55 protein-coding genes (1 of these 55 cut by a window edge) are annotated in these 55,897 nt (G+C 65.2%); 22 read left to right on the top strand and 33 right to left on the bottom strand.

Features of this window, described 5'->3' with window-relative positions; genetic code table 11:
* The 9 genes from tssH to BO1_RS59620 form a co-directional block, all read right to left on the bottom strand.
* Positions 1–1,259: the beginning of a type VI secretion system ATPase TssH gene (gene tssH, locus BO1_RS31160; protein ID WP_028220900.1), read on the bottom strand. 1,444 nt of this gene lie to the left of the window's left edge; only the first 1,259 of its 2,703 coding nucleotides appear in the window; its start codon is at positions 1,257–1,259; its stop codon lies off the left edge, out of view.
* Positions 1,260–1,296: 37 nt separating this feature from the next.
* On the bottom strand, positions 1,297–2,382 hold the full coding sequence (gene tssG / locus BO1_RS31155; protein WP_028220899.1) for a type VI secretion system baseplate subunit TssG: 1,086 nt from the start codon (positions 2,380–2,382) through the stop codon (positions 1,297–1,299).
* Complete coding sequence (gene tssF, locus BO1_RS31150) at positions 2,346–4,184, bottom strand: type VI secretion system baseplate subunit TssF (protein ID WP_028220898.1); 1,839 nt, start codon at positions 4,182–4,184, stop codon at positions 2,346–2,348. The genes tssG and tssF overlap by 37 nt, the downstream gene beginning before the upstream one ends.
* A gap of 81 nt (positions 4,185–4,265) precedes the next feature.
* Entirely contained in the window at positions 4,266–4,745 is a 480-nt protein-coding gene (gene tssE, locus BO1_RS31145) for a type VI secretion system baseplate subunit TssE (RefSeq protein WP_028220897.1), read from the bottom strand.
* 75 nt (positions 4,746–4,820) lie between these two features.
* The gene (locus tag BO1_RS31140) at positions 4,821–5,324 is read right to left on the bottom strand and encodes an Hcp family type VI secretion system effector (RefSeq protein WP_028220896.1); all 504 of its coding nucleotides are present in this window, start codon (positions 5,322–5,324) and stop codon (positions 4,821–4,823) included.
* Positions 5,325–5,492: 168 nt separating this feature from the next.
* Positions 5,493–6,989 (bottom strand): type VI secretion system contractile sheath large subunit, encoded by a 1,497-nt coding sequence (gene tssC, locus BO1_RS31135; RefSeq protein ID WP_028220895.1) that lies wholly within the window; start codon positions 6,987–6,989, stop codon positions 5,493–5,495.
* A gap of 14 nt (positions 6,990–7,003) precedes the next feature.
* On the bottom strand, positions 7,004–7,534 hold the full coding sequence (tssB, locus tag BO1_RS31130) for a type VI secretion system contractile sheath small subunit (RefSeq protein ID WP_028220894.1): 531 nt from the start codon (positions 7,532–7,534) through the stop codon (positions 7,004–7,006).
* 90 nt (positions 7,535–7,624) lie between these two features.
* Entirely contained in the window at positions 7,625–8,299 is a 675-nt protein-coding gene (locus BO1_RS31125) for a tetratricopeptide repeat protein (RefSeq protein ID WP_084688304.1), read from the bottom strand.
* Between the two features lie 25 nt (positions 8,300–8,324).
* Entirely contained in the window at positions 8,325–8,591 is a 267-nt protein-coding gene (locus BO1_RS59620) for a hypothetical protein (RefSeq protein ID WP_156992492.1), read from the bottom strand.
* Positions 8,592–8,668: 77 nt separating this feature from the next.
* On the opposite strand from BO1_RS59620, the gene tssJ reads away from it, so the two are divergent.
* Positions 8,669–9,295, top strand: a complete 627-nt coding sequence (gene tssJ, locus BO1_RS31120) for a type VI secretion system lipoprotein TssJ (RefSeq protein WP_028220892.1) — start codon at positions 8,669–8,671, stop codon at positions 9,293–9,295.
* An 18-nt stretch (positions 9,296–9,313) separates the two neighbouring features.
* Here the strand turns inward: tssJ and BO1_RS61805 are convergent, their stop codons facing one another.
* Positions 9,314–9,448 carry a hypothetical protein gene (locus BO1_RS61805; protein ID WP_281179217.1) on the bottom strand — a complete coding sequence of 45 codons (135 nt, stop codon included), beginning with the start codon at positions 9,446–9,448 and terminating at the stop codon, positions 9,314–9,316.
* On the opposite strand from BO1_RS61805, the gene tssK reads away from it, so the two are divergent.
* Both tssK and icmH read left to right on the top strand, forming a co-directional pair.
* Complete coding sequence (tssK, locus tag BO1_RS31115; protein WP_028220891.1) at positions 9,447–10,793, top strand: type VI secretion system baseplate subunit TssK; 1,347 nt, start codon at positions 9,447–9,449, stop codon at positions 10,791–10,793. The two genes, BO1_RS61805 and tssK, sit on opposite strands and share 2 nt — an antisense overlap.
* Complete coding sequence (icmH, locus tag BO1_RS31110) at positions 10,790–11,584, top strand: type IVB secretion system protein IcmH/DotU (protein ID WP_028220890.1); 795 nt, start codon at positions 10,790–10,792, stop codon at positions 11,582–11,584. The genes tssK and icmH overlap by 4 nt, the downstream gene beginning before the upstream one ends.
* A gap of 101 nt (positions 11,585–11,685) precedes the next feature.
* On the opposite strand, the gene BO1_RS31105 is transcribed toward icmH, so the two are convergent.
* Positions 11,686–12,747 carry a diguanylate cyclase gene (locus BO1_RS31105; RefSeq protein ID WP_028220889.1) on the bottom strand — a complete coding sequence of 354 codons (1,062 nt, stop codon included), beginning with the start codon at positions 12,745–12,747 and terminating at the stop codon, positions 11,686–11,688.
* Between the two features lie 495 nt (positions 12,748–13,242).
* Between BO1_RS31105 and BO1_RS31095 the strand changes: the two genes are divergently transcribed.
* Positions 13,243–13,851, top strand: a complete 609-nt coding sequence (locus tag BO1_RS31095; protein WP_028220888.1) for a DUF4142 domain-containing protein — start codon at positions 13,243–13,245, stop codon at positions 13,849–13,851.
* 66 nt (positions 13,852–13,917) lie between these two features.
* Here BO1_RS31095 and BO1_RS31090 read toward each other — a convergent pair whose 3' ends face one another.
* Positions 13,918–14,517: a TMEM175 family protein gene (locus BO1_RS31090; RefSeq protein ID WP_028220887.1), complete on the bottom strand. Its 600-nt coding sequence runs from the start codon at positions 14,515–14,517 to the stop codon at positions 13,918–13,920.
* Positions 14,518–14,692: 175 nt separating this feature from the next.
* Between BO1_RS31090 and BO1_RS31085 the strand changes: the two genes are divergently transcribed.
* Positions 14,693–15,388 (top strand): cytochrome b/b6 domain-containing protein, encoded by a 696-nt coding sequence (locus BO1_RS31085; protein WP_028220886.1) that lies wholly within the window; start codon positions 14,693–14,695, stop codon positions 15,386–15,388.
* Between the two features lie 105 nt (positions 15,389–15,493).
* Positions 15,494–15,766: an H-NS family nucleoid-associated regulatory protein gene (locus BO1_RS53505; protein ID WP_043287311.1), complete on the top strand. Its 273-nt coding sequence runs from the start codon at positions 15,494–15,496 to the stop codon at positions 15,764–15,766.
* Positions 15,767–15,777: 11 nt separating this feature from the next.
* Here BO1_RS53505 and kdgD read toward each other — a convergent pair whose 3' ends face one another.
* From kdgD to BO1_RS31060, 4 genes are all read right to left on the bottom strand, one after another.
* The gene (kdgD, locus tag BO1_RS31075) at positions 15,778–16,695 is read right to left on the bottom strand and encodes a 5-dehydro-4-deoxyglucarate dehydratase (RefSeq protein WP_028220885.1); all 918 of its coding nucleotides are present in this window, start codon (positions 16,693–16,695) and stop codon (positions 15,778–15,780) included.
* A gap of 64 nt (positions 16,696–16,759) precedes the next feature.
* The gene (gene gudD, locus BO1_RS31070; protein ID WP_028220884.1) at positions 16,760–18,133 is read right to left on the bottom strand and encodes a glucarate dehydratase; all 1,374 of its coding nucleotides are present in this window, start codon (positions 18,131–18,133) and stop codon (positions 16,760–16,762) included.
* 51 nt (positions 18,134–18,184) lie between these two features.
* Positions 18,185–19,318 carry a lactonase family protein gene (locus BO1_RS53500; protein WP_245643952.1) on the bottom strand — a complete coding sequence of 378 codons (1,134 nt, stop codon included), beginning with the start codon at positions 19,316–19,318 and terminating at the stop codon, positions 18,185–18,187.
* 54 nt (positions 19,319–19,372) lie between these two features.
* The gene (locus tag BO1_RS31060; RefSeq protein WP_028220883.1) at positions 19,373–20,704 is read right to left on the bottom strand and encodes an MFS transporter; all 1,332 of its coding nucleotides are present in this window, start codon (positions 20,702–20,704) and stop codon (positions 19,373–19,375) included.
* Between the two features lie 254 nt (positions 20,705–20,958).
* On the opposite strand from BO1_RS31060, the gene BO1_RS31055 reads away from it, so the two are divergent.
* Positions 20,959–22,542: an aldehyde dehydrogenase (NADP(+)) gene (locus tag BO1_RS31055; RefSeq protein WP_028220882.1), complete on the top strand. Its 1,584-nt coding sequence runs from the start codon at positions 20,959–20,961 to the stop codon at positions 22,540–22,542.
* A gap of 95 nt (positions 22,543–22,637) precedes the next feature.
* Here BO1_RS31055 and BO1_RS31050 read toward each other — a convergent pair whose 3' ends face one another.
* Together BO1_RS31050 and BO1_RS31045 are read right to left on the bottom strand one after the other, a co-directional pair.
* Positions 22,638–22,976 (bottom strand): nucleotidyltransferase domain-containing protein, encoded by a 339-nt coding sequence (locus tag BO1_RS31050; protein WP_028220881.1) that lies wholly within the window; start codon positions 22,974–22,976, stop codon positions 22,638–22,640.
* A 33-nt stretch (positions 22,977–23,009) separates the two neighbouring features.
* Positions 23,010–23,747, bottom strand: a complete 738-nt coding sequence (locus BO1_RS31045) for a FadR/GntR family transcriptional regulator (RefSeq protein ID WP_028220880.1) — start codon at positions 23,745–23,747, stop codon at positions 23,010–23,012.
* A 622-nt stretch (positions 23,748–24,369) separates the two neighbouring features.
* Here BO1_RS31045 and BO1_RS31040 point away from each other — a divergent pair.
* The 7 genes from BO1_RS31040 to BO1_RS53495 all read left to right on the top strand — a co-directional run bounded on the left by BO1_RS31040 (position 24,370) and on the right by BO1_RS53495 (position 31,414).
* Entirely contained in the window at positions 24,370–24,975 is a 606-nt protein-coding gene (locus BO1_RS31040; protein ID WP_156992496.1) for a c-type cytochrome, read from the top strand.
* 43 nt (positions 24,976–25,018) lie between these two features.
* Positions 25,019–26,380, top strand: coding sequence for a c-type cytochrome (locus tag BO1_RS31035; protein WP_043287307.1), 1,362 nt, complete (start codon positions 25,019–25,021; stop codon positions 26,378–26,380).
* 70 nt (positions 26,381–26,450) lie between these two features.
* The gene (locus tag BO1_RS31030) at positions 26,451–26,633 is read left to right on the top strand and encodes a hypothetical protein (RefSeq protein WP_028220877.1); all 183 of its coding nucleotides are present in this window, start codon (positions 26,451–26,453) and stop codon (positions 26,631–26,633) included.
* A gap of 48 nt (positions 26,634–26,681) precedes the next feature.
* Positions 26,682–27,260, top strand: a complete 579-nt coding sequence (locus BO1_RS31025) for a cupredoxin domain-containing protein (protein WP_028220876.1) — start codon at positions 26,682–26,684, stop codon at positions 27,258–27,260.
* A complete protein-coding gene (locus BO1_RS31020; protein WP_028220875.1) occupies positions 27,250–28,875 on the top strand; it encodes a cbb3-type cytochrome c oxidase subunit I in 1,626 nt (541 codons plus the stop codon). The genes BO1_RS31025 and BO1_RS31020 overlap by 11 nt, the downstream gene beginning before the upstream one ends.
* On the top strand, positions 28,872–29,657 hold the full coding sequence (locus BO1_RS31015) for a c-type cytochrome (RefSeq protein ID WP_028220874.1): 786 nt from the start codon (positions 28,872–28,874) through the stop codon (positions 29,655–29,657). The genes BO1_RS31020 and BO1_RS31015 overlap by 4 nt, the downstream gene beginning before the upstream one ends.
* Positions 29,658–29,782: 125 nt before the next feature.
* The gene (locus BO1_RS53495; RefSeq protein ID WP_052409673.1) at positions 29,783–31,414 is read left to right on the top strand and encodes a GGDEF domain-containing protein; all 1,632 of its coding nucleotides are present in this window, start codon (positions 29,783–29,785) and stop codon (positions 31,412–31,414) included.
* Here the strand turns inward: BO1_RS53495 and BO1_RS31005 are convergent.
* Complete coding sequence (locus BO1_RS31005) at positions 31,383–32,813, bottom strand: cytochrome-c peroxidase (protein ID WP_028220873.1); 1,431 nt, start codon at positions 32,811–32,813, stop codon at positions 31,383–31,385. The genes BO1_RS53495 and BO1_RS31005 overlap by 32 nt on opposite strands.
* A gap of 525 nt (positions 32,814–33,338) precedes the next feature.
* On the opposite strand from BO1_RS31005, the gene BO1_RS31000 reads away from it, so the two are divergent.
* Positions 33,339–33,596 (top strand): hypothetical protein, encoded by a 258-nt coding sequence (locus BO1_RS31000; protein WP_028220872.1) that lies wholly within the window; start codon positions 33,339–33,341, stop codon positions 33,594–33,596.
* Positions 33,597–33,749: 153 nt separating this feature from the next.
* Here BO1_RS31000 and BO1_RS30995 read toward each other — a convergent pair whose 3' ends face one another.
* Both BO1_RS30995 and BO1_RS30990 read right to left on the bottom strand, forming a co-directional pair.
* Positions 33,750–34,154 carry a DUF302 domain-containing protein gene (locus BO1_RS30995; protein WP_028220871.1) on the bottom strand — a complete coding sequence of 135 codons (405 nt, stop codon included), beginning with the start codon at positions 34,152–34,154 and terminating at the stop codon, positions 33,750–33,752.
* Positions 34,155–34,379: 225 nt separating this feature from the next.
* Entirely contained in the window at positions 34,380–35,651 is a 1,272-nt protein-coding gene (locus BO1_RS30990) for an MFS transporter (RefSeq protein WP_043287323.1), read from the bottom strand.
* Between the two features lie 96 nt (positions 35,652–35,747).
* On the opposite strand from BO1_RS30990, the gene BO1_RS30985 reads away from it, so the two are divergent.
* Positions 35,748–36,680, top strand: coding sequence for a LysR family transcriptional regulator (locus BO1_RS30985; protein WP_028220869.1), 933 nt, complete (start codon positions 35,748–35,750; stop codon positions 36,678–36,680).
* Between the two features lie 229 nt (positions 36,681–36,909).
* Here the strand turns inward: BO1_RS30985 and BO1_RS30980 are convergent, their stop codons facing one another.
* The 3 genes from BO1_RS30980 to BO1_RS30970 all read right to left on the bottom strand — a co-directional run bounded on the left by BO1_RS30980 (position 36,910) and on the right by BO1_RS30970 (position 41,955).
* A complete protein-coding gene (locus BO1_RS30980) occupies positions 36,910–38,607 on the bottom strand; it encodes an AMP-binding protein (RefSeq protein WP_028220868.1) in 1,698 nt (565 codons plus the stop codon).
* Positions 38,608–38,706: 99 nt separating this feature from the next.
* On the bottom strand, positions 38,707–40,107 hold the full coding sequence (locus tag BO1_RS30975) for an FAD-binding oxidoreductase (protein ID WP_028220867.1): 1,401 nt from the start codon (positions 40,105–40,107) through the stop codon (positions 38,707–38,709).
* A gap of 375 nt (positions 40,108–40,482) precedes the next feature.
* Entirely contained in the window at positions 40,483–41,955 is a 1,473-nt protein-coding gene (locus BO1_RS30970) for a diguanylate cyclase (protein WP_043287319.1), read from the bottom strand.
* A gap of 235 nt (positions 41,956–42,190) precedes the next feature.
* Between BO1_RS30970 and BO1_RS30965 the strand changes: the two genes are divergently transcribed.
* The 3 genes from BO1_RS30965 to BO1_RS30955 all read left to right on the top strand — a co-directional run bounded on the left by BO1_RS30965 (position 42,191) and on the right by BO1_RS30955 (position 44,257).
* Positions 42,191–42,607, top strand: a complete 417-nt coding sequence (locus tag BO1_RS30965) for a hypothetical protein (RefSeq protein ID WP_028220865.1) — start codon at positions 42,191–42,193, stop codon at positions 42,605–42,607.
* 180 nt (positions 42,608–42,787) lie between these two features.
* Positions 42,788–43,405: a hypothetical protein gene (locus BO1_RS30960; protein ID WP_156992490.1), complete on the top strand. Its 618-nt coding sequence runs from the start codon at positions 42,788–42,790 to the stop codon at positions 43,403–43,405.
* Positions 43,406–43,531: 126 nt separating this feature from the next.
* Positions 43,532–44,257 carry a flagellar brake protein gene (locus tag BO1_RS30955; RefSeq protein ID WP_028220863.1) on the top strand — a complete coding sequence of 242 codons (726 nt, stop codon included), beginning with the start codon at positions 43,532–43,534 and terminating at the stop codon, positions 44,255–44,257.
* Between the two features lie 58 nt (positions 44,258–44,315).
* On the opposite strand, the gene BO1_RS30950 is transcribed toward BO1_RS30955, so the two are convergent.
* Positions 44,316–44,933 (bottom strand): hypothetical protein, encoded by a 618-nt coding sequence (locus BO1_RS30950; protein ID WP_028220862.1) that lies wholly within the window; start codon positions 44,931–44,933, stop codon positions 44,316–44,318.
* Positions 44,934–45,024: 91 nt separating this feature from the next.
* Here BO1_RS30950 and BO1_RS30945 point away from each other — a divergent pair, with 91 nt between their 5' ends.
* Entirely contained in the window at positions 45,025–45,372 is a 348-nt protein-coding gene (locus BO1_RS30945; RefSeq protein ID WP_028220861.1) for a MarR family transcriptional regulator, read from the top strand.
* 59 nt (positions 45,373–45,431) lie between these two features.
* Here the strand turns inward: BO1_RS30945 and BO1_RS30940 are convergent, their stop codons facing one another.
* The 8 genes from BO1_RS30940 to BO1_RS30905 form a co-directional block, all read right to left on the bottom strand.
* A complete protein-coding gene (locus BO1_RS30940) occupies positions 45,432–46,274 on the bottom strand; it encodes an ABC transporter substrate-binding protein (RefSeq protein ID WP_043287304.1) in 843 nt (280 codons plus the stop codon).
* 64 nt (positions 46,275–46,338) lie between these two features.
* Entirely contained in the window at positions 46,339–47,772 is a 1,434-nt protein-coding gene (argH, locus tag BO1_RS30935) for an argininosuccinate lyase (protein ID WP_028220859.1), read from the bottom strand.
* Positions 47,773–47,888: 116 nt separating this feature from the next.
* Positions 47,889–48,743, bottom strand: a complete 855-nt coding sequence (locus BO1_RS30930; RefSeq protein ID WP_174490619.1) for an ABC transporter substrate-binding protein — start codon at positions 48,741–48,743, stop codon at positions 47,889–47,891.
* A 62-nt stretch (positions 48,744–48,805) separates the two neighbouring features.
* Positions 48,806–50,200, bottom strand: a complete 1,395-nt coding sequence (locus tag BO1_RS30925) for an MmgE/PrpD family protein (protein WP_028220857.1) — start codon at positions 50,198–50,200, stop codon at positions 48,806–48,808.
* Positions 50,197–51,111: a polysaccharide deacetylase family protein gene (locus BO1_RS30920; RefSeq protein ID WP_028220856.1), complete on the bottom strand. Its 915-nt coding sequence runs from the start codon at positions 51,109–51,111 to the stop codon at positions 50,197–50,199. Before BO1_RS30920 ends, BO1_RS30925 begins: the two co-directional genes overlap by 4 nt.
* Positions 51,108–52,022: a polysaccharide deacetylase family protein gene (locus BO1_RS53490; protein ID WP_084688301.1), complete on the bottom strand. Its 915-nt coding sequence runs from the start codon at positions 52,020–52,022 to the stop codon at positions 51,108–51,110. Before BO1_RS53490 ends, BO1_RS30920 begins: the two co-directional genes overlap by 4 nt.
* A 92-nt stretch (positions 52,023–52,114) precedes the next feature.
* Positions 52,115–52,879, bottom strand: a complete 765-nt coding sequence (locus BO1_RS30910) for an amino acid ABC transporter ATP-binding protein (RefSeq protein WP_028220855.1) — start codon at positions 52,877–52,879, stop codon at positions 52,115–52,117.
* Positions 52,876–53,823 carry an amino acid ABC transporter permease gene (locus BO1_RS30905; protein ID WP_245643949.1) on the bottom strand — a complete coding sequence of 316 codons (948 nt, stop codon included), beginning with the start codon at positions 53,821–53,823 and terminating at the stop codon, positions 52,876–52,878. Before BO1_RS30905 ends, BO1_RS30910 begins: the two co-directional genes overlap by 4 nt.
* Before the next feature lie 192 nt (positions 53,824–54,015).
* Here BO1_RS30905 and BO1_RS30900 point away from each other — a divergent pair, with 192 nt between their 5' ends.
* Both BO1_RS30900 and BO1_RS30895 read left to right on the top strand, forming a co-directional pair.
* Positions 54,016–54,924, top strand: coding sequence for a LysR substrate-binding domain-containing protein (locus BO1_RS30900; protein WP_052409672.1), 909 nt, complete (start codon positions 54,016–54,018; stop codon positions 54,922–54,924).
* 230 nt (positions 54,925–55,154) lie between these two features.
* Positions 55,155–55,772 (top strand): LysE family translocator, encoded by a 618-nt coding sequence (locus tag BO1_RS30895; RefSeq protein WP_028220852.1) that lies wholly within the window; start codon positions 55,155–55,157, stop codon positions 55,770–55,772.
* Positions 55,773–55,897 lie beyond the last annotated feature (125 nt).

Below are 55,897 nucleotides of genomic sequence, written 5' to 3'. Positions count from 1 at the left end.
GGCAGCTGGCGCGCGCTGATATAGCGATGCGAGAGGCGCACGGCTTCGGTGATCGCCTCGTCGAGAATACGCACGTTGAAGTGGCGCTCCATCAGGTCCGTCATGCCGCGCAGCATGGCCGCCGCGAGCGCTTCGCCGGGCTCTTCGATCTTCACCACCTGGAAGCGCCGCGCGAGCGCAGCATCCTTCTCGAAGTACTTCTTGTACTCGCTCCAGGTCGTGGCCGCGATCGTGCGCAGCTCGCCGCGCGCGAGCGCCGGCTTGAGCAGGTTGGCGGCGTCGTTCTGGCCCGCCTGGCCACCCGCGCCGATGATCGTGTGCGCCTCGTCGATGAACAGCACGATGGGCTGCGGGCTCTTCTTCACCTCGTCGATCACGCTCTTCAGGCGGTTCTCGAACTCGCCCTTCACGCTCGCGCCCGCCTGCAGCAGGCCCATGTCGAGCACGCGCAGCGCGACGTTGCGCAACGGCTCGGGCACGTCGCCCTCGGCGATGCGCAGCGCGAGCCCTTCCACCACTGCCGTCTTGCCGACGCCCGGCTCGCCCGTGAGGATCGGGTTGTTCTGGCGGCGCCGCATCAGGATGTCGATGGTCTGGCGGATCTCGCCTTCACGGCCGATCACCGGGTCCACGTGGCCTTCTCTCGCGCGCTGTGTGAGATCGGTCGTATAGGTGTCGAGCGCGGGCGTCTTCGAGGGGCCGGCGCTTGCTCCAGGCTCCGCTGCGGTTTCACCGGACGCGCTAGCGTGTTGCGCCGCGTTGCGTTCGGCGTCGCGCGGCACGCCTTCCACCGAGCCCTCGGTCAGCTTGTCGAAGCGGTGCTTGAGCTCGGCCACCGGCACCTCGGCGAGACGCGCCGACATGCGTTGCGCAAACTGCGCGAGATCGGGCGCACCCAGCAGCGCGAGCAGCAGATGGCCCGAGCGGATGCGGCCGATCTGCGTGTCGAGCGAAGCGATCAGCCACGCCTGCTCGAACAGCGCGATGAGATGCGGCGAGAACACCGGCGTGCGCGTGTTGCCCGTCTTGAACTGCTGCAATTCGCGCTCGAGATCGGCGCGCACCGCATGCGGATCGACGCGCGAGGCGCGCAGCGCGCACACGAGATCGGATGCCGGCTCTTCGAGCAGCGCGAGAAACAGGTGCTCGAGATCGACTTCGTAATGTCCGCGCGACAGGCACGAGCTGGCCGCCCGTTCGGCCGCGAGGCGACTCGTGGTGTTGAGCTTCGTAATCAGGGTCTTGAGGGGCGTGCTCATGTCGTGAGGTCGGTCCGGGCGAGGTTCCAGTCAGTCGTCAGTGGGTGGCATGCAATTCATAGTGTGCGTCGCTACGGTCGCTAGCGGCTTCGTGCGTGCAAAGGAAGGCGTCCCAGCCCAGCCGCGAGCCGGCGCCGAGCTGGATCGACCCCACCTCCGCGCGGCGCAGCACGAGCCGCACCTCGTATTCGAGGGTCACGCGCCCAAGCAGCGTGAGCATGCGCTCGAGCGCCAGTGCGCGCTCGCCGCCGGGCAGGAATGCTTCGTAGTCCTCTTTCGAGAGCGGCCCGATCACGAGGCGCGCACGCATGTCGCGCTGCCAGACGCGCTCCCCCGCGAGCGCGGTCGCGCCCAGCGCGACGTTGCGCCTGCCGAGCATGGAAAGCTGCTCGGGCGGCACGTCGTACCACTTGCCGACGAATTGCTCGACGCGCACGGGAACATTGAAATAGTCGGAAAGCGTGTTCTGCAGATACGCCGCCGAAACGGGCCGATGCCGCGCGGCAATGGCGTGGCCGGCAATGGCTTCGTCGAACAGGGCGCCGGGCCCGCCGTGCAGACTGCCGCGCGAGTCGTCGTCGGCCACGCCCGCGAGCGCGAGCAGCAACGGCAAATAGCGCTCGTCGCGGTCGAGCTCGTAGTGAAACGGCAGGCGGTACTTCTTCCACGCCGCGTAAAAGAGCGCCGTCGCGCGGTTGGAAAAGACGTCGAAAAACTCGCGCGCCGCACGGTCGCGCCTGAACTGCTCGCGCGCGATGAGCTGCTCCGTATAGTGCAGCGGCAGCGCGCCCTGCGCGCCCAGCAGGCCGAAGAACGCGGGCGTGATGGCCACCTCGCCCAGCTTGCCTTCGTCGATCGCCGCGCTGCGCGCGGCTTTTTCCGCGAGCGGCTGGCCGGCTTCGTCGTACGGTACGGCCCGCTCGATCTCGCTGGGCGGGAAGCCGAGCGAGAGCGTGTTGCGAAACGTCACGCGCTGCGCGAGCACGTCGCGCTGGCGCTCCTGTGCCTTGTCGACAAACCAGCGCTCGAGCAGACGCACCGCCTGAAAAAATTCGAAGCGGTGCGGCTCGTCGAGCAGGCGCTCGATTACACCAGGATCGATTCGCCGCTGCGGGGCTTGCATCGCAGGATCTCCTCGCCGGTGAGTTCCGAAATCACCACCAGTTCAATAAAGCTGTTGATATGCACGTACAGACCGAAGAACACGTCGAGCACGCGCGCGAACGTGCCGAGGCTCGTGCCGACGAAGTGGTCTTCGTCCACGGTCACGCGAATCTCCACGCCGCGCACGAAAGTGGCGAACGGCTTGCCAGGCAGCCATTGCACGGCCGGGCGCTGCTCCACGTTCACGATGCCGTCGATGTGCCGCGACGAAACCGCCGAGCGGCGCATGTCGTAGAGCGTGAGCATTTCCTTGAGCGTCGACGCGCCGCCGCTCGTGAGCGAGACGTGGCTGAGCGACAGATGCGAGATCAGGCGCCAGTGCGCGGCCTGGCGGCGCTCGAAGCGCACGCACGGCGTGGGCCGCGCGAGCAGCGTGATCTGGTTCGTGAGCGAACCGCCCTCGTGAAACAGGTCGCCGCCTTCGAGCCCCACGGCGAGCCCCGCGGGCAGATCGCGGTTCGTGCAGGTGAGCTCGAGGCTCAGCGTATCGGTCTGCTCCGCCGAGGGATCGAAGTCGATGTCGACAATCGATATTTCGGTTTCGTAGCCGGGGCTGTTTTGCGCGACCCATTCGTCGCGGCGCGCAAACCAGTAATGGCCCGCGCGCGCGGACTCGCCGTGGCGCAGCGAATAGAACGGCCGGAATTCCACGACCGATTCGTCATTGGCCCGCTGCTGGACGAGCTTCACGGAATCGATCGAATAGACCTCGTAGGCGAACGCGCGGCGAGCCTCGGCAATCACCGGATACGCGATGGCCTGATGGTTCAGGCGGATCGGCTCGCCGGGCTGCTTGAAGAGATTCACGACCGGCGTGCAGAAAAGCCGCAGATGATGGGCCCCGAGCGTATCGAGCAGGCGCGCCTCGTGCGAGTCGCCGCGCACTTCCTTGAGCACGATGTGCAGCGTGAGCCGCTGGCAGCGGCCCGTGGCGGCGCTCATGGCCGCGAGGTCGAAATCGACGAAATCGAATTTGGCCGGAAACGCGAAGTATTCAGTGAGCAGCCGGTAGGCAGGATGCGACCTCGCGGGAAAGTCGATGAGTGCATCGTCATCGGCGAAGCCTGCCTGCGCAAACGGCCGCTCGCGCAGCGCCTTCCAGCGCCCGTTGCGCTCGGGTTCGACCCATGCACCCAGCGCATTCACGAACAGACAGTCGCCGAGCGCCGCAATGAACGATTGCTCGCCGTGCAGGTAGGCGCGCAATTGCGGCAATTTCAGCGCGGCCAGATCCAGTTGCGCGGAGATCGATTCGAACGTGATCGAAATCACGCCGGTGGCGTCCGCCGGCAGCACGACCGAGCTCGGCACCATCGCCACGGGCATGTAGCGCGCCTCGGAGATGCGCACGGGCGCGAGCGTGACGTCATAGGCCGTGCGAAAGCGGCACTGCACGCCGCGCAAGGGGCGCGACCGGAGTTGCGTGCCGCGCTCGATCACCGCGGGCGCGCTGAGACTGGCGAACGATGCGCTCGTGCCGAGCTGCGCGATCGAGCACGAGGGAAACGGCCGCAGATAATGCGGATAGAGGACTTCGAGCAGCGCCTCGGTGAATTCCGGGTAGTCGTCGTCGAGGCGCTTGTTGATGCGCGCGCCCAACAGCGCGAACGACTGGATCATGCGTTCGACGTGCGGGTCTTCGCAGTGCTCGCCCGTCATCGCGAGCCGCGCGGCAATCTTCGGATAGCGCTGGGCGAATTCGCCCGAGTAGCGTCGCAGGAACGACAGCTCGCGCTCGTAATACGGCAACAACTCTTCCATCGCGGCTCGCGCTCCCCAAAATCCTGCGTCATGACCCGCCAGTCCATGCCGCGTGGCCACGCGGCACCGGGCGGTGCATCCTTATATCTTCGCGCGTGCGCGCGTCACCGAATACTGCAGCGTCGAAGGCTGCAGCATGGCGTCGAAGTTCACCGGCTCTTCGGCCGGATGGACCACCAGTAACGCCTGAATAACGAAGTTCAGCACGCTGGTCGAGCGGTTATTCAGTTCGAGCGTCACGCTGACTCCCTGCAGACGCGGCTCGTGCCGCGTAATAGCCTGCTGGATCGAATTGCAGATGAACGTGCGGTCTTCGTGGCTCACCAGACTGCGCCCGGCGAAGTCGTTCAGGCCATAGGTCAGCAAGGACTCCTTGCACTGCGGCAGGTGCGCGAGCATCGCCTCCGTATACGCGATGCGCGTATTCAGGATCGACTCGAGATCGCGTGCGACGGTCGCCTTGAGCTCTTCCAGCGACAATTGCCGCATGGCGGCGGGTGCCGGCACATGCGGTTCGTCGTCGAACAGCTTGTCGAAGAAACTGGGTTCGAAGCGCTTCATCAAACCAGAATGGCAATGCCCGGGCGGCGCGCTCGGCGCGCATCGCCCGGGCTAATCAGACATCGAGTCGAAACGTCAGACCGCGTAGGTCTTGTCGTTCTTCGTCAGGCTCCATGCACCCTGGGCGTTACCGCCCTGGTTGCCGCCGATCTTCTGCTGCGTGTACTTCCACTGCACGGCAGCATACTTGAGCGAGAACTCTTCGCTCGGCAGGCCCTCGCCGACGACCGACGGCGTGACGCTCGAAATGATCACGTACTTGAGCTTGATCTCAAGGTACTTGATGCGGTTGCCCTCACCGTCCGAGCGCATGAAGTCGATCGTGACTTCGTCGAACGTCGTGCCGCCCGAAGCGTGCTGATACAGCAGCGGGCTGACGACGTCGATGTCTTTCGTGAAGCGCATGTCGGCATGCTCGCAGCGCCCTGCCGTATGACCGCCCGCCGTCGACGCCGTAGCCGAGCGCGGCTGCAGGATCGAGTGGTTCCACGAGTCGATCTCGACCCAGTTCGCGTGGTCCTTGTCCTGCGACTCGCCCTTGATCGCCGGATTGCCGAACTTTAGATAGATGTCCTTCATAACGTGTCGCTCCCCATAGAGGTGGTTTGTACGACGGCGGCAGACGCGCTGCCAGTCCGCCTGTTGTACCGCAGTCTCTGGCGCTTAGCCCCGCAAACGCGTGGGCCAGGCGTCCGATGCTTCATGCTGCCCGCACAGCCGGATGCCCTGCACGGGTTCTGCGCGAGTTTACGAATTGGCCGGCTTCGGCAGATCGGCCACGAGCCGCAGCGAGATCGAAAGTTCGTCGAGCTGGAAGTGCGGGCGCAGGAACGCGACCGAACGGTATGAACCCGGGCGGCCCGGAATCTCCGCAACCTGGATCGAGGCTTCGCGCAGCGGGAACTGGGCCTTCTGCTCCTGCGTGGCGTTGTCGTCGAGCAGCACGTACTGCGAAATCCAGCGGTTCAGGAACACCTCGACATTCTGCGCGGAAGCGAAGCTGCCGATCTTGTCGCGCATCATCGCCTTCAGGTAGTGCGCCACGCGCGACACCGAGAAAATGTACTGAAGCTGGGCGGAGAGCACGGCGTTCGCATTGGCGCTGTCGGTGCTGTACTTCTTCGCCTTCTGGGTCGATTGCGCGGCGAAAAACGCGGCGTAGTCGGAATTCTTGCAATGCACGAGCGGGATGAAGCCGAGGTCGCTCAGTTCCTTCTCGCGGCGGTCGGTCACCGCGATCTCGGTCGGGCACTTGAGCGCGACCTCGCCGTCGTCGGTCTTGAACGTGTGGGTGGGCAGGTCCTGCACGAGGCCGCCGCCTTCCACGCCGCGGATCGCGGCGCACCAGCCGTACTCGTCGAACGCGGCCGTGAGGCGCGCCGCGAAAGCCCACGCAGCGTTGCACCAGAGGTACTTGCTGTGATCGGTGCCGTCCACGTCCTCGACGAAGTTGAAGCCCTCCGCCGTGGCGCCGTCCTTCGGATTGAACGGCAAGCGGCCGAGAAAGCGCGGCAGCGTGAGGCCCACGTAGCGCGAATCCTCGGAGTCGCGGAACGACTTCCACTTCGCGTATTCGACGGTGTCGAACACCTTGCCGAGATCGCGCGGCTTGCCGAGATCGGCAAACGATTCGAGGCCCATCAGCTCGGGCGAGGCCGATGCGATGAACGGCGCGTGCGCGGCCGCCGCGACATGCGACATCTGCTCGATGAAGTACATGTCCTCGGGCTGGCGCGTGATTTCGTAGTCGCCGATCAGCGTGCCGAACGGGGCGCCCCCGAAGGTGCCGAACTCTTCTTCATAGACCTTCTTGAAGAGCGCGCTCTGATCGAATTCGACGGCCGTCTTGAAGTCGCGCACGACGTCGCGCTTGGGCGCGTGCAGTGCCTTGATCTTGATGGTCTGGCCGGTGTTGCTTTCCTTGCACAGGTATTCGAGACCGCGCCACGTGCTTTCGAGGCGCTGGAATTCCGGCGCGTGCATCACGGCGCTGAGCTGGTCCGAAATGAGGCGGTCGAGCTCGGCCACGCGGGCGTCGATGGTGGCCGAAAGATTGTTGGAGACGACCACGGTGCCGTCGAGCACCTGGTGCACGAGCTCGCCGATCAGATCCTTCGCGCGTGCGTGCTCCGAATCGGACTTGGCGACCTTGCTCTTCTCGACGATGTCGTCGAGCAACGACGGCGAGGATTCGCCCTGCGCCGCTTCCTGCAACGGCTGAGCGGCTGCGCTTTGCTGGTTCATGTCTTACCCCTGCCTCATTCGCCCTTGGGCTCGTCGTCCGACGAGCGCTTGCCCGCGTTCTCCGCCAGCGCCTGCAATTGCTGCGTGTTGGAGAGCACTTCGCTCAGCAGGTCTTCGAGCTTGTCGTTGCCGGCGAGCTTGTTGCGCAGATCGGCGAGCTTCGAGCGCGCCTCGAGCAGGCGCCGCAGCGGCTCGACCTGGGCGACGACTTCGTCCGGGTTGAAATCGGCCATCGATTTGAAGTGCAGATCGACGGCGAACTTGCCGCCCTCGCCGCTCAGGCGGTTTTCCACCTGATACACGGCGCGCGGCTCGATGCCCTTCATCACATCGTCGAAATTATCGCGGTCGATATTGATGAACTTGCGATCGCGCAGCTTCGGCTGCTCGATTTCCGATTGACCGGCCAGATCGCCCATCACCCCGACAACGAACGGCAGTTCTTTCACTTCGATCGCGTCGCCACGCTCGACCTCGTAGGTCAGCTGGACGCGCGGCGGCCGCACCTTCCCCAAGCGCTTCTGAATGCTTTCTTTCTTTGCCATCGACGGCTCCCTGCTTCCGTTTTGACCTTCGTTATGGCCTTCGTTGTGGCCTTGCTAGCGAGTGGTGTTGCCGCTCACCGCCGCTGTCGCCTAGCGCAGCGCGCTGAACGGGTCCGCGCCGTTGCCGGTCGCCTTGCCGGTCGCCGTTGCCGTGGGCGCAACGGCAGGCGTGGACGGCGTCTGCGCCGACGCGGTAGCGGCATCCGCCGTCTCGGTGGTCTTGGGCGCTGCCTTTACGACGTGGCGCACGTAGCGCTTCTTCTTCACGGCCGTCTTCGCGCTCTGATCGGGCGGGAACAGTGCGTCTTCGCCGAGCGTGTCGCGCAACTCCTTGGCGAGCGCCTGGGCGTCCGTCTTTGCATCGCCTTGCAGCGACGCGTCCTGGCGCAACTCGCCGAGCGACTGCGTGGCCACGCGCAGGCCTGCCACGGCGAGCACGCTCTTCGCGGCGCGGTCGGTCTGGTCGCGCTGCAGCGCTTCCTGCGCGGCGACAATCGCCTGGCCGTAATGCTGTTGCTGGAACTGGATCTGCGCGATGCGCGACCACGGCTCCTCACGCGTGGGATCGGCGGCGGCGAGCTTCTGATAAGCCGCAATGGCCTGGTCCTGGTTGCCGCCCTTCGAAAGCGTGTCCGCATCCGCGAGCGCCTTGTTGAAGGCCTCGGGCGATGTCGAGAGCGTGTTGCTCTGGGAAGCGCAGCCGGCGACGATGACACCGCAAGCGATCACAACCCCCGTTAGCTTCGAAAAAACCCGCTTTTTCATCGTTCTTTCACCGCCGTTAGACCGGTTAATTTTTTAATTCAGAGACAGGAGTTTTACTTATCCCCCAGCGCGCCGTATAGTACAGGCCAATTATCTTAATTTCAAGATGACTTAACCTTGTTTTAAAAGCGCCAGAAATAGCGTGCGGCCTAAAAGCGCTGAACCCGCGGATAAACGGCGAGCGGACCAAGGAAGAAATACCGACAGGATCATTGAAAGCAGCGGCGCGAGAAGGAAAAATTTCCTGTTTCATTAAATAAATGAACGCACCACGGGGACGATTAATGCCCACGCAATGCGCCTTGCATTACCCGCACCAAGACATATTAACTTAGCTGGAGAGCACGGGTCCGAGCGCCCGCGATAAAAATGACTGTGCGTATTATTCAATTCGCATCGAACGCGGTTGCGCTGTGTGCCGCTGCCGCCTTGCTGGGCGGCTGTGCGGCGGCGGTGCCCGCAATTGGGAGCGCGGCCTCGGCCGCCCTGCAGTTCGCGGGCATCGGCAAGCCCGACGTGCCGGACAGCCAGAAGCCACCGCGCGATCTGGGCATCACGCTGTATGCGGCGCGCAACCTGAACGCGGCCAACGACAACAAGCCGCTCGCATTAGTAGTGCGCCTCTACACGCTGAAAGACCCGACTTCGTTCGAGCAGGCGCCTTTTGATACCTTTACCGACCCCGCGAAGGAGAAAACCACGCTGGGCGCCGACTTGCTGAGCGTGCGTGAAATCACACTGATCCCGGGTCAGCGTTATAACGCGACGGAGAAGGTCTCGCGCGAAGCGCAGGCGTTCGGGATCGTCGCGCTCTTTCGGGATCCGGCAATGGAGCGTTGGAAGTTCGCATTTGACCCGGCGAAATCGGAGAAATCCGGCATAATGGTCGGCCTGCACAACTGTGCCATGACCGTTACGGGCGGCACGGTAATTCCGTCCGGTGCGGGGCAGTCGGCGCAAGCGCTCAATCTGCTCTCGTCGGTAACTTGTGGATAAATCGCCGCGCGCGGTGATTTAAAACGGGCCAGAAGCAACGGGAATGCTGCTGCAATAGCGCTGCAATTGAACCGTGATAGAAGCGAACCACTTTAACCAATCCAGTCCGTCGGCATGCGCAGGCCCGATCGACGCATAACGCTGAATCAACATGAGCTATTCCTCGAAAGTGCTATGGGGGGAAGGCCTCTTTCTCAGGCCTCAGCACTTCCAGCGGCAAGACGCCTATCACGAAGCGCGGCTCTTCGAGTCGATCCAGGCCATCCAGCCATATAACTGGGGCGTGCGCTCGATCCGCATCGATCACGATTCGCTCGGCAGCAACATCCTGAGCCTGAACGAGCTCTCGCTCGTGTTTCCCGACGGCACGCTGTACTCCGCGCCGCAGGCCGACAGCCTGCCGCCGTCCGTCGCGCTCGATGCGCTGCCCGAAGGCATCAACGAATTCACGTTCTATCTTGCGCTGCATCAGGTGCGCGAAAACGGCTCGAACTACTCGAGCGATCGCGACGCCGGCTTCGTCGCGCGTTATGTCAGCGATCAGGCCAGCGTGTCCGACCACTATACGGACGCCGCGCTGGCCGACGTCACGTTCCTCAAGAGCAACGTGAAGCTGGTCGCGCACACCGAGCCGCGCGACCAGCTGCTCGCGGTGCCGGTCTTGCGCGTGCGGCGCACGGCGTCCTCGGGCTTCGAGGCCGACGAGAGCTTCGTGCCGCCCAGTCTGGCGATCGAGGCGTCGCCGCTCCTGCATCAGCGGCTGCGCCGGCTGATCGATGCCTTGCAGGCCAAGGTCAACGCGCTCTACGGCTTCCATCGCGAGCCCACCAAGAACATCATCGAATTCCGCTCGGGCGACATCGCCTCGTTCTGGCTGCTGCATACGGCGAGCGGCGCGTTCGCGACGCTCGCGCATCTCTACCAGCACGCGGCGCTGCATCCCGAGCGACTCTTCCAGGAGCAGTTGCGCCTCGCCGGCCAGTTGCTCACGTTCTCGAAGAACCATACGCTCGCCGACCTGCCCGCCTATCGCCACGACGAACCGGGCCCCGGCTTCGCGCGCCTCGACACCATCATGCGCGACCTGCTCGAGACGGTGATCTCCACGCAGTACTTCGCGATCGCGCTCGAGGAAGTGCGGGCGTCGTTCCATATCGGACGCCTCGACTCCGGCAAGATCGACGACAAGACCACGTTCTATCTGGCCGTTTCCGCCGACATGCCCGCGGTCGATCTGGTCGAGGCCGTGCCCGCGCGCTTCAAGGTGGGCGCCCCCGACGATGTCGACAAGCTCGTGCTCTCCGCCATGCCCGGCGTGCGACTCGTCTACACGCCACAGGTGCCGCCGGCCATTCCGGTGCGCCCGGGCGCGTGCTACTTCGCGCTGGAGTCGCGCAGCGCGCTCTATGACCGCATGATCCAGGCGCAGTCGGCCATGGTCTACACGCCCTCGGGCATCAACGATCTCAAACTCGAACTCATCGCGGTGACGTCATGACGAGCGCGCCATCCCTGTTCGGCGGCGTGACGCCGCCGCCTTCCGCGTCGCCCACGCCTGCGATGCCGGCAAGCGAGCCCGCGTACCAGGTCCGCTCGCTGCTCGATTTGCTGTACGACGGTTTCTTCATGCTGTTCCTGTTGAAGAACGGCCGCGAACCCGGCGACGCGAAAGAGTTCGGCGCGCGCGTGCAGCAGTTTCTCGGCGATTTCGAGCGCGGCGCGAAGAAGCTCAATATCGCGGCGGAAGACGTCTATGCCGCGAAATTCGCGTTCTGCGCGGCCATCGACGAGTCGGTGCTCGCCTCGAAGTTCAAGATCCGCTCGGACTGGGAGCGCCGGCCGTTGCAGCTCACGCTGTTCGGCGAGCAGCTCGCCGGCGAGAAGTTCTTCCAGTATCTGGAGGAATGCCGTGCGCAGGGCGCGGCGCGGCTGCAGTCGCTCGAGGTCTTTCACATGTGTCTGCTGTTGGGCTTCCAGGGCAAGTACATGCTCGAGGGGCCCGAGAAGCTCGCATATCTCACGGCGCGCATCGGCGACGAAATCGCTCATATGAAGGGCAAGCGCGCGGCATTCGCGCCGCACTGGCCGCTGCCCGATCTCGTCGCGCACCGCCTCAAGCGCGAAGTGCCGCTCTGGACCATCGGCGCCGTGTTCGCGCTGGTCGGCATACTCGCGTGGCTGGGCCTCAATACCTGGCTACGTGACAGCACGGTGCGCACGCTCGCGCCTTATACGAACATCGTCAAGCTCGGGCCGCAATCGGCCAATCTCACGATCTCACTGCCCTGATGATCCGGATGCGCCGCCGGACGCGCCATGCCTGCAAGGCTGGCGCGTTTCGGCCTTTGCGTCTTCGCGTCCGGCTTGAACGCGCAGGCTAGCGCGCGCGTTCAAGCCGCATCGCCGTGCGTCGCCACCACGCGGTCGCGGCCCGCCACTTTCGCGCGATAAAGACTCGCGTCCACTTGCTTGAGCCACGCGGCGTAATCGTGCATCGTCTCGTCGCATTGCGCGACGCCGATGCTTACCGTGCATGGGCACGCCGTGCCCGCCTCCTGCGCCTTCATGCGCACCAACGCCGCAAAGCGCTCGGCCACCGCGCGCGCTTCGGCCAGCGTCGCGCCCGGCAACACGATGCCGAACTCCTCGCCGCCATAACGCCCGATACTGTCGCCCACCCGAAAATGCTCGCGCAGCAGCGCCGCGAAGGCCTGCAGCACCGCGTCGCCGGCCGGGTGGCCGCGCGTGTCGTTGACGCTCTTGAAGTGATCGAGATCGATGAGCAGCAGCGACGACGCATAGTGCGCCGAGCGGCACCGCTCGAATTCTTCGGCGAGGAGGTCCTCCCAATGGCGGCGATTGAGCAGGCCTGTCAGACCGTCGATGCGGCTCAAGCGTTCGAGCGTGCGCGTCTGCTCGGCCAGCTTCTTCGAAATGCGATACGTGCTCCAGCCGAGCGCGAGCGGATAGACGATCAGAAACGGCAGGCACGCGAGCATCGTGGGCATGCGCGTGTCCGGCTCGAACGCAAAACCGAGCACCAGCAGCCCGAGCGCGAATCCCACGAGATGAGCGGCGGCGCCGCGCATGAAGAGCCTGGCGCCGCCCGCCGCGATGTTGTCCATGCTGAGCATCGCGAGGATCAGCACGCTCGGCAGCAGGTTGAAGCGCATCGCAACCACCCACAGGCCGCCCAGTGCCGAGTCGACCATCAGATTGACGCGCTCGCCGCGATAAGGCACGGCCCACGCATGCGCGGCACGGCGTGCCACATGTGGCCAGAGGAAGCCATGGAATACGAGCAGTGCCCAGAGCAGCGGGCCGCGCCCCTGCTGCATGAACACCGAAGCCACGCAGAAGAACCCGAGCCCGAGCCCCGCCATGCGCAAGCGCCAGATACGCTCGACGAAACGTCTGCCCTTGCCGGTCATCGGGTCCGTGCTGGATGCCATCCTGTGGGTCTCGCGCGTCCCGCCGCTCTATACGGGATCGAAGTGACGAATATGTGAGATCAGCCGTGAACGAATAGGGCCATTGTGCCATCTGCCAGGCGTAATGGCGTGGCGCATCGCTGCGGATGTGCCGCAACACCCTCGACGCACGCCAATCGATGCACAGCGCCACAATCGATGCATATGCACTCTCGACCCACGCGCGCCGCAACCGTGCATATGCGCAGATCGAGCGGCGCCGCCCGTCTTGCACGATGCCGATGACATCGCGATGAATCGCGAGCGGTTCTCTTGCGCTGCCCAGCGTTCTTACCAACCGTTACAGAAGCGACGCCATGGTTTCACCTCTACGAGCCGAGCCTTCCTAGAATTCATCAGACCGTTGCGCGGCGAGCTCGCACAGCGGTCTCAAACGAAGCCCGCGCAGCCCATGCGTATCGCATCCCGCCAGGGCCTCGTTTGTGCAATCGATAAATCACGTAGAAAGGAGTTCGTATGTCCCGCCTCTCGCTTGCTTCGCTTGCCACTGCATCCGCCGCCGGCCTTCTCGTGCTCTCGCTGGGCGCTCACGCCCAGACCGCGGCGCCTGCCGGCACCAACGCCGCCACCGCCAATGCGACCACGGCCGCCACGACCAACGCGCCTGTCGCCGGTGCCGCAGACAAGCTGCATGAAGCCGACAAGAGCTTCATCGCAGACGGCACGCAGACCGTCGCCACGCAACGCGACGCCGCGCGCATTGCCGATTCGCGCTCTTCCGACCGCGAAGTGAAGGCTTTCGCGGAGCAGATCGTCGCCGACTACACGAAGCTCTCGAACTCGATGCGCGCCGCGAGCCCGCGCGGCGTGGACGTGCCGCGCAACGACCCGGACACGGCCACGATCGACGGCATCAAGAATCTGCGTGGCGCCGATTTCGACAAGGCCTATATCGAGCAGGTGGCGCTGGCCGGCCAGCAAAAGACGCTTTCGGCGTTCCAGGCGGAAATCGCCTCGGGCCGCGACGCGGGTCTGAAGAAGGCCGCGAGCGAAGGACTGCCGGTGATCCAGGCGGACATCGCCAAGGCGAAGGAACTGGCGCAGCGCAAGCATATGGCCAGCTAATCCGTCGACGGCGCAGACGGAAGCGGGCGCGATCTCCCTGTCACATACGGAGCGCGCCCGCTTGATTCATTCTTGCGGATGCTCGTGCGCGGCCGTTACGAGCCGTTCCATACGGCGGTCCGGCACGAGCCACAGCAGCGCCACCGCCACGAAAAACAGCGCGCCGATATGCGGCCACCCGGCCGCCGCCAGCCCCATCCCCAGCACGTACCCCACCACCGAAGCCTTGCCCTTCATATCGTGCCCCAGCGCCCGTGCGAGCGCGCTTTGCGCGCCGTGATGGCGCACCAGCGTGCCTTGCAGCGCGACGTAGGCGACCGCGCAGAGCAGCAGATTCAGGCCGTAGAGCACGGTAGGCCAGCGCCCAAAGTGGTTCTCGCCCATCCATCCCGTGCTGAACGGCAGCAGCGAGAGCCAGAACAGCAGATGCAGGTTCGCCCACAGCACGGTGCCGTTCACGCTGCTGGAGGCGTGCAGCATGTGATGGTGGTTGTTCCAGTAAATGCCGACATACATGAAGCTCAGGATGTAGCTGAGCACCGTGGGCCACAACGGCAGGAGCGCCGCGATATTTTCTCCGTGCGGCACCTTGAGCTCCAGCACCATGATGGTGATGATGATGGCGAGCACGCCATCGCTGAACGCTTCGAGTCTGTTCTTGTTCATCGGCCTGGTTGTTCGCGGGTCGGGTAAAACTGGCGCAAGTATGGCCGAAAGCGCCGGCCGACGCCATGCCGGGCACGAGCGAGCGCGAGCGCGCTGCGCACAGCCGCGTTACAGTGCAATCAATGCCGCGCCAACGCGCTCGCCCCCCACGCTCGCCGCAATATAGAGGAATGCCATGGATACTGGACCGGACGCCTCGCCCTCGCCCACCGCCGCGCTCACGCGCCGTGTGCGTGTCTGGGATCTGCCCGTAAGGCTCTTTCACTGGCTCGCCGTGATGCTCGTGGCGCTCGCCTATGTCTCGCAGCGCATGAACTGGATGCAGCTGCACGTGCGCGCGGGCGAGACGCTGCTCGCGCTCGTGCTGTTCCGTTTGCTGTGGGGCTGCTTCGGCAGCGAGACCGCGCGCTTCACGCGCTTCGTCGCGACGCCCGCTGCGGCGTGGCGGCATTTGCGCCATCTGGCGCGGCGCGAGCCCGACGTGCAGGTCGGCCACAACGCGGCGGGCGGGTGGATGGTGCTGTTTCTGCTCGCGCTGCTGCTCGTCGAGACGCTCTCCGGCCTCTACGACAACAACGATATCGCCGACGAAGGCCCGCTCTCCGAGATCGTCCCGGCCGCCATCGCGAACGCGATCATGGCAATCCACGCGTGGGGATGGGACCTGCTGGCCGCGGCTGTGGTGCTGCACGTGTGCGCGATCGCGGTCTATGCGCTCGTCAAGGGCCACAATCTGCTCGGCCCGATGGTGACGGGCGCCAAGCGCCTGCCCACGGCCGTGCGTGCGCCGCGGCGCGCCTCGCTCTGGCTCGCGGCGCTGCTGCTGGCTTTGTCCGCGCTCGTGACAGCGCTCCTTGCCGCGTATCTGTGAGCGTGGGCGCCAGTTCGCCACGATGTTGAACGCCGTGTCACGCACGGCGCACAGCGCTTGACGTAAAATCTACCGCTCCCACCACCCCAACCGACCAGACAGCAGATGGCTACCTACCTCGAATTGCTCGCCGAAAAACGCGCGCTGGACGCGCGCATCGAAGCGTTGCGCGCCGAGGCGGCTCAAGACGCGCTCGCGGCCGCCCGCGCCGCCATCGCCGAATTCGGCTTCACGGCGGAAGACCTGTTCGGCAAGCCGCGCCAGCAAAAAGGCCCGCGGGGCGTGCAGCGCAAGCGCAAGGACGCGCAAGACAGCGCCGCGGCGTCAGCCGCCGATCAGGCCAACTTCGATCTATTCGGCGACACCGCCGGGCACTGATCCGCGCGGATTTACTGCGCACCCAGCTTCTTGATGAGCGCGTCGAGCTGCGCCATTTCCTCTTCGTTGAGGTCGGTGAGCGGCGCGCGCACCGGGCCCGCGTCGTGGCCCACGAGCTTCGCGCCCGCCTTCACGATGCTCACCGCATAGCCGGCGCGGCGATTGCGGATCTGCAGATACGGCAGGAAGAACTCGTCGATGAGCTTGCCGACGGTGGCGTGATCGTCCGCGGCAATCGCGCGGTAGAAGTCCATCGCCGTCTTCGGAATGAAGTTGAACACCGCCGACGAGTACACGGGCACGCCCAGCGCCTTGTAGGCCGCCGCATAGACTTCCGCCGTGGGCAGGCCGCCGAGGTATGAGAAGCGCTCGCCCAGGCGCCGGCGGATCGTCACCATGGCTTCGATGTCGCCCACGCCGTCCTTGAAGCCGATGAGGTTCTCGCAGCGCTCCGCCAGCTGTTCGAGCATGTCGGCGCTGAGCTTCGAATTCGCGCGGTTGTAGACGATCACGCCCATCTTCGGCACGGCCTTGCAGACCTGCTCGACGTGCGCCGCAATGCCCTCCTGCGAGGCTTCCGTGAGGTAATGCGGCATCAGCAGAATGCCTTGCGCGCCGTTGCGCTCCGCTTCCTGCGCGTACTCGATCGCCACGCGGGTAGGGCCGCCCGCGCCCGCGAGAATCGGCACCTTGCCCTTGCAGGTTTCCGTGGCGGTCTTGATCACCTGGGAGTACTCGCTTTTCGTGAGCGAGAAGAATTCGCCCGTGCCGCCCGCCGCGAACAGCGCGCTCGCGCCGTAAGGGGCGAGCCATTCGAGGCGCTCGGCGTAGGTGTCGGCGCGGAAGTTGCCCTCTGCATCGAAGTCGGTGACGGGGAACGAAAGCAGGCCCTCGGAAACGATTTGCTTGAGCTCTTGCGGCGTGGTCATGGTCTTGATCCTGTGATGAAGTCGGTAAAGGTGTTGAGTCGATGGCGTGGCGTTCGGGCTGCGCTCAGCGCACGAGGCACGGGCGCTTGTTATCGAACTTCCAGTTGGGAATGAGGTATTGCATGGCGATCGCGTCGTCGCGGGCGCCCAGGCCGTGCTGCTGATAGAGCGCGTGCGCTTTCTCCAGTTCTTCCAGGTCGATCTCGATGCCGAGGCCCGGCTTGTGCGGCACCTGCACCTTGCCGCCTACGATCTGCAGCGGCTCGCGCGTGAGGCGCTGGCCGTCCTGCCAGATCCAGTGCGTGTCGATCGCGGTGATCTTGCCCGGCGCCGCGGCGGCCACGTGCGTGAACATCGCGAGCGAGATGTCGAAGTGGTTGTTCGAATGCGAGCCCCACGTGAGGCCCCAGTCGTTGCACATCTGCGCGACGCGCACCGACCCCTGCATGGTCCAGAAGTGCGGGTCCGCGAGCGGAATGTCGACCGATTGCAGCTGGATCGCGTGGCCCATCTGGCGCCAGTCGGTCGCGATCATGTTGGTGGCCGTGGGCAGACCCGTCGCGCGGCGGAACTCGGCCATCACTTCGCGGCCCGAGTAGCCGTTTTCCGCGCCGCAGGGGTCTTCCGCGTAGGCCAGCACGTCGTGCTTGTCGCGGCACAGGCGGATGGCTTCGGCGAGCGACCACGCGCCGTTCGGGTCGAGCGTCACGCGCGCTTCCGGGAAGCGCTCGGCCAGCGCCGTGACCGCCTCCATTTCCGCCTCGCCCGCCAGCACCCCGCCCTTGAGCTTGAAGTCGTTGAAGCCGTAGCGCTGTTGCGCGGCCTCGGCCAGGCGCACGACGGCTTCGGGCGTCATCGCGGCTTCGGTACGCAGGCGCTCCCAGTCGTCGCGGCCATCGGCGCCGCTCGCGTAAGGTAGATCCGTCTTGTTGCGGTCGCCGATGAAGAACAGATAGCCGAGCATCTCCACTTCGCTGCGCTGCTGCCCTTCGCCCAGCAATGCCGCAACGGGCACGTTCAGATGCTGGCCGAGCAGGTCGAGCAGCGCGGCCTCGAGCGCGGTCACGGCATGGATCGTCGTGCGCAGATCGAAGGTCTGCAGGCCGCGGCCACCCGCGTCGCGATCGGCGAACTGCTTGCGCACCGTGTTGAGCACCGCTTGCAGATTGCCGATCGACTGGCCGACCACGAACGCACGCGCGTCGTCGAGCGTCTTGCGGATCGACTCGCCGCCCGGCACTTCACCCACGCCCGTGTTGCCCGCGCTGTCGCGCAGCAGCACGACGTTGCGCGTGAAGAACGGGCCGTGCGCGCCGGAGAGATTCATCAGCATGCTGTCGCGCCCCGCAACGGGCACGACGCGCAGTTCGGTCACGACGGGTGTGGCGCTCGACGTGGCATTCGGCTCGCCGTACGGCTGGACGTTCTGTGTAGACATGGAAGCATGACCTCAATAAATGCGGCGCACTGCGCCAGACGATTCCGATAATCAGGATGCCTGATGAGCATCCGCTGCATCCGCGCCATCTTGCGCGGCGACGATTTCGACCCAGTTCGCGCCCTGCCCGCCCGCGCAGCGCGACGCGAGCGTGAGCGCGCCGCTTTGCCCATCGATGCGATAGAGCGAGACCTGCGGCGACTTCTCTCCGCACGCGACGAGGAAGCGCCCGCTCGGGTCGAGGCGAAAGCCACGCGGCTGCGTTTCGGTTTCGACCGAGCTCACCGGTTCGAGCGTGCCGTCCTGCGCGACGCGCAGCGTGAGCAGCCTGCTCGAGGTGCGCTCCGATGCATAGACGAAGCGGCCATCGGGCGAGCCATGGATGTCGGCGGCCCAGACGAGCTGGGCGAGCACCGCCGGATCGGGCTGCACCGGATGCGTAGCGTTCGGGCGCGCGAAGCCATCGTTCAGATGCGCGAGTTCGTTGGCGCGCGTCGAAACACCAAGAGGCGTCAGTTGACCCGTGGCGGCGTCGCGCGCAAATGCGGCCACCGTCGCGCGGAATTCGCTCAGCACGTAGAGCACGTCGCCTTGCGATGAAAAGCGCAGATGGCGCGGGCCGAATCCCGTCTCCAGATCCACCGTGCCGATGGCGCGCAATCCGCCCGCCTCGCCCAGTGCGAAACAAAATACCCGGTCGCTGCCGAGCGACGACACATAGGCGTAGCGGCCGTCGCCGGAGACGATGACGCAGTGCGCATGCTCGATGCCGTCGACGACCTGCACGGGCACGCCGCGGCCGTTCACGACATCTTCGACGCGATAAAGGCTCAGCCGATGCTCGCCATACGACGCGCCCAGCAGAAAGCGGCCGCCTGGCTCGGCGCACAGATACGCAAGGCTCGATTCGATCGGCGTGCGGGTCTCGAGCGCGAGTGCACCGTTGCGCGGATCGACTGCATACACGAGGATGTGCTTGCGTTCGCCGCGCGTGGCCGCATAGAGACGGCGCCGGTCCGGCGCCAGCGCCAGCGGCATCACGGCTTCGTCGGCGCTCACGCGCGCGTGCGGCGTGAGCGTGCCGCGTGCGGCGTCGAGATGGAGCACGGCGATTTCGCCGTCATGCGCATTCGAGACATAGACGAAGTAGCGCTCTTGCATGGGATCGTGGGCCGACTGGTGCATGGTGTGCAGGTTCCTGAACTTATTGTGCGTGCGCTGGCATGAATTCGTGTGCGTTCAATGCGCGCTGCCGTGCACCGGCGCCTCGGCAAAGGCGCGGCGCGAAGGCGTGTTGCGCGCGAGGAACGCGACGGCGGCGGCGATCAGCGACGTCACGCCAAGGCCGTAGAGCCCGCCCGTGATCGAGCCTGTGTGCTGCTGCAAGTAGCCAAAAGTGGCCGGGGCAAAGAAGCCGCCCAGGTTGCCAATCGAATTGATGAGCGCGATCACGGCGGCGGCCACGCGGGTGTCGAGATAGCCCTGCGGGATCGGCCAGAACAGCGACGAAGCCGCCTTGAAGCCGATGGCCGAGAAGCAGATCGCGACGAACGAGAACACCGGGTCCGCTGCGGTCGAGGCAAACAGGCCGCATGCGGCAATCACGAGCGCGACGGCGAGCCAGGCCTGCTGAAAACGGTATTTCGCCGAGAGCAGCGCGAAGCAGTACATCGCGACGATGGCGATCATCCACGGAATCGTGTTGTACAGGCCCACCTGGAAGTCGGTGAGGCCGCCCATCTTGCGGATGATGGTGGGCAGCCAGAAGGTGGCCGCGTAGATCGTCAGCTGGATCGCGAAATAGAGGAAGCAGAACAGCACGATCTGCGGGTCGCGCAACAGCCGCATGACCGGCACGTGCGCGCCCGTCGCGGCCTCGCGCTCGGCCTGCTCGCTCGCCATGCAGGTTTCGAGCGCGGTCTGCTCGGCGGGGGAGAGCCAGTGCGCGTCGCGGATGCGCGACTTCAGCATCAGCCAGCTCGCGCCGCACAGCACGACGGAGAACGCGCCTTCGATCAGGAACATCCACTGCCAGCCCGAGAGGCCGAGGCCGCGCACCGAAAGCAGCGCGCCCGTGACCGGGCCAGAGAGCACCGAGGCGAACGCCGAGCCCGCGAGGAAGATCGCCACGGCCTTGCCGCGCTCCTTTTGCGGCAGCCACTGCGCGAAGTAATAGACGACGCCGGGGAAGAAGCCCGCTTCCGCGATGCCGAGCAGGAAACGCAGCACGTAGAACGAGGTGTCGTTGTGCACGAAGGCCATGCTCGCCGCGACGATGCCCCACGTGCCCATGATGCGCGTGAGCCAGGCGCGCGCGCCGAACTTCTGCATCAGGATGTTGGACGGCACCTCGAAGATCGCGTAGCCGACGAAGAACAGCCCCGCGCCCAGCCCATACGCCGCCGCCGAAAGACCGATATCGGCCTTCATGTGCGCGCCGACGAAGCCGACGTTCACGCGGTCGATGTAATTCGCGATGAACATGATCAGGAAAAGCGGCAACACGTGCCGCTTGACCTTGGCGCTGGCGGAGTCCAGCAGGTCTTCGTAGCGGGTGGCGGAAGTGGACATCGGGGTTGTCTCCAATTTGGCGCCCTGGCCGGTGGCTCGACATCGACATGACGTATCGTGGTACGTTGTCTGATGACATTCTAGCGACGTTGTACGACCACTCCAACATGGTGTTTACCCTCCCACAATCAAGTTAAAGCGCCTTATTCCCGCAAAATATGGGTCAGGAGGCACCTCGCACCATGCCGGGATTGCCTCGCCAGAGTCTTATGTTGTACGATGACATATATCGCGTAACGACATCAGGAGGCGACATGCAAATCACCGGCGAAATGCTGATCGGGGGCCGCGCGGTGCGCGGCTCGGACAAGCCGCTGCTGGCCTACAACCCATCGACCGGCGAGGACATCCCTGCCCCGGTGTTCGGCAGCGGCACCGTCGAAGACGTGGCGCAAGCCTGCTCGCTGGCCGCCGCGGCCTTCGATGCCTACCGCGGCCTGCCACTCGCCGTGCGCGCCTCGTTCCTCGAGCGCATCGCCGACGGCATCGCCGCGCTCGGCGACGCGCTCACGGAGCGCGCGCACGCGGAGACGGGCCTGCCGAAGGCGCGCCTCGAAGGCGAGCGCGCCCGCACCGTGGGCCAGTTGCGCCTGTTCGCGCAGGAAGTGCGCCAGGGCCTGTGGCTTGGCGCGACGCTCGACTCCGCCCTGCCCGAGCGCAAGCCGCTGCCGCGCGCCGACCTGCGCCTGCAGAAGATCGCGGTCGGCCCGGTCACCGTGTTCGGCGCGAGCAACTTCCCGCTCGCGTTCTCGGTGGCCGGCGGCGACACGGCGGCCGCGCTCGCGGCGGGCTGCCCGGTGGTCGTGAAAGCGCATGGCGCGCACCTGGGCACCTCGGAGATGGTCGGCCGCGTGATCCAGCAAGCCGTCAAGGACATGGGGCTGCCCGAAGGCGTGTTCTCGCTGATCGTCGGCGCGGGGCGCACCGTGGGCGAGGCGCTCGTCGCGCATCCGGCCATCAAGGCCGTGGGTTTCACCGGCTCGCGCGCGGGTGGCACCGCGCTCATGCAGATCGCCGCACAGCGACCCGAGCCGATTCCCGTCTACGCGGAAATGAGCAGTATCAATCCGGTGTTCCTGTTGCCGGAGGCGCTCGCCACGCGCGGCGCGGCCATCGCCCAGGGTTTCGTCGATTCGCTCACGCTCGGCGCGGGCCAGTTCTGCACGAACCCGGGGCTCGTGGTCGCCGTGGAGAGCCCTGCGCTCGCGCCGTTCGTCGCGGCCGCCCAGGCGGCGCTCGCCGGCAAGCCCGCGCAAACCATGCTGACGGCCGGCATCCACGCCGCTTATGAACAGGGCGCGCGGCGTCTCGCCGAAACGCCGGGCGTGCAGGCATGCGCGCAAGGTCAGCCCGAGCGCGGCCCGAACGAGGCATGCGCCGCGCTCTTCGTGACCGACGCGAAGACCTTCCTCGCGCAGCACGCACTCGAAGACGAAGTGTTCGGGCCGGCCTCGACGCTGGTGCGCTGCGCGGACGAGGCGGAACTGCTCGCGGTGGCGGAGCACTTCGCGGGCCAACTCACCGCCACGATCCAGATGGCGCGCGACGACCTGCCCGCCGCGAAGCGCCTCGTGACCATCCTCGAGCGCAAGGCGGGCCGCCTGCTCGTGAACGGCTTCCCGACCGGCGTGGAAGTGGCGCACGCGATGGTCCATGGCGGACCGTTCCCGGCTACCTCCGATAGCCGCGCGACCTCGGTGGGCACGAGCGCAATCGAGCGCTTCCTGCGCCCGGTCTGCTATCAGGACTTTCCGGCTGAGTTGCTGCCCGAGGCGCTCGCGGACGCTAATCCGCTCGGGCTCTGGCGGCGCAGGGATGGGGAGGTTGTGCGGGGGTGATGGGGGGATTCAAAGACTCGCCGGACACCGCCTTCCAATGGCTCGTCTGGTGGGTCAGTCGACCCCGAAGGCCTCCGGCATGAACGGACGATGACTCATAGCCGGACCCCTTCCCGGTCGATGTTGCGCAGCAGTGCGGGGTTCGAGTAGTTCTCCGGGTGTTCCCATTCATCGAGCCAGATTGGCAACGGCGAGATGAGGATGCCAGTTTCCAGCAGCACGTCGAACGCAACATCGGCCAAATCGAGCTTGGCGGACAGGAAACGTCGATGTTCGCCGCGCAAAAGCACGGCAACATCCGCATCGCTGTCTGGCCGATGCGTCCCGCGCGCACGGCTTCCATACACGATGACTCCCGCTGTGTCGTACCGGTCGGCAATCCGGGCAACAAAGCTCCGGACGGCTTCCTCGGTGTCAGGGTCGATGCGATTCATGCGAGCCTCACATTGAAATCCGGCCTCATGATATCAAGCCCCCTCCCCCGCTGCCGCCGCCCGCCTCAACCGCTCCCTGCTGCTCGACAGATGCATGCGCATCGCCGCGCGCGCACTCTCCGAATCGTGCCTCGCGATGGCTTCGAAAATGCTCTCGTGCTCGCGGTTCACGAGTTCGGCATAGGCCTTCGGATCGCTGTGCGCGATACCGGCCGAATCGATGCGATGACGCGGAATCAGCGCCGCCCCCATCTGCGTGAGGATGTCGACGAAATAGCGGTTGCCGGTGGCGCGCGCCACCGAGACATGGAACTGCAGATCGGCGTTGGCGCTGTCACCGCCCGAGCGCGTGGCGGCCGAAATCGCATCGAGCGCCGTGCGGATATTCGCGAGGTCGCGCTCGCTCGCGCGCTGCGCGGCGAGCCCGGCGCACTCCGTTTCGAGGCTGATGCGCAGCTCGAGCACCGAGAGCAGGTCGTTGAGCGTGCTCGCCGGCACGACCTCGAGATCGAGCGGCTCGCGGCGCGGCTCCAGCACGAAGCTGCCGATGCCGTGACGCGTCTCGATCACCGACATGGCCTGCAGCCGCGAGATAGCCTCGCGCACCACGGTGCGGCTCACGCCTAGCGTGCCCATGAGACTGCTTTCGGTCGGCAGCTTGTCGCCGGGCTTGAGCATGCGCGAGGCGATCTGCTCGTTGATGTAGTTGACGGCCTGCTCGGCAAGATTGCGGTTGCGGGTGGGTATGGGCGCGGCACTCGAATCGGCCATCGTCCCCTCCTTGGGATGCGAATTTCGTTTCATTATACGTCGTCGGACAACCACACGCCCCGCCGTCGCTTCGCTCGCGCCAGCACCGCTTCGCATGACTCCGGCGCACGACCGAAGACATCGGACAACCGGGTCGGCCAACATGATTGAGGCCGCGCACACGACGGGCGGAATCGTTACCGGACAAAATCGCATGGCCGCATCAATTGATTCGGATTCCGTATTGATAGACGAAAACCGCGTTTGATCCTCAATATGGATGCGTTAGCAAACGTCCTTATTTAAAGGCCGAATCGAAAAAACCGCCGCGGATAATTTGTACACGTTCAACTCGACAGCTCGCATTTTTCCACGATAATGTGCCCCAGAAGATGCGTGCCGGAACGCGGTCGCCACGCTGCGCCTTCAAGGCGTGGCCCACGGGCGAGCCCATCACCGCGCCGGACGACGCCTCAACTGATACCGAATCGCATCGCGCTTGTGCCGTCCCTGCCGTCCACAATCCGCAACGAGGGAATCATTGAGAAATCGCATCGTCCGCGTTGCCCTCTGCGCCCTTGCGCTCGCGCTGCCGTACGCCGCGCCCTGCGCGGCGCCACCCGCGGAGCGCGCGCCTGACACCATGCAGGCCCGCGTGATGGGCTGCGCCGCGTGTCACGGCGCGCACGGCGAAGGCACCGACAACGACTACTTCCCGCGCCTCGCCGGCAAGCCCGCCGGCTATCTCTACAACCAGCTCATCGCGTTTCGCGACGGCGGCCGCAGCTACCCGCCGATGAACTATCTGCTCGCGTATCTGCCCGATGCCTATCTGAAGCAGATCGCCGAATTCTTCGCGCAAGAGCATCCGCCCTATCCGCCGCCCGCCACGCCCAAGGTCGATGCGGCCACGCTCGCGCTCGGCAAGTCGCTCGTCATGAACGGCGAGGCCAGCCGCAAGGTGCCCGCCTGCGCGGCCTGCCACGGCGCCTCGCTGACCGGCATGCAGCCCGCCATTCCGGGCCTAGTGGGCCTGCATGCCGACTACATCAGCGCGCAACTGGGTGCGTTCCGCTACGGCACGCGCCGCGCCGCCAGCCCGGACTGCATGCACGACATCGCTTCGCTGCTCTCCGAGCGCGACATCACGGCCATCGCCGCCTGGCTCGCCGCGCAACCCGCGCCGGTCAATCCGATGCCCGCTGCGCCCTCGCCCTTGCCGCTCGCGTGCGGCAGCGTCCCCCACTAGCCGAGGCCTCGACGTGCGCAAACTTCGATCCCTCATCCCGACGATGCCGGCCCGCGCGTTGGCTCCAACACGCGCGAAATGCCTCGCCCGCGCCCTGACGCTGGGCGCCGTGCTCTGGTGCGCCGGCGCGGCGCTCACGCAGGCGCAAACCGGCGCGCCCACCGCCAATGCCGCGGATGCGGCAGCCGCAGCAGCAGCGGCGGCATCGGCCAATGCCAAGCCCGTGGCGAGCAATGCCGAGCTGCTCGTGCGCGGCGAGTACCTCGCGCGCGCGGGCGACTGCATCGCCTGCCATACCGTGCCTTCGCAGCAGATGTTCGGCGGCGGCCGGCCGATGGAAACGCCGTTCGGCACGCTCTATACGCCGAATATCTCGTCGGACAAGGAATACGGCATAGGCGCGTGGAGCGCCGACGAGTTCTACCGCATGTTGCATGAAGGCAAATCGCGTGACGGCACGCTGCTCTACCCCGCGATGCCGTTCGCTTCGTATACCAAAGTCACGCGCGCCGACTCCGACGCGATCTACGCATATCTGCTTTCCACGCCGCCCGTGCATCAGCCCAATCGCGCGCATACGCTGCGCTTTCCGTATAACCAGCGTCAGCTCCTGCTCGGCTGGCGCGCGCTGTTCTTCCGCGCGGGCGAGTTCAAGCCCGATCCGAAGCAGTCGGTGGAGTGGAACCGCGGCGCGTATCTGGTCGAGGGTCTCGGGCACTGCACGATGTGCCACACGGAGATCAACGCGCTTGGCGGCAACACGGCCTCGAAGGAATTCCAGGGCGGCCTGATCCCGCTGCAAAACTGGTACGCGCCTTCGCTCACCTCGAACAAGGAGGCGGGACTAGGCGACTGGAGCATCGACGATATCGTCGACCTGCTGCACGCCGGCGTGTCCAATCGCGGCGCCGTGTACGGGCCGATGGCCGAAGTGGTCTACGACAGCTTCCAGTACCTCACCGAAGACGACGTGCGCGCCGTGGCCGTCTATCTGAAGTCGCTGCCCGGCCACACCAACGAGGTCGACAAGTCGCCCAAGAGCCAGTTCGTGACCGAGGAAGCCAACCGTCTCGCGCCGCTCGGCAAGAAGATCTACGAGGCGCAGTGCGCGGAATGCCACGCCGTCGAAGGCCTTGGGAAGCCGCCGCATTTCCCGCCGCTCGCGAACAACCAGTCGATCCAGATGAATTCGGCGGTCAACCCCATCCGCATGGTGCTCAACGGCGGCTACGCGCCGGGCACGAAGAAGAACCCGATGCCGTACGGTATGCCGCCGTTCGCGCAATTGCTCTCCGACGAGGAAGTCGCCGCCGTGGTCACCTATATCCGCACGGCATGGGGCAACCACGGCACGCCGGTTTCCGCGCAGGAAGTGAATGCGCTGCGCTCGGCGCCGCTTTTCTGAGCTGTGGCTGCGAAGTTTTCAAACTGAGTTTCAAACTGCATTTCAAACAGCGTTTCAACCCGAGGCCGCGATGATCGAGACTCCCGTTCCGCAACAGCCCGGTGAGCCCCCGCAGCACGAGCAGGTCGACGAGATCGTGCGCCGCGGGCCGCACGGCGCGCTCGCGCTCGCCGGCATTGCCACCGCCATCGTGGCCGCGATCTGGTTTGCGTTCTATTTCTGGGTGTTCCTGCCTCGCGGCGTCATTCAATAAATGCGCCGGCCCTAACCCCCTCACTTCATCCTCGCGCCAACCGCCCCCATGTCCACGCATCCAACCGATCCCCATGGCAGCGCTGAAGTCGCCGCGCGCGTGGAGCGCCGCTGGGCCACGCTCATGGTGGCGCTCGTTCTCGTGCTGGTGGCAATGGTGATCTTCACCGGCCTGCACTGGTCGATGATGCCGCCTTCGCGCGTCGAGACCATCGACCCGCAAACGCTGCACGTCTCGGGCGAATTCGTCGAAACCAACCTCGGCAGCGCGCTCGAGCCGGACGGCTCCGTCACGGTGCGCGTGCTCGCGCAGCAGTACTCGTTCACGCCGCAATGCATCGTGGTGCCGGCGGGCGTGCCCATCACGTTCCGCGCCACCAGCGCCGACGTCGTGCACGGCTTTCTCGTGACCGACACGAACCTCAATTCGATGGTCGAGCCGGGCTACGTCTCCACCTTCCGCACGACCTTCGAGCAGCCCGGCGATCACCTCATGCCGTGCCACGAGTATTGCGGCACGGGTCACCAGGGCATGTGGGCGCACGTGAAGGTCGTCGATCGCGATGCCTTCATGCAGATGGCGGCCCTTGCGGAGAACCATTCGCGGAGACTGAGCTGTGTTAAATAACAAGCGACTCGTGCTCGCCCACTTCTGGCTCGCCTTCATCCTGTTCGGGGTCGCGCTGCTGCTCGGCGCGTGGCAGATGCTCGTGCGCAGCCCGCTGCATCCGTGGCTGCACGACCCCGAGCTCTACTACCGCTCGGTGACCGAGCACGGCACCGTGATGGGCTACGCGTTCCCCACGCTCATCGCCATGGGCTTCGGCTACGCGGTCAGCGAACTCGCGCTCAAGCGGCCGCTCGTGGGCGTGCGCTGGGCATGGCTCGGCTTCATCCTGCTCGCGCTCGGCGCGGTGACCGCTTCCGTGCCCGTCGCGCTCGGCCGCGCTTCGGTGCTCTACACCTTCTATCCGCCGATGATCGGCAACGTGTTCTATTACGTCGGCGTCGTGCTCGTGGTGGTGGGCTCGTGGGTCTGGGTCGCGCTGATGAGCGCGAATCTCGCGGCGTGGCGGCGCGAGAACCGCGGCAAGCCGGTGCCGCTCGCGATGTTCGCGACCACGGCGGGCGCGTATCTGTGGGGCTGGACCGCCGTGGGCGCGGCCATCGAAGTGCTGTTCCAGATCCTGCCCGTCGCGCTCGGCCTGCGCAACACCATCGACGCGGGCCTCGCGCGCGTGTTCTTCTCGTGGACGCTGCACGCGATCGTCTACTTCTGGCTCATGCCCGCCTATATCGCCTATTACACGATCATTCCGCGTGCGATCGGCGGCCGCCTCTATAGCGATGCGATGGCGCGCATCTCGTTCATCCTGTTCCTCGTGGTGGCGATGCCCATCGGCCTGCACCACCTCTTCACCGACCCGCAGGTGGGCTCGGGCTTCAAGTTCCTGCAGTCGGTGTTCACGGCGCTCGTGGCCGTGCCCACGCTGCTCACGGTCTTCACGATCTGCGCCTCGGTCGAGATCGCGGGACGGCTGCGCGGCGGCAAGGGCACATTCGGCTGGATCGCGAAGCTGCCATGGCAGAACCCGCAGATGCTCGCCGTGGCGTTCTCGTTCGTGATGCTCGGCTTCGGCGGCGCGGGCGGGCTCATCAACATGAGCTACCAGCTCGATCAGCCCATCCACAACACGCAATGGGTCACGGGCCACTTTCACCTGATCTACGGCGGCGCGATCGTCATCATGTACTTCGCCATCGCCTACGATCTGTGGCCGCAGCTCACGGGCCGCGCGCTCACCAACTGGCGGCTCATGCGCTGGCAGCTGTGGCTCTGGTTCATCGGCATGATCGTGACGACGTTTCCGTGGCATATGGTCGGCATTCTCGGCATGCCGCGCCGCATGGCCTATTTCGATTACAGCGACCCGGCGCTGGCCGCGCAGGCGAGCCTCGTGACGATCTCGGCCGTGGGCGGCCTGATTCTCGTGATCTCCGCGATTCTGTTCTTCGTGGTGCTGCTGCAGGGCCATCGCAGCGCCGCGCAAGCGCCCGAGGAATACCGCTTCAGCGCGCCGGTGCATGAATCGCCCGTGCTGCCCGCCGCGCTGAACAGTTTCGCGCTGTGGATCGTGCTGATGATCGCGCTCACGATCACCAACTACGGCTACCCCATCGCCCAACTGCTCGCGACACCCAACACGGCCGTGCCCGCGATTCCGATTGGAGCGCCGCGATGAGCGACGAACGCCTGTTCACGTTACGCAATGTGTGGTTCCGCGCGAGCGTGGGCGCGACGATCCTCGTGCTCGTGGTCTCCGCGCTGATCGGCTTCGTCTGGCTGCCTTCGGCGCAAAGCGACCCGCACTTCCAGGGCATCTGGAACGCCATCTGCAGCGCGGCCGGCGTGCCGCGCCAGTGGTATCAGGTGGGCACCCCGATCGCGCCCGGCTATAAGGTGAGCACGGTCGAGCTCACGCCGCACATGTTCGACGACGCCACGAGCCTCTCCATCGGGCGCGGCGCCACGCTCTCGCTACGCTGCACGATGTGCCACGGCCCGCGCGGCATGAGCGAGGCCAATTCGCCGAATCTCGCAGGGCAGTTCGCGAGCGTGGTGTACAAGGAGTTGCTCGACTTCCAGAGCGGCGCGCGCAAGAGCGCGGTCATGTCGCCGATGGCGCAAAACCTCTCGGATCAGGACATGCGTGACCTCGCGGCCTACTATGCGTCGCTGCCGGGCGCCGCGCGTGTGCGCGGCGACGCGCCCGTGATCGTCTCGGAAGGCGCGCCGCTGCGCAATATCCCGGCGTGCGCCGCGTGCCACGGCGGCGTCGACCACAAGGTGGGCAGCCCCTGGCTCGACGGCTTGCCGGCGGCCTACACCAAGGCCCAGCTCGCGGCCTTCGCGGACGGCACGCGCCACAACGACATTTCCGAGCAGATGCGCAACATCGCGCGCAACATGACCCCTGAGGAAATCGACGCGGCGGCAGCCTGGTACGCGGGCGGCGCACACTAGGGCCACATGCCTACGGTGGCATGCTCGACTCAATCGATTCAATCGACTCAAGCCGTGCGGGGAGCGCAACACACGCCGCTTGCGCGCCCCGCGCTTCCCCCTCGTTCCTGTGGAGAACCCCGATCATGGCGTCCAGGCCGTTGCACGCACGCTTGACCCGTGCCGTGCGCAATGCGTTCGCGGCGCAGTTCCGCTGGCTCGGCCGCCATCCGTTCGTGCCGGGCTGCGTGGGCACGCTCGTCGGCATCGCGATCGTCGCGCTCGCGTTCACGGGCTTCGCGCAACAACGCCAACTCGCGCTGGCGAACGCGCGGCAGACTTCCAGCATGCTGGTCTCGCTGGTGGCCGCGCACCTCGAAAGCAATTTCGGTGTCTACGACCTGATCCTCACCGACGCGCTCGAATCGATCCGCGACCCGCGCACGGCGACGCTGCCGCGCGACCTGCGCCGCAAGCTCATTTTTGGCAAGGTCGCGAGCTCGATTTATCTCGACGGTGCCCTCTATGTCGATGCGCACGGCCAGATCGTCGAATCGGCGGACGGCCGCGACTACCCGGGCGTCAATCTCGCGCACCGCGATTATTTCCGCGCCCAGCAGCGCAGCCGCTCGGTGGGCATGTACATCTCCGATCCGTTCCGCTCGCGCGTCAACGAAGGCCAATATGCGATCGGGCTGTCGCGCCGCGTGAACGGCTACGACGGCGCGTTCGGCGGCGTCGTGCTGCTCACGCTACGCCTCGCGTATTTCCAGCAGTTGTTCGACCGTATCGACGCGGGCAGCCACGGCGCCGTCTTCATCATGCTCGACGACGGCACGCTGCTCGCCCGCAAGCCGTACTCCGATTACGACGTGGGCGCGAATCTCGCCTCGCAGCAGCAGGTCGCGCCGATGCTCAAGGCGAGCGAGGGCTCGTTCATCGCGCGCGACGACGAGGACGGCACGACGCGCATCTACACCTGGCGGCGTGTGCCGCACAGTTCGCTGATCGTGGCGGTTGCGCCCGCGCTCGACGACACGCTCGCGGCGTGGCGCCAGCGCGTCGCGCTCACCGGGCCGATGTCGCTCGTCTTCGGCGCAGTGGTCGCGCTCTCCTCGTGGCTGCTCGCGTTCGGACTGCGCGCGCGCCTGCGCGCGGAAGCCGAGCTGCGCCGGCTTTCGGTCACCGACGCCCTCACCGGCCTCGCGAACCGCCGCGCGCTCGATCTGCGTCTCGTGAATGAGTGGAACCGCGCGCGCCGCGCGGGGGAGCCGCTCTCGATCCTCTTCATCGACATCGACCGCTTCAAGCTCTTCAACGACTTCTACGGGCACGCGGTGGGCGACGAGGTGCTCGCCGCCGTGGCGCACGCCATCGAGGCCACCGTGCATCGCGCGACGGACATGGCGGCGCGCTACGGCGGCGAGGAGTTCGCGGTGGTCCTCTCGAACACGCCGCCCGATGGCGCATTGACCATCGCGGAGCAGATCCGCGCGAACGTGCAGCGCCTCGGCATCGCGCACGGGCACAGCGAGCACGGCTCGGTGACGGTGAGCGTGGGCGGCGCGACTTGCACGCCGCGCGAAAGCACGGGCGCGCATGCGCTCTTGCGCGCCGCGGACGAGGCGCTCTACGCGGCGAAGCAGGCCGGCCGCAACCAGGTCAAGGCGACGGCCTTCGACGGCCCGCCGCCCGACCCGCGCAACGCGCTCGTCGATGGCGAGCCGCCAGCACCACCGCCCGAGGCTAGTTCGACGACGGCACCGGATCGTCGTTGAGCGTCTTCAGGAACGCGATGATGTCGCGGATCTCGTCGTCGGTCATCGCGGGCTTGTCGCCGAACTTGCGGTCGAACGGCGCGTCCGTGATGTCCACGTTCTTCCAGAGTTGCGGCGGGATGTCGTCGTATTTCTCGATCTTGCCGTGGGCATCGTGCGGATAGAACTTGCCGGGGTCGGTGTTGCGCTCGTTGTAGAACGCCATCACCTGATCGAGGTTGTGATAGAGGCCGTTGTGGAAGAACACCGTGCGCGTGGCCGAATTGCGCAGCGTGGGCGTGAGGAACATGCCGCAATACTGCGCCTGGTCCTTCATGTCGGTGCGGAACGGCCCGCACACGCCCAGATCGAAAAAGCGCGGGTCGCGGTTCTGCGCGAGCTTGCGGTTGCGCGGCACGCCGAGCGCCTCGTACTGGTAGTCGGTGAACATCGGCGGCAGGCCGTCCTTGCCCGGCTTCGAAAGGTGGCAGCCCGCGCAGTTCGCCTTCTTGTCGTCGTTGAAGAGGCGCAGGCCGCGCAGCTCCGCCTGGGTCAGGCGCGCGTGCCCTTCCAGCCAGCGGTCATACTTGCTGTTGTACGGATGGAACGACGGGTCCTCCACCTGATAGCGCGAGATCGCGAACATCGCTTCGGAGACGAGCAGCTTGCGGTCGTCGAAGATTCGTGATCCGAACAATTCCGTGAAGTGCTTCGCGTAGGACGCGTGCTGAAGCTTCCCGGCCACCGCATCGACGCTCGTGTTCGCCATCTCCACCGGATTGAGCAGCGGCCCGTAGGCCTGCTGCTGCAAGGTGTCGGCGCGGCCGTCCCAGAACAGCCCGCCTTGCGGCACCATCTCCACCGAGGTGGACGGACCGCCCGCGGTCTTCTGCGATTTCACCACGTCGGCTGAGGCCGTCGCCTGCTGCGCGACGGTGGGCGCGTCGTCGTTTTCGCCCGCGTCGGGGCCGATGCTGAAATTCGGCTGGCGATACAGATACATGAGCGACGGCGGCGGACGATAGCCCTGCTGCGTCATCGCGAGACCGCCCTGCTGCACGTCGAGCCCGTTGGGCGGCCCGTAGGCATGCTCGGGGCTATGGCACGACGCGCACGACTGCTTGCCCGAAGCCGAGAGCGCCGGGTCGAAGAAGAGCTGCTTGCCGAGCTGGGCCATGGCCGAAAGCGGCGCCACGGGCGGGCGTTGCAGCACCACGGGATGCGGATTCGCGCCCGTGAGGTTCTCGACGATGGCGCCCACGGATTCGGGCATGTCGGCGGGAAAGGCCACGGCATAGGCACTGAAGCCCAGCGCGGCGATCGCAACGGCCGCGGCGGCATACAGCGCGAGGCGCGCGGGCTTCGCCCTGGCGCGGGCCGCAGTGGAAGCGGAAGAAGGCGGAGAAGAGAGTTCGGACATATTGCCTTGTTCTTGGCGAAGCAAAAAAGCCGCCGACATCAAAACCGGCACAACACCCGGCGCGGGAGCGCAGCCTGCGCGGATACCGACGGCGTATTCGAATTCGAATCGCTGCTGACGCATGCGATTTGCCAGACTTCAGGGCGAGCGCATTACAACACCTGAACATGACTACACGGCGACCATCTGATTTCCTTAAGCTTTCGCTTCATTTCATTGTCGAAAGAAATGTGCAGTAATCGGCGCGCGGTTGCGTTGCACTCTTGCGCGCGCGAGCTATAACGAAAGTGCAGCGCGGATGTTCTCTGCGCGCCCGCTCTCACCTTCTTCTTGCGCCGCGCCACGCTGCGCCGCCTCCCGAACCGGCGGAGGCGCGATCGATTAGTGAACAGACCCTAACTAACACGTCCGGCAGCCCGGCCTTTTGCGCCGGCATCCGGCCTTCCCCCCGAGTGCGCACGGCGCCTTGAATGGCCGTGCGCACGCCGGGTTGGCTTTGCGTTGTGTTCCGGAAGGAGTGTTGAGATGAAGATCCGATTGGCGTTGATCGCCGGCTGCGTGGCGGCGCTGGCAGCCGGTGCGCCTGCAACGGCACAGTCGAAGGACGAGCCGGTGCCCCAGCAGCGCGCGCATCAGACGATGACCGATGACGCGGATGCCTCCGCCCAGGCCGGCACTGACATGTCGTACGGCGGCGTGCCCGACACGCACAGCGTCGCGGGCCAGCGCACGGGCAAGGCCTGCTGGCCTCGTTCGCAGTGCGATATATTTTTCGGACAGTAAGCGCTCAGTAAGCGGCCCGGTTGAGCCGCGTGCGCGCGCGGCGTGCCGGATGCGCTGGCCTGGCTAGCGCCGTGCCGGCCGTGGCGTTGCGCCCCCGATTCGCGCGCACGGCGCGCGGGGTGCCTTCGTGCGCCACCGCGTGAGCCGCGTGCCTCAGTGCACCGTGGCCTGCAACAACTCCGGCACGCGCTGCAAGGGCGCGAGCAATTCGGGCTCGATGGCATAGAGCGGCCCGAGCGTTTGCGACACGTCGCGATAGTCCACGTGCACGCGTCCTTCGTCGTCCTCCCACACCACGAGCCGCAGCGGCAGTTCGAGCGCCGCGTGCGGATTGGCCACCATGACCGGCGTGCCAGCCTTCGGGTTGCCGAACATGATCAGCCTCGTGCGCCGCAACTCGAGACCCACGAGCGCCGCCGCCTCGCGCTGGTCCACGTCGGCGAACACGACGGCGCCCACGCGCTCGAGCGCCGCTTTGAGGCGCGCGATCGTCGTATCGAAGTCGTACGCGCTCTTGAACGTCAGAATGGACGAGGGGTGCTGATCGTGCTCGATCATGGCGAGGCTCCTGGATGGACGAAACGCGTGCCTGCAGCCAGGGCCTGCTCACGCTCGTGACGGGCCCGGGTCCAGCGCGCTATCGCACTTTAGTCCATCAATAAAGCGCCCGCCCTGAAACCGGCGCCGGCGCAGCCGCGCAAAAAGCGCGCCGCACGATGGGCGTTCGCGCATGCTCGCGAGGCGAGTCGAACTGTGGCGTAGTCGTTGACGTTGCCCAGGTTTTCAAACCTCGCTTCCGCCCACCGCACCGGCCAACCTGAGCACGCATGCGAGGCCGGTGAAGCCAAAGCCCAGCGCGCAGACGCCGTCCCAGCCGGCCCACGCCCATATCGCGCCCGCCAGCACCGTGCCCAACGCGCCGCCGATGAAAAACACGCCGACGAACAGCCCATTGAGCCTGCCGCGCGCGGCCGGGTTCATCAGGTTGATTGCCCTGCGGCCCAGCGTCTGATCGGTGACCACGCCGGCGTCCAGCGCGGCCGCGCCGGCCACCAGCATCGCCACCGCCAGCAGCGGATGCGCGCGCGCTGAGAATCCGCCCCAGCCGGAGCCCGCGACACCGATTGCGACGAGCGCAACCAGCATCGTCATGTGCCCCGCAAACACGGTCCTGCGGCCCCAGCCGCGATCGCCCGCGCGCCCCGCCAGCGGCGTGACGATCGCGCCCGCCGCGCCGGCCAGCGCGAACGCCGCAATCCCGTTCATCCCAAAGTTGAACGGCGGCTGCACGAGCCGCAGGCCGATCGCGGTCCAGAACGCGCTGAATGCGCCCATCACCAGCGCCGCCGAAACGGCGTTGCGTTGCAGCACGCGCTCGTGGCGCAGCAGCGTCCATAGCGAGCCCAGCAGCGTCCCATAGCGCGTCGATATCGCTGGCGAGCGAGTCGGCAACTGCAGGTAAAGCACGACCGCGAGCAGCGCATCGATCGCCCCCGCCATGCCGTAGAACGCGCGCCAGCCGATCGTTCCGGCAACCAGACTCGCGGCGGGACGCGAGAGCAGGATGCCGAGCATCAGGCCGCTCATCACGTTGCCGACCGCGCGTCCGCGATGGCTTTCCGGCGCCATCGACGCGGCCATCGGCACCAGCATCTGAATCACGCTCGATGCGGCACCGGCTGCGAACACGGCGGCAAGAAATACGCCGCGTGAAGCACTGAGCATCGCGATGCCGAGCGCGACGGCACAGCATGCCAGCGTGTGCACGATCAGGCGGCGGTTTTCGAGGAGATCGCAGAGCGGCACCAGCAGCACCAGACCGGCCGCGTAGCCGAGTTGCGGCAGCATCGCGGCCAATCCCGCGAACTGCGGCGCAAGATGCAGGCTCCGGCTGATCTCGCCGGTCAACGGTTGTGCCGCAAACAGGTTCATCACGATCACGCCGACTGCCGTCGCGAAAAAGACCGTGAGCAGCGGCGTGAGGGTCTGCGCGTGCGGGCTTTCGGCGGCAATCGTTGCGACGGTCTCGGCGCGCGTTTGAGCAGAGGGATTCATCAGCGTGACGCTCCAGGGAAGGGACATCGCCCATCCTGGCCCTTCTTCTAACATGCTACAATTGAAACATGTGCATATCTATTATGCGAGTTTGTTTTGAACACGCGTGATCTGCAGGCGTTCGTTGCGGTCATCGAGAGCGGTTCGATGGTGCGCGCCGCCGAGCGCCTTCATCTGACGCAGCCCGGTCTGACACGGCGCGTGCAGAGCCTCGAAAGCACGCTCGGCGCCGAACTGCTCGATCGCCAGAGCAAGCCGCTCAAGCCGACCGCCACGGGCCATGAGGTCTATGCGCTCGCGCGCACCGTGCTGGGCGCGGTGGACGATCTGCTGTCGGTGGCTTCGGCGGACAGCGAGCCGGCCGGCGAACTGAGAATCGGCATGCCGCCGTTTCTGGCCGACATCGCGCTGGAAAAGCCGGTCGACCGGTTGCGTAGCGCGTTTGCGCGGCTGACCCTGCGGATCACGGCGGGCTGGTCGCCTGGCCTCTTGCAAAGCGTCGAACGGGCGGCGCTGGACGCGGCGGTGGTCCTGATGCCTTCGAACTTCATGCCACCCGAGACCGTGCGCGCAACCGCCCTCGCGTTCCAGCCGACCGTGATCGTCGCGCCGCGCTCGCTGGGCCTGCCCGATACGCCCGTGACGCTCGCCGATCTGGCCAGTCACGCGTGGGTGCTCAACCAGAACGGCTGCGGGATGCGCTCGGCGTTGAGCCGCGCGCTGGAAAAGGCCGGCTTGCCGTTCAACGTGGCGGTCGAGGCATTTGGTTCGGATCTCCAACTATCGCTGGTGGCGCGCGGTCTCGGCATCGGCGTCGCCACGCCGGACGTGCTGGAGCGTTCCGCTCATCGCGACGCGCTGCAGGTGATCGATGCGGTCGACTTCCGCACCGGCGTCGACGTATGGTTCGTGCACGGCTCGCTGCCGGGCCGGCTGGTGCGGCCCGTCGAACTGCTGCGCCGTTCGTTGACCGAGGTGCTGGCTGCAAGTGGCCTCGCGACGTATGGCGACACGCGGGCGGCGAAATAGCCTTGCGCGAATCCACAACGTGCACGCATCGCGCTCGCCCGGCGCCCACAGCATCGGCGTGATCTGCTGGACCTGCTGCGCGAAACGCTCCATGTCCGCGCCGTTCAAGGCCGTGCGGATCGGCAGCTCGACCGTGAGCGGATCCTCCGGCACGTGGTCCACATGCACTTCGTAGTGCAGATGCGGCCCGGTCGCGATGCCGGCTTTTTCCGTGCCTGCGCTGAAGGCGTCAGCGCGCCTCCCAGACCACCGCCCTGCCCAGCTTCGACCAGTCTTGCGCATCGCGCAGGTACCGGGCCTCGATCGCAGCGCGGCGAATTTTCAGTGTCGGCGTCAACATCGCGTTCTCGGCGCTCCAGACATCCTTGACCACGACGACGTACTGCAACTGCTCATGGCGTTCGGCGCAGGCGTTGATCCGCGCGTGCAATGCCGCTAGTTCCTCCGTCAATGCGGCACGGTCACACGTGCCGTTGGCCAGGGCGTCGCGCACGTCGGCCGCGAGCTGCAACAGCGCGAACGGCATCGCGAGGCCCGCACCGGCCACACAGGCTGCCTCGATGTGCCGATGCTCGAGCAGCTTCTGCTCGAGCGGCAGCGGCGCGACGTATTTTCCCTTCGCAGTCTTGAAGATATCCTTGACGCGGCCGGTCAGGGTGAGAAAGCCCTCCGCATCGATGACACCGCAGTCGCCGGTGCGGAAGAACCCGTCCGGGGTCATCTGGGCGGCGGTCATTTCCGGCTGCCCGTAATAGCCCAGCATCTGCGCCGGGCTTTTGACTTCGAGTTCGCCGTCCCCGGCAATGCGCGCCTCGACGCCGGCCTGGGGCTGGCCCACCGTGCCCGCGCGAGCGCGCCCCAGACGCGTCACGTGCGAAATCGCGGCGTTTTCGCTCATGCCGTAGATGTCGAGCAACTCGAGACCGAGGGTGCGGTACCAGCGCATCAGATGTGGCGGCAGCGGCGCGGTGGCGGTAATGGCGATGCGCGCCTGATCGAGTCCGAGCTCGCTCAGGATCTTGCGCTTGACCTTGTGCCCCACGTACGGCAGTGCGAACAGGACGCGCTGCTTCGAAGGCGGCAGCTTCTCACAAACGCCGAGATAGAACTTGTTCCACAGACGCGGCACCGACAAAAAGATCGTCGGCCGCGCGCGTTTCAGATCGCGCGCGAACGTCGCCAGCGAATCGGCGAAGAACACGCGGTAGCCAAATGCGAGCGACGCGGTCTCCACCGCGATACGCTCCCCCATGTGGGCCAGCGGCAACCAGGAGAATCCGCGCTCATCCGGTGCGGTCGCCCACCAGCCCGCCCGATCCATGATCAGGAATGCCGCCGCCATGCTGCCATGGGAGTGCATCACGCCCTTCGGCTCGCCGGTCGACCCCGACGTGTAGACGATCGTGCACAAGGCGTCTCGTTGCGGCGTGCGCGCGGCGGCGAGCGGTGCATGTCGCGCGAGCACTTCGTCCCACTGTGGAATGTCCTTGCGCGGCGATTGCGGCAGACCGAGCAGCGGCAAGCCGGGCGGCAGCTGCGCAGCGATGTTCGGCCAGTTGTCGCTCACGCCGTCGAGCTTGCCGAGCACCAGCAATGCAGCGCCGCTATGCGCAAGCGCGTAGCGTACCGATTGAGCGCTGAACGACGGATAGAGCGGGACGCTGACCATGCCTGCGAGCATGATCGCGAGATCCGCGATGATCCAGTGCGCGCTATTCTTGCCGAGCAGCGCGATACGGCTGCCCTCCGGCAAACCCAGCGAGAGGAAATACGCCGCGCCCCGGCGCGCCTGCTCCCCGACCTCACCCCATGTGTAGTCGACGACCGATCCATCGGGCCGGGGTTGCGTGAGATAGACATGATTGCGCCGCCGGGATTCCCACTCGAAAAAGCGGTCCAGGAGGGTTGCGTCGTCTGCAATCGTCATGATGAGCCGGCTCCTTCACGGGTCTCTCGCAGCGTGTTCCCGCCCGGATCGGGCTGGCCCGGCATGCGCGCGCGTTGCGCCGCTGCGAAACGCCGTGGACTAAGGTGTGGGCCTGACGTTCTGATTCAACCGGAAGAAGTTGTCCGGGTCATAGCGCTGCTTGACTTCCGCCAGCCTGGAATAGTTTTCACCGAACGCCGCGCGCACCCGATCCTCGCCTTCATCGCCCAGATTGTTCGCATAGACCCCGCCCGTCGAGAACGGTCTCAGCGCGCTCCACGCTTCACGAGCCCAGCGGATATTGACGTCGTCTTCCGTGGCTTCGTCCCAGATCGAGAGCGGAAAAGCGTCGAAGAGCGCCTCGCGATTCGCATAAGCGGTGGCCGGCTTCGGCACGCGTGCGATGGCGCCGCCAACCTGTTGCAGGATAAACATGGAAGCGCGCGAGGGTGCGTCTTCATAGACTCGAAGCAAAGCATCGATTGCGCCGTCGCTCAGTTCGCTCAGGAACTGGGCCTTCCAGTAGTAGCGGCGCCCGCGTAGAAAGACGGCATCGCTGGCCGACTGCAGTTGCAAATAAGGAACCGGCGCGAGCGGCCGGGCTTCTGGCGCCCCATACGCCATCAGCGGCGCGACAACCCGCTCGCCCTCCTCCATCGCGCCCACATAGCAAACGGAGACGTTAAAAAAGCGCTCTCCGGAGGGTACCGTGGCGAGCGCGGCATCGAGGCTCAGTTCATCGGGCGCACTGCGCGCAAACGCAGCGTAAAACCGCATCGCGTCCCGTGCATCGCCATAGCGGTACATCAGCGAGCCGGCAAGAAGATTCGTGCCAATGGGATGGAGCACGTATTCAAACATGATCACGATGCCAAAGTTGCCGCCACCGCCACGTACGGCCCAGAAGAGATCCGGGTTTTCGGTCGCGCTCGCGCGGCGACATTCACCGTCGGCGGTCACCATCTCCACCGCCACCAGGTTGTCACAGGCCAGGCCATATTTGCGGCCGAGCTTCCCGAACCCGCCACCGAGCGTCAGTCCGGCAATACCTGTGTCGCCGTTGACGCCCATCGTCGTCGCGAGGCCGTGGGCCTGGGTCGCCTCGTCGAACTCATGCAGCGTCAGGCCTGCTTGCGCGCGCGCGATACGGCGTACAGGGTCCACGTCGATCTGCTTCATCCGGGACAGGTCGATCACCACGCCCGCGTCGCAGACCGAAAGACCCGCCAGGTTGTGCCCACCGCTGCGCACAGCCACCGCGTAATGAGCTTCTCTGGCGAAATTGACGGCCTTGACCACGTCGCCGGAGCAGGTGCAATAGACGATCAGCGCGGGGCGCCGGTCGATGGCGCCGTTCCATACCTTGCGCGCTTGCTCGTAGCCTGCGTCGCCGGGTACGACGATATGGCCACGGAGGTTTTGCCGGAACCAGTCGACACCCTCCAGCACGGGTTGCGCCGCGCCCGTTCCGCTACCCGCGCTCGCTCGATCAGTCGCCATCGGACTCACTCCTGTTGCTTGGCGTGAACCAGCAGGACAAACAGATGCTCACGGCAAAGCCCCCTTCACCATGACATCGATCAGTAGTCCTACAATCGTTGCCCGGCGTTTTAACGCTCGATGGGCTGAATGGACTCAACGGGAAATGGACGCGTTGATTGTTATGACGAAAAAGCGCATTTTCCGGTTGCCGGCTGGCTCACCACCGTAAATATAGTAAAGCAACAGAAAGTTGATTGTAGGGTTTTCCCGGTCTGCGGATGATCGCCTGCCACGGCCGCCGCACCGAATCCTGATAGCGCACGAGGATGAACCGGGCGCATTCGCCCATGTGTCGCGATGGCGCCCTGCCCCGTAAGTATCGCGATGTCCCTATCACGGTTCGTACTGGGACACCCTGTTGCGGCCGCTGGTTTTCGCCTGATACAGTGCCTCGTCGGCGGCCTTGATCGCGGCACTCAGGTCGTCGTCGGTCTCAGGTACGCGGCTGACCACGCCGATACTCGCCGTCACCCGCCCGTATTCGCTACCCGCATGCTCGATCTCGCACCCGGCGATCGCGCTGCGGATCCGTTCCGCAATTTCCGCAGCCCCCGACGCGGGTGTCTCGGGAAGCACGACCACGAACTCCTCCCCGCCGTAGCGGGCCGCCGTATCGGCGGGACGGCGAATGCTTGCGCTGATGCAGCGCGCCACCACCGCGAGCGCATCGTCGCCGGCCTGATGACCATAGGTGTCGTTGTAGGCCTTGAACCGGTCGATATCGAGAAACAGCAGCGACATTACACTGCGATTGCGCCGCGCGCGGCGCCATTCCTGCTCGAGTATTTCGCCGAGACTGCGCCGGTTGTTCAGGCCGGTCAGCCCGTCGGTGCGCGCGAGCAGTTGCAGTTCCGATTCCGCCCGCATGCGGCGCCGCAACTGGACACCCAACAGCATCGACAAGGCGACAAAGGCCGAACCGAACGCGAGCATCAGCGAACCAATGAACAGCGTGCGCCGGCGCCACGCGGCATAGATGTCCTGGTCCGCCGCCGCCACCATGATGATCAGCGGATAGCGCGGGAAGTTGGAGAACCAGTAAAGCCGGCGCGTGCCGTCGATGGACGCGGTCTCGCTGAAGCTGCCCTCCGGCTCGGACAGGAAGTGCCGGTAGGTGCTGGCCCCCTTGATGCTGCGCCCGACAATCCGGAGATCGTAGGGTTGCCGCATGATCATGATCCCGTTGTGGCCGATCAGCGACATCGAGCCGTGTGGGCCGAGCGAGAGCCCGGCGAACAGCGTGTGGAAGTACTCGAGATTGACGGTCAGCAGCACAATCCCGGCGAACGAGCCGTCCGGATGGGAGAGCCGTCGTGTCAGGGCAATGCTGGGCTCGCCGCCACGCAGACGCGACAGGTATGGGTCGCTGATGTAGAGGCCCACGTCAGGATGGTCGCGCTGGACGATAAAGTAAGGCCTGTCGGCGAAGTTGCCCGCGCGTGGGGTATCGCTCCCGGAGTCGATGACGATATTGCCCGCGGCGTCCAGCACCAGCATCGAGCCGAGGTATCGGGCGCTGGCCGCCCGGTCGAACAGCACCTGCCTGCGCAGATGGGGCGGCAGCGCCATGACCTCCGGCTGTTGCAGTCCGTCGACGACCGCCTGTAGCGACAGCTCATACAACTCGAAATTGCGCTCGATATCGCGCTGGGCGATCAAGGAGATGTCACGCAAGGTATCTCGCGTGTGACTCAGCGCATCGAGCCGCCCCTGATTGAGGACGAGCCCGCACAGGCCAACCATGACGATTGCAATCAACGCGCAGGAACCGACAACCAGCGAGGATGTCGAGGCGATTCGCCGGATGCGGTTGGCGAAAAAAGCGGACTGGTTCTTTTGCGTTCTTGTCATCTAAAGGCCACATCCGACTCCGTTTCCTGTTCCGGCGACACCGCTCAGCCAGAGCGGCCTGCCGGGCTGGAGGGCTTTCCTGTATTCAGACGTTCACCACCGAACAGAACGATTTCCGGGCAGTCTCCATATTGACCCAGTGCCGTGACAGCATGCATCGCGCGGACACCAAAATCAATCGGGGACGGCAATGAACGGCTCATGGTTTCGCGCGAACAGGGCGGCAGCCCAATCGGGCTCCACTGCTTCGGCCCATCAGATCGCCTCCATCGTCGCCACATTGGGCCTTAGCGCGATCATGCGCAGCGAATATCAGCCCCGCAGCTTGAGCGCCGATATGACGGCAACGCTTGCCGGCTACCTGTACGGCTTTTCCGCGGCCATCTGCACGGCATGGGCGATCGCCGATCAGGGGGTGGCCATGGACGCGGGCTGCCTTGCCATTGCCCTGATGTATCCGTGCATTGCCGGCACGCAATGGGCGGATGCTGAAAGCGATTCCGCGGCCTTTCATCAAGGCGCGGATGCTGGCCGCGCAGACGGCGAACAGTATGTCACCAGCGGGATTAACGGGTCGTTGCTGCCCGCCATGCTTGTGACCGGCTAAGGCCAGGTTGCACTAACGCGTTGCGCCATGAGGCGAGCAACGACACGGAACTGCAAGCAAAATGAAATCGTGCGCCCCTAAAGTTCGTGGAGACGTGACCGTCAACCTGGGTGTAGTCGTCAATTCAGGCGGCATCATCCCTTGCCAATTCGTTGGCTTATCGTTATAGTTTTCATAACAATGAACCTGAGAGAAATCGCCGGAATGGAGCGCGTTGCCCAGAGCCATTGGTTAGATACAGCGCGTCAGCCGATTGGTCGTGCGGCCGACCCATGGCTCGCGCACTATCCGTTCTTTCAAGATGCGTTGCGCCACGGCGAGGCAACATTTCGTGCGCTGCCTGACTACGCCAGGACGGTAGCGCTCAAACGCGTCACGATCGATTTGGCGGAGCAGGCTATCGCGTCCAGGATTCTGGACGACGTACGTGTGTCATTTATCGAGCTTTCAACGAATGCTGTGAGTGAGGTCGTTCAGCGTTATCTTGGCGGACAAGGCTCCGAAGGCGATGCCACAGGCGACCGCCCCGCTACATCGCGTCAAACCCAACTCCCGCCGGTTCCCAATCTGAATTACCCCCTTGTTGCAAGGCCGCCCTGCTTGCTTCGCCCGGACAGCACTGCGTTCCTCGACGGATGGATGCGGTTCTTCTCGTACGCCTCACGCGGCGATCCGACGATCCCGTTACTCGCCGTTGACTGGCGGGCCTTTCATGATCGACTGGGGACGCTTCGCGATTCCATGACCGGCCCGCACAAGTACGCACATCGAAATTTCGGCGAACCGCCACAAGCCTGACCGATACGGCGTACCAAGCTGCGCCCGGAACTGTCATCAATATCTATCGTGCTGCGCAAACTACGTCATCTCCTTTCGGCCCCCAGCGCCAGATTATTCGAAGAAAGTCCTTTAGGACGATTGCCCATGACAGGCGAAGCGGAGCCGACGGATAGCGCCGATTTTGGCTTACGCAATCCACTCGAAATTGGCACGTTTCTACGTGAGCTTGCTACGAGACAGGACTTCCTGACGGTTGACTACGGCTATGGCCAGATCGTCACGCGTTTGCTTCATGTCGACACAGAATCGAAAACATTCATTTTCGATTACGGAGCCTTGCGTCCCGTGAACCACGCCGTGCTGGCAGCCCACAAACTGCGCTTTGGCGCATCACCCGACGGCGTGAGAATCGAGTTCACGACGGGCATGCCATCCGAAGTCTCGCACGATAGTGCGCCCGCTTTCGAAGTCGCGCTCCCGAAAGTGCTTTTCCGCATGCAACGGCGCGAATATTTTCGGGTTGAAACGCCCGTGGTCGACCCGTATTTTTGCAGCGGGCAACTGCCGGATGGGCAATCCTTCCGCCTTGAGTTGCATGACCTGTCGCTCGGCGGTGTGGCATTGAAGACGCAGGACGAAAATATTGCGAATCTCGAAGTCGGTTTAACGCTGAATAATGTTGTTCTACACCTCAAAGAATACGGCGGCGTCACCCTGAATCTGCAGCTTGTCTCCCCTCGGCCGCACCCTGGCGGCGGGAAATTATTCATCCTGGGCTTCAGATTTCTATCCGTGCCCGCACAGGCGGAGAAAGTGCTTCAGCAACTGATCGCTCAACTGGAAATCCGACGTGGAGCACTTTTGCGCTAGCCCGCACCCCTCTCGCGCCAAAGAAAAACCCATGGCACCCTGACATCAAAACGCCGTGTTACTTCAGCCGATTATCATAGGCGCTGTTGAGTGCCAACCGGATGCTGAACATTCCGTTCGTCAGGTGCGAATTGCCCGGCTGTTTCGGCAACAATGCCAGCATTCCCTTTATGACATAGAGCATGATCAGCGCCCCGGACAGATCGCCCACGAACATCATGACGAAGCTTTCGATAAAGTTGTGCGTATCGCCTTGCAGTGCAAACCAGATGTGATGCAGCAAGGGATTCGCAATCGAATACGCGACGGCCAAGATCAGAAGCCGCTTCGGTGTGAGATTCGTCAACGAAGCACGCAGGTTATAGCGCTCCAGTGCAAGCCTGTAGACGAGGTACGGCGCCAGCGAACCAAAAATCGCTCCCGCAATGGCGCGCACCGGGTCATGTGGAAACCAATAGAGAAAGTCCATCAGCAGACCGCCGACCAGCAGGCCAATGAACCCGTCGACCCCAACGAGCAATGTGCTCAACAGGCGGATGCCCGATGGAAGATATATCCAGTTGACGCCGCGGACAAACGACGTATCCGCGAAAACCAGCTGATTGATCCATAGCGACACCACAAACGCTATCACGGTGCCGGTTATAGACAAGAAATGTAACCGTAAGCTGGACATCCGGTAAACTGCTCTCTCATGGTTATGATCGAGTGGATCATAACGCGCTCGCGTGTCGCTACGCGAGCGCCCTTTCAACAGCGCGCAAGCAATGACACGTCCCGCTGACATCTACCTGCGATTTCTGCAACTGGCCGAGGCGCTGCGGGGTTTGCCCGCGCTGCCTGGTCTGGACCCGCTCGAAGAGCGGATCCTCGAATTCGTGGCACGCGCGGCGCAAACCAAAGACCGGCTGTCGGTGCGGGACATGATGGCGCAAAGCCAGCTTGGCTCGCCCGCCACGCTTCACGCGCGCATCACATCGATGCGCGACAAGGGATGGTTGCAGCTCACCGACACCGAAGATTCGCGCCGCAAGCAGATTGAGCTTACGCCTGCGGCTTTGCGCCATTTCGACAAGCTCGCCGAGGCGTTCGCCAAAGCCGCGAAAGGGCCGTGAATGTGGCAGCGCACGGCTGCGCATGCGCCAATCGCGCACCTCAAGACGGCGCGACGATCTCAGGTCCCCGCATTGATCATCGCCTTGGGCACCGCGTGGTGCTGCAGCCCCCATTTGGCGAGTATCTTCTGATAGGTGCCGTCTTCCACCAACTGGTTGAAGGCATTCACGAGCGCGCTATTGAGCGCGCTGTTGTCCTTTGACATGCCGATCGCCGTGTACTGTGAGAGGAACGGTTGCCCTATTGGCGCGTAGGCATCGTGCTCCACCGAGTTTTGATACGGCAAGGTCTCGCCGCCCTGCACCGCGGCATCGATCCGGTTCTGGCGCAACTGCAGCCGGGCATCCGACGAGCCGTCCGTGCCCACCACCTTGATGGCCGGCTTGCCCGCCTTCACGCAATGCTGGTTGCTCCAGTTCGCGATGTCATTGGGAAACGACGTGCGCCGGCTCGTGCCCACCGCCTTGCCACACAATGCATCCATCGAGGCGAAGGCTCCGGCGCGCTCCTTGAGCGTGTAGAACTGCGGCCCGGTGGTGATGTAGTCGAGAAAGTTCACCGATTCTCGCCGTGCGGGTAAATCGGTCATGCCGGAAAGGATGACGTCCACACGGTGCGTGCCCAGCGCGCTCATCATCTGGTCGAAGCTGGTCTCCTGCCATTCGATCTTCACGCCGAGCTTCGTGGCGAGCGCTTCACCAAGATCGACATCGAAACCCGTCAACTTGTCCGATGCCGGATCCTTGTATTCGAACGGCGGATAGTTTGGCACGATGGCCGCAACGAGCACAGGCTTGCCGATGGAGGATGCGCCGGTTTGCGCCTCGCAAAGCGGCGCATGCAACGCAACGAGACTGACAAGCAGCGCGGCGACCTTTGGCAGACAGCGAAATGAGCTCATGAAAACTCCGTTGAGTCGTTGATCTGAATCGATACGCGCAGCACCCCGCGCAGGCTGAACACCTTCACCACGACGGCCCCTGATAGCTGTCTGCCCACTCGGCCTGCTTGCCCAACGCCTGACGCAGCCGCGCAATCTGCTCGGCGACTCGCTCCGGCGCCGTGCCGCCAAAGCCGCTGCGCGCCGCCACCGCCGCGTCGAGCGTGACATGCGCGAGCACAGAAGCCTCTAGCCGCACATCGACTCGCGCGAGCGTCTGAACGGAAGCATCGGCCAGTTCGATGCCTTGCTCCTCGCACGTGCGCACCAGCGCGCCCGTAATCTCGTGCGCTTCGCTGAACGGCACGCCGCGCAGTGCAAGCCAGTCGGCCACCTCGGTCGCCAGCGTGAAGCCGAGTGGCGCCTGCCTGCGCATCTCGTCGACGTTCACGCGCATCGTGCGCATCATCCCGGCCATGGCGGGCAGCACGAGTTCCAGGGTGTCGATGCAATCAAACGCGGCGATCTTGTCCTCCGCGAGATCGCGGTTGTAGGCCAACGGCAGCGACTTGAGCGTCGCCAGCAAGCCGCCGAGATTGCCGATCAGCCGCCCCGCCTTGCCGCGCGTGAGTTCGGCAATATCGGAGTTCTTCTTCTGCGGCATGATCGAGCTGCCTGTCGCATAGCCGTCGTCGAGCACGACCCAGCCGAACTGGCGCGTCGTCCACAAGATCACTTCCTCGGACAGCCGCGAGAGGTTGACCGACAGCATGCTCGCGACGAACACGAATTCGGCCACATGGTCGCGCGAGGCAACCGCATCGATCGAGTTCTCGCAGGGGCCGTCATAGCCGAGCTCCACGGCCGATAATTCGGGATGCAAACAGATTGCCGAGCCCGCGAGCGCGGCCGCGCCAAGCGGCGAGCGCGCGCTGCGCCGGTCCCAATCCGCGAAGCGCTCGAGATCCCGGTAGATGGCCTGCGCGTGCGCGAGCAGGTGATGCGCGAACACCACCGGCTGCGCCGGTTGCAGATGGGTGAAGCCCGGCGCCACGCTTTGCGTGTGCGCGCTCGCCTGCTCGAGCAGCGCATTCTGCAGGTCGAGCACGGCCGTTGTCAGCGTGCGGGCCTTGGCCCGCAGATACAGGCGCAGATCGTTCGCGGCCTGATCGTTGCGCGAGCGGCCCGCGCGCAGCTTGCCTCCGGTTGCGCCCAGACGCTTCGTGAGCTCGCGCTCCAGAAACGTGTGGACATCCTCGTCGTCCTTCGAGGGCGCGATCTCTCCCGCCAGGTGCTCCGCTTCAAGGCGGCCGATTTCGGCAAGCAGAAGCTGCAGCTCCTGCGCGGTCAGAATGCCGGCGCGATGCAGCTCCTGCGCATGCGCGCGCGATCCGGCCAGATCGTAGGGAACAAGTCGGAAGAAGCTCGGGTCCGATCGCGACAGCGCCTCCAGCGCCGCCGACGGACCCGTCTTGAAGCGGCCGCCCCACAAGCGTTCGACGGGTTCGGATTGATTCATGGTCATATTCCTATATCTATTCGGATTCCTGATTGATATCCACCCAGCCTTCCTGCCCGCGGCGTGCTGGATCAGTGGAGTGACAGCCTCGCGCCGTCACCCACCGCGCCGCACCATCAGTTGGTGGGCGTCCCGTTCATCGTCAATTGACGCACTGCGCTCGACTGCAAGCCCCACTTCGCGACGATCTTGCCGTAGGTGCCATCGGCCATCAGCTTCTCGAGGGCGCCGTGCACGGCATCGCGCAACTGCGTGTTGGCCTTCGCGAAGGCGATACCCTCGGGTGACGTCGCAAACGGCTCGCCAATGGGCCGGTAGGTGTTCGGCTCGAGTTTCATCGCGTACGGCAGTGTCTCGCTGCCCTGCACGCCCGCCACGATGCGCCCCTGCTTCAACTGCATGCGCGCCGACGACGTGTCTTCCGTGCCAACCACCGAGATCGGCGCCTTGCCCGTGCAGTTTTTCACGCTCCATGCAGCGGTGTCGGCGGGAAACGAAGTGCTGCGGCTCGTGCCGACCGGCTTGCCGCACAGGTCGGCGGGCTGGCGAATGTCCTTGCCTTGCGCGCTCGCCAGCACATAGAACTGGGCGCCCGAATTGAGGTAGTCGATGAAATCCGCGGCGCCGCGGCGGCCCGGCACGTCGCTCACGCCGCTCAGCACCATGTCCACGCGCCCCGTTTCCAGCGACGGCAGCAGTTGCTCGAACGCAGACTCCTGCCAGTCGATCTTCACGCCAAGCTGTTTGGCGATCGCATTGCCGAGATCGATGTCGAAGCCGACCAGCTCACCGCTATCGGGGTCCTTGTACTCCATGGGCGGATAGATTGCGTTGACGGCCACCTTGATCGTGCGGGACTTCGCGATGGCGTCCGGCAATGCCTGCGCATGCGCGGCAGCACCGAAGAGCAGCGTCGAGAGACACAACACCATGGCTCGCGATGCATCGCGCAGTGGATTGAACTTGTGCATGGGAAAATGACCTTTCATGGGTGGGCGTGGATCGAAATTATGCATAGTCGGCTCGCATTCGTTCAACGGAGCACGGGCCGCGCATCCGCTTCGCCTTTCAGCCAGCCTGCGAGGATGCGGGCGTCGGCGAGTTGCTCCAGTTCGAGTAGCGCCTGCGCGAGGGTGCCGGCCGATGCTTCGTCGAGCACGATACCTGCCAGCGAACGGTACTTCGCCAGCAGGTCCGCTTCCGACAACGGATTGCCTGGGTCGCCGAGCGGCGTGAGCACCTGCCGCGAACGAGGCGGTGCGTCGGCCAGCGTGAGCGTGATGACGGGCTCGTCCAGGTCGGACATCGACGGGTCGACTTCGAGCACGACCCGCTCCATCACGGCTCTCACGCGCGCATCGTGGCGGGCGGGATCGAGGTACGCCGCGAGCCCCGCATGGCCGTTCACGAGCGCGGAGCTGATCGCAAAAGGCAGGCTCATCTGCGACGAAGCCAGATTGCGCAGATCGCGTCCTCCGCACATGTTCGCCACGAACGCGCTCAATCGAACCTGCACGCCCTGCAGCCGCTGCGGATCGCATGGCCGCTCGCGCATCAGTTCGAGCGCTGCATCCACGGCGGCATGCGTGCTGCGGCACGACGCATGCGGCTTGATCGAGCAGCGCATGATCTTCCACGTCTCGCCCAGTTCGTGCAACAGCGCTTGCGGCTCGCGCGTGTCGCGCGCAAAGGCGTTGAAAAAGCCGCCCCATGCGTCGGCGAACACCTGCGTCGGCCCGCTCACGCCTTCTCTCGCGAGCAAGGCCGCCAGCAGGCCGCCCTCCGCCGCGCGGCCCGTATGCATGCGTTTCGTTTGCGAGGCGTCGTGGATAAAGCCCCACAGGCCGCCGCTGAAGCTCCCTGCATGCCCTAGCGCCGCCGCCGTGCGCGCGGCATCCAGACCGAGAATCCGCGCGCTCGCGGCCGCCGCCCCGAACACGCCGCACGTCATGGTCGAGTGCCAGCCATAGCCGTTGTGCGCGGAATAGCCGCCGCAGGCTTCGAGCACACGCCGGCCCACGTCGTAGCCCAGCACCACCGCAGCGATCAGTTCCCGCCCCGATACCGGGCGCGCGGTGCAACTGAGCGCCGCGAACACGGCAGGCAGCACCACGGCGCCCGAATGATCGCAGCCGCCCGAGTCGTCGAGTTCGAGTGCATGCGCGGCAACGCCGTTGACGAATGCCGCGCCGCGCGCACCGAGCCATTGCTTCGTACCCCAAACCAGCGTTTCGCCTGGGCCGTCTGCGCTCATGACCGCGAGCGCGCTGCGCGGCTCCAAAGCCGCCGAGCCTGCCAGGGCGGCGCCCATCGTGTCGAGGATATGCTGCTTCGCCTTGTGGACCACGGCGTCGGGCAAGGCCTCGCCGGCGACGCTCGCCACGAATGCCGCGATGTGCTGCGAGAGGGAAAGGTCGCGTGCGCTCATCTTGTGGCCATCCGGTGCCGAGCGAAAATTTCGACGGGATGCCCGGGCTCGTTGCGCTCGACACTGCTGCGCCACCACGTTGCCACCTGTTCGCCCGTCGCGAACCACACATCATCGCGTTCGCGCATGTCTTCCAGCAGCGCGCGCAGCACGTCGATGCGTCCCGCCGTCCCGATGATCTCGGGATGCAATCTCAGCACGAAGCACAGGCCGAATCGATGGAAGGCAGCGAAATCCTGCTTCCAGTTGGCGAGCACTTCGCGATACGAAGGAATACGCGGCTGGCCCACGGGCACCGCGGGAGACAGGTTGTAGACGAAGTACGGCTCGTCTTCGAGCTCGTAGTGCAGCGGCAGCTCGACGAGCGGCGCAGCGGGGCCGGCGTGCGCACCGCGCTCGGCGGTATCGCGAAGATGGAAGTACGGCAGGTCGTCGCCGCGCCATGACGACGACCATATGACGCCTTCGCTACACAGGAAGTCCGCGAAGCCGGGCGCCCAATTGCCGTAGAACGAACGAAAACCGCGGATGCCGCGGCCCAGCTTTTCGGCGATGGCCTGCTTTGCGGCGCGAAAGGCGTCCTTCTGCTGATCGAGCGTCAAGGTGTCGAAGTTCTCGCAGCGAAAACCGCTGGTGCCGATCTCGTGCTCCTGCGCCGCAATGCGTTGCACCAGATCCGTATGCGTCTGCGCGACCCGTCCGGGCAGAAACCAGCTCGTCGGCACACCGAATTCATCGAACGCGTCCAGCATGCGGTCCACGCCGCGTTTCGCGCCGTAGCGCCATACCGAAAGCGACTTTTCGCGTCCGGCAATGGCGGGCGCCTGCGTGAGGATGCCATTCTCATCGTTGAAGTCGACCGTGATGACTACCGCGCAGCGCGCGCTCCCTGACCAGCGATGTGATTTCATGCGCAAGCCCCCTCGCGATGCGCCGATGCTTCATTCTCGAGCCACCATTGCGCGACATCGCGGCAGGTGGCGAACCAGACGTCGCCCTGCGCGCGCATGTAATCGATCAGTCTTTCGAGCAGCGCGATACGCCCGGGCTTGCCCGATACTTTCGGATGGAACAGGGTCGTGAGACACAGGCCGTCCCGATGCGAGCCGTCGAACTCGCGCCGCCAGTTGTCGAGCGTCGTCTCGTAGCTCGCAATGCGGTCGAGGCTCGACGGGAAATCGGGGTTGCGGTGATACGCCAGCGATGCGTAGTCGTCGAGCTCCCAGCGGCCGGGGATCTCGACCATCGGCTCGGCATGGCCCGGCGCGTGCAGCAGATAAGGACGATCGTCGCCGCGCATCGAGCTCGAATAACGCACACCCGCTTCCATGAGCACGTCGATCGTGTCCGGTCCCCAGTCGCCGGACGGCGTGCGAAAGCCCACCGGACGAATGCCCAGGTGGCGCGAGAAAATCTCGACGCAGCGCGCCATCACCGCGCGCTGGCCTTCGCGGTCGAGCGTCCAGAACGCTTCATGGCGGTAGCCGTGGTAGGCCATTTCATGTCCGCCTTCGAGGATCGCCGCGCATTGGCGGGGCCAGTTCTCGATCACCCACCCGGGCACGAAGAACGTGGCCGACACCCCCCGTTCGTCGAGCATGTCGAGCAGACGCGCGAGCGCGCGCCAGGGTCCATAGCTGCCGAGCGTGAAATAGGCCGGATTGCGCCAGATCGAGCCGTCGAGCATCGCATCGCCCGTCGGCCCGTCCAGATCGAATGCGAGCGCCACACAGGAGCGCTTGCCCTCGGGCCAGCGCGGCGCGCCCGGCCCTGCACGATCGACAGGCGTAACAGGTCCACGCAGTCGAGACGATGCGTTCATCAAACACTCTCCAACAGTTCAAGGTTGTGCCGTGCCCCGGCCAGAGCCGATCGTCGCAATCGCCACGATCGGCCCTGGCGGCCTGATCCGCGTCAGGCCAGCACCGCTGAAATGAAGTCCCGGGTGCGCGCGTGACGCGGCTCGCCCAGCACCTGCTCGGGCGGGCCGGCCTCGATCACCTGGCCCTGATCCATGAAGACCACCCGGTTGGCCACTTCGCGCGCAAAGCCCAGCTCGTGCGTCACCACGATCATCGTCATGCCGCTCTTCGCGAGGTCCCGCATCACCGCCAGCACCTCGCCCACCAGCTCCGGATCCAGCGCCGAGGTGGGCTCGTCGAACAGCATGAGCTGCGGATGCATGGCCAGCGCGCGCGCAATCGCCACGCGCTGCTGCTGCCCGCCCGAGAGCTCCGAGGGGAACGCATCGCATTTGTGTGCGAGCCCGACTCGCGCGAGCAACGTACGGGCCTCTTGCTCCGCGTCCGTGCGCCGGCGCTTGAGGACCTGCACCGGCCCTTCGATCACGTTCTCCAGCGCCGTCTTGTGCGGGAAGAGGTTGAAGCGCTGAAACACCATGCTCGTGGCCAGCCGCTGACGCGCCACCTGGCGCTCCGTGAGCTCGTGCAGGCGGTTGCCCACCCTGCGGTAGCCCGCGAGCTCGCCGTTCACCCAGAGCGCGCCGTCGCTGATCTGCTCGAGCTGGTTGATGCACCTGAGGAAGGTGCTCTTGCCCGAGCCCGACGGCCCGATCACGCACAACACTTCTCCCTTGGCCACATCGAGCGTGATGCCCTGCAGCGCCCTGAAATCGCCATACGACTTGCGCACGTTCACCGCGCGTACGATCGGATTCATTCCGGCTTCCTCCTCTCCCGACGCGGCTGGCGCGACGCGCTGCGCCCCGTGCCGCGTGCATAGTGCCGCTCGACCCGCGACTGCGCGAACGACAACACCGTGACCACCACCAGATACCAGATGCCCGCCACCATCAGGAGCTCGATGACGCGTGCGTTCGCGTAGTAGATGTTCTCCGCGTTGTGCAGCATCTCCGCGTACTGGATCACGCTGGCGAGCGACGTGAGCTTGACCATGCCCACCAGCTCATTGCCGATAGGCGGCACGATCACGCGCATCGCCTGCGGCAGGATGATCCGGCGCAGTGCCTGCAGGCGCGGCATGCCGATCGACTTGGCCGCCTCGTATTGGCCGGTATCCACCGATAGCAGGCCGGCGCGCACCACCTCCGACGTATAGGCCCCCTGGTTGATCCCGAGTCCGAGCAGCGCGGCCAGAAACGGCGTCATCACATCCACGGTGCGCAGGCTGAACAGCCCAGGAATGCCGAGCGTGGGGAACACCAGCGCCAGGTTGAACCACAGCAACAGCTGCAGGATCACCGGCGTGCCGCGAAAGAGCCACACGTAGCCCCGGGCGACCGCTTGAAGCACCGGATTCGTCGACAGCCGCATGATGGCCGTGACGACGCCCAGCAAGATGCCGAGGCCCATCGCCAGCACGGTCATCACGATCGTGTTGCCGAGGCCGATCAGTATCGAGCGCGCCGTGAGAAAGCGCCCCACGTAGCGCCACTCGATCTGCCCATGGGCGAACGCGAGCACCACGTACGCGATCAGCGCGACGATCACCGCCGACGCCGCGTAGCGCCCCCAGTACCGGCGCTTCACATGCTCCAGCTGCGAAATGTCGCCCCAGCCCTCGGGGGCGCTTGCAAGATCTGCATGGCTATCGGGGAGCTGCCCGAGTTCAGCCTTCATCAGTGCGACGCTACGTTGGACCATGCGGGTCTCCGTGACTCAGTAAAAACCAGCAGCGGGGCGCGACTCCATTCCCTTTGAGCCGCGGCGTCTGACAGCCGATGTATCCCGGCCTGCCGCGCGACGCTCGCCCCCGCCTTGTGGAGTGATTTAAGACCGCCATTATCCTGGTGGCAAACGGTAAAATCTCATGGTTGCCATGCGAGATGTGCATAAATGAAGATCGAGCGCTATCCCCCCTTCAACGTGCTCCAGACGCTGCTGGTGGTCGCCCGCTGCGGGAGCTTCACCGCCGCCGCACAGCAGCTCTATCTGAGCCAGAGCGCGGTGAGCCGGCACATCCAGCAGATCGAGGATTATTTCGGCTGTCCGTTGTTCGTGAGGCATACGCGCATGGTCGTGCCGACCACGGAATGCCACCGGCTCGTGCCCATCGTCGAAGAACTGCTCGCCACGGCCCGGCGTTCCATGCACATCACGAGCACGGGCGGCCAGACCGTCACGCTGCGCGTCACGCCGACACTCGCCGCGCGCTGGCTGCTGCCGCGCCTGAACGACTTCTACGTGAAGGTCCCCGGCACGCAGCTGAACATCGATACGGCGTGGTTTCTGCCGACGAATTTCGGCGAAGGCACGCTCGATGCCGCCATTCTGTTCGGCACCGGCAACTGGGAGGGCCTGGAAGCCACCTGCTTGATGCGCGAGCGGTTGACGCCGGTCTGCGCCCCGCAGATTGCAGGCGGCACGCCGCCGCTCGCGCAGCCCGAAGACCTCAAGCAGCATACCTTGCTGCATTCGAGCTTCGGCAGGCGCGGATGGATGCTGTGGCTGCAGCAGCAGGGCGATCTCGCAAGCCATGCATATCGGGAACAGGTGTTCGATACGCTCGACCTCGCATTCAGCGCCGCGGTGCGCGGCATGGGCGTGGCGCTCGGCGACCTCAACCTCGTCGAAGAGAATCTGTCGAACGGCTCGCTCGTGGCGCCCTTCGCGCACGTGGTCGAGACCGGCGCCGGATACTATCTGGTGCACCCGCCACGCAATGAGTATCGGGAGAAGCTGAAACCGCTGCTGGAGTGGCTGTTGGCGAGCATCGCGAGCAAGGAGCGCGAGCACCCAGCCTGACAAGCGACGGGCCCGGCATCAGCGGCCGCTGTGAGTGTCGCGCTCGCACAGACGCAATCCGTCAACCCACGCGTGCAACCGGCCAATCCCCCCGCAGCCGCAGTCTTTCCGTACCGGTTTTCGTACGCGCATCTGTACCGGTACTGTACCGATTTCCGCGGCTAAACTGGCTGCCAGTTCATCGGCGCGATCTTCACGGATCGCCGCCCTTTCCCTGGAGCCAACGCACCATGCTGTCCGAAATGCTCAGCGCCCTGCCCGCCGGCATGCTCTTCGTGGTCGTCACGACCATCACGCCCGGCCCCAATAACACAATGCTGCTCGCCTCCGGCGTCAATTTCGGTTTCAAGCGCACGGTGCCGCACATCCTCGGCATCAGCGCGGGCGTCGTCGTGCTCATGCTCTCGGTGGGATTTGGGCTCGGCGAGGTGTTCCGGCACGTGCCGTGGCTTTATACGGCGCTCGAGGCCGCTAGCGTCGCCTATCTGCTCTGGCTTGCGTGGAAGATCGGCACCTCGGGCATGATCAAGGAGAAGCGCGGCGAGCGCCGCCCCATGCGCTTTCATGAAGCCATCGCGTTTCAGTGGATCAACCCGAAGGCGTGGATGATGGTGCTCACCGCGGCTACCACGATCCGGCTCTCGGCGGATTTCGGTGTCAACACTGTCGTGATGGCTGTGCTGTTTTATGTGATCGGCCTGCCGTGTATTTGTGTGTGGGCCGCGTTTGGGACCGGCATGCGGAGATTTCTTGATGATCCGCGGCGGCTGCGCACGTTTAATGTCGCTATGGCGGTGGCGCTGGTCGCGTCGATGTATCCGTTGTTTGCACATTTGGTGCAGGGCTAGCGTCTGCTCGCGCTAGTGGCGGGCCTTTGGGCCCGTTTTGAAGCATCACGGGTGACGATGATGGCGGACCATCCTGGTCTGTTTTTTTGTGGGTTATTGGCGTTGGCCTTAACTTGTTTTCGCGG

The sequence above is a fragment of the Paraburkholderia oxyphila NBRC 105797 genome (assembly GCF_000685075.1).
Classification (GTDB): Bacteria; Pseudomonadota; Gammaproteobacteria; order Burkholderiales; family Burkholderiaceae; genus Paraburkholderia; species Paraburkholderia oxyphila.
The sequence above is the reverse complement of the archived record's forward strand: the minus strand, read 5'-3'. Positions and strand labels throughout refer to the sequence as shown.

Excerpts from the sequence above, each read along its gene's own strand:
- BO1_RS31090 (WP_028220887.1), bottom strand. The coding sequence starts at position 14,517 with ATGAACAAGAACAGACTCGAAGCGTTCAGCGATGGCGTGCTCGCCATC.
- BO1_RS31095 (WP_028220888.1), top strand. The coding sequence starts at position 13,243 with ATGTCCCGCCTCTCGCTTGCTTCGCTTGCCACTGCATCCGCCGCCGGC.
- tssF (WP_028220898.1), bottom strand. The coding sequence starts at position 4,184 with ATGGAAGAGTTGTTGCCGTATTACGAGCGCGAGCTGTCGTTCCTGCGA.
- BO1_RS30950 (WP_028220862.1), bottom strand. The coding sequence starts at position 44,933 with ATGTCCAGCTTACGGTTACATTTCTTGTCTATAACCGGCACCGTGATA.
- BO1_RS31040 (WP_156992496.1), top strand. The coding sequence starts at position 24,370 with ATGCAGGCCCGCGTGATGGGCTGCGCCGCGTGTCACGGCGCGCACGGC.
- BO1_RS30965 (WP_028220865.1), top strand. The coding sequence starts at position 42,191 with ATGAACGGCTCATGGTTTCGCGCGAACAGGGCGGCAGCCCAATCGGGC.
- BO1_RS31060 (WP_028220883.1), bottom strand. The coding sequence starts at position 20,704 with ATGTCCACTTCCGCCACCCGCTACGAAGACCTGCTGGACTCCGCCAGC.
- BO1_RS61805 (WP_281179217.1), bottom strand. The coding sequence starts at position 9,448 with ATGTTGATTCAGCGTTATGCGTCGATCGGGCCTGCGCATGCCGACGGA.
- icmH (WP_028220890.1), top strand. The coding sequence starts at position 10,790 with ATGACGAGCGCGCCATCCCTGTTCGGCGGCGTGACGCCGCCGCCTTCC.
- tssE (WP_028220897.1), bottom strand. The coding sequence starts at position 4,745 with ATGAAGCGCTTCGAACCCAGTTTCTTCGACAAGCTGTTCGACGACGAA.
- BO1_RS30920 (WP_028220856.1), bottom strand. The coding sequence starts at position 51,111 with ATGAAATCACATCGCTGGTCAGGGAGCGCGCGCTGCGCGGTAGTCATC.
- BO1_RS30925 (WP_028220857.1), bottom strand. The coding sequence starts at position 50,200 with ATGAGCGCACGCGACCTTTCCCTCTCGCAGCACATCGCGGCATTCGTG.
- argH (WP_028220859.1), bottom strand. The coding sequence starts at position 47,772 with ATGAATCAATCCGAACCCGTCGAACGCTTGTGGGGCGGCCGCTTCAAG.
- BO1_RS53500 (WP_245643952.1), bottom strand. The coding sequence starts at position 19,318 with ATGCACCAGTCGGCCCACGATCCCATGCAAGAGCGCTACTTCGTCTAT.
- BO1_RS53505 (WP_043287311.1), top strand. The coding sequence starts at position 15,494 with ATGGCTACCTACCTCGAATTGCTCGCCGAAAAACGCGCGCTGGACGCG.
- BO1_RS31055 (WP_028220882.1), top strand. The coding sequence starts at position 20,959 with ATGCAAATCACCGGCGAAATGCTGATCGGGGGCCGCGCGGTGCGCGGC.
- BO1_RS30895 (WP_028220852.1), top strand. The coding sequence starts at position 55,155 with ATGCTGTCCGAAATGCTCAGCGCCCTGCCCGCCGGCATGCTCTTCGTG.
- BO1_RS31105 (WP_028220889.1), bottom strand. The coding sequence starts at position 12,747 with ATGGCATCCAGCACGGACCCGATGACCGGCAAGGGCAGACGTTTCGTC.
- BO1_RS31030 (WP_028220877.1), top strand. The coding sequence starts at position 26,451 with ATGATCGAGACTCCCGTTCCGCAACAGCCCGGTGAGCCCCCGCAGCAC.
- tssG (WP_028220899.1), bottom strand. The coding sequence starts at position 2,382 with ATGCAAGCCCCGCAGCGGCGAATCGATCCTGGTGTAATCGAGCGCCTG.
- BO1_RS30910 (WP_028220855.1), bottom strand. The coding sequence starts at position 52,879 with ATGAATCCGATCGTACGCGCGGTGAACGTGCGCAAGTCGTATGGCGAT.
- BO1_RS30945 (WP_028220861.1), top strand. The coding sequence starts at position 45,025 with ATGACACGTCCCGCTGACATCTACCTGCGATTTCTGCAACTGGCCGAG.
- tssC (WP_028220895.1), bottom strand. The coding sequence starts at position 6,989 with ATGAACCAGCAAAGCGCAGCCGCTCAGCCGTTGCAGGAAGCGGCGCAG.
- BO1_RS31005 (WP_028220873.1), bottom strand. The coding sequence starts at position 32,813 with ATGTCCGAACTCTCTTCTCCGCCTTCTTCCGCTTCCACTGCGGCCCGC.
- tssB (WP_028220894.1), bottom strand. The coding sequence starts at position 7,534 with ATGGCAAAGAAAGAAAGCATTCAGAAGCGCTTGGGGAAGGTGCGGCCG.
- tssJ (WP_028220892.1), top strand. The coding sequence starts at position 8,669 with ATGACTGTGCGTATTATTCAATTCGCATCGAACGCGGTTGCGCTGTGT.
- BO1_RS30960 (WP_156992490.1), top strand. The coding sequence starts at position 42,788 with ATGAACCTGAGAGAAATCGCCGGAATGGAGCGCGTTGCCCAGAGCCAT.
- BO1_RS31000 (WP_028220872.1), top strand. The coding sequence starts at position 33,339 with ATGAAGATCCGATTGGCGTTGATCGCCGGCTGCGTGGCGGCGCTGGCA.
- gudD (WP_028220884.1), bottom strand. The coding sequence starts at position 18,133 with ATGTCTACACAGAACGTCCAGCCGTACGGCGAGCCGAATGCCACGTCG.
- BO1_RS31125 (WP_084688304.1), bottom strand. The coding sequence starts at position 8,299 with ATGAAAAAGCGGGTTTTTTCGAAGCTAACGGGGGTTGTGATCGCTTGC.
- BO1_RS30940 (WP_043287304.1), bottom strand. The coding sequence starts at position 46,274 with ATGAGCTCATTTCGCTGTCTGCCAAAGGTCGCCGCGCTGCTTGTCAGT.
- BO1_RS31140 (WP_028220896.1), bottom strand. The coding sequence starts at position 5,324 with ATGAAGGACATCTATCTAAAGTTCGGCAATCCGGCGATCAAGGGCGAG.
- BO1_RS30975 (WP_028220867.1), bottom strand. The coding sequence starts at position 40,107 with ATGGCGACTGATCGAGCGAGCGCGGGTAGCGGAACGGGCGCGGCGCAA.
- BO1_RS31015 (WP_028220874.1), top strand. The coding sequence starts at position 28,872 with ATGAGCGACGAACGCCTGTTCACGTTACGCAATGTGTGGTTCCGCGCG.
- BO1_RS31085 (WP_028220886.1), top strand. The coding sequence starts at position 14,693 with ATGGATACTGGACCGGACGCCTCGCCCTCGCCCACCGCCGCGCTCACG.
- kdgD (WP_028220885.1), bottom strand. The coding sequence starts at position 16,695 with ATGACCACGCCGCAAGAGCTCAAGCAAATCGTTTCCGAGGGCCTGCTT.
- BO1_RS30930 (WP_174490619.1), bottom strand. The coding sequence starts at position 48,743 with ATGCACAAGTTCAATCCACTGCGCGATGCATCGCGAGCCATGGTGTTG.
- BO1_RS30905 (WP_245643949.1), bottom strand. The coding sequence starts at position 53,823 with ATGGTCCAACGTAGCGTCGCACTGATGAAGGCTGAACTCGGGCAGCTC.
- BO1_RS30990 (WP_043287323.1), bottom strand. The coding sequence starts at position 35,651 with ATGAATCCCTCTGCTCAAACGCGCGCCGAGACCGTCGCAACGATTGCC.
- BO1_RS30900 (WP_052409672.1), top strand. The coding sequence starts at position 54,016 with ATGAAGATCGAGCGCTATCCCCCCTTCAACGTGCTCCAGACGCTGCTG.
- BO1_RS31045 (WP_028220880.1), bottom strand. The coding sequence starts at position 23,747 with ATGGCCGATTCGAGTGCCGCGCCCATACCCACCCGCAACCGCAATCTT.
- BO1_RS31050 (WP_028220881.1), bottom strand. The coding sequence starts at position 22,976 with ATGAATCGCATCGACCCTGACACCGAGGAAGCCGTCCGGAGCTTTGTT.
- BO1_RS30980 (WP_028220868.1), bottom strand. The coding sequence starts at position 38,607 with ATGACGATTGCAGACGACGCAACCCTCCTGGACCGCTTTTTCGAGTGG.
- BO1_RS53495 (WP_052409673.1), top strand. The coding sequence starts at position 29,783 with ATGGCGTCCAGGCCGTTGCACGCACGCTTGACCCGTGCCGTGCGCAAT.
- tssK (WP_028220891.1), top strand. The coding sequence starts at position 9,447 with ATGAGCTATTCCTCGAAAGTGCTATGGGGGGAAGGCCTCTTTCTCAGG.
- BO1_RS31025 (WP_028220876.1), top strand. The coding sequence starts at position 26,682 with ATGTCCACGCATCCAACCGATCCCCATGGCAGCGCTGAAGTCGCCGCG.
- BO1_RS30995 (WP_028220871.1), bottom strand. The coding sequence starts at position 34,154 with ATGATCGAGCACGATCAGCACCCCTCGTCCATTCTGACGTTCAAGAGC.
- BO1_RS31035 (WP_043287307.1), top strand. The coding sequence starts at position 25,019 with ATGCCGGCCCGCGCGTTGGCTCCAACACGCGCGAAATGCCTCGCCCGC.
- BO1_RS30955 (WP_028220863.1), top strand. The coding sequence starts at position 43,532 with ATGACAGGCGAAGCGGAGCCGACGGATAGCGCCGATTTTGGCTTACGC.
- BO1_RS53490 (WP_084688301.1), bottom strand. The coding sequence starts at position 52,022 with ATGAACGCATCGTCTCGACTGCGTGGACCTGTTACGCCTGTCGATCGT.